Source organism: Sphingomonas sp. Root720, assembly GCF_001428605.1.
Classification (GTDB): domain Bacteria; phylum Pseudomonadota; class Alphaproteobacteria; order Sphingomonadales; family Sphingomonadaceae; genus Rhizorhabdus.
In genome coordinates, this window is record NZ_LMID01000014.1 from 55849 (window position 1) to 113519 (window position 57671).

A 57671-nucleotide genomic window follows, 5' to 3' on the forward strand; every position below is an offset into this window, starting at 1 on the left:
CTGGAGCGGGAGGACGGGCCCAAAATGGGGCAGCCGACCGGCGACCAGCGAAAGGGGACCAAGTGATCGCCGAGGCAGGATTGGCCGCGCTCTGGCTGGCGGCGGCGCTGGCCGCGCTCCAGCTGGCGATGGGCTGGATGGGAGTTGCGAGCCGGCGGACCGAGCTGCTCGCGGCGGTGCGGCCGGTCGCGATCATCCAGGCGGGGCTCACCGGGCTCGCCTTCCTGGCGCTGATCTACCTGTTCGTCACGGTCGACCTGTCGGTGGCGCTGGTCGCAGCCAATGACGCCTCGACCAAGCCGCTGCTCTACAAGTTCGCCGGCACCTGGGGGAACCACGAAGGCTCGATGCTGATGTGGGTCACCATCCTCGCGGTGGCGGGCGGCGCGGTCGCGATCTTCGAGCGGCGGCTCGACGAGCGTACGCTGATCGCCACCCTCGCCGCGCAGGCGGCGATCGGGCTCGGCTTCTACGCCTTCCTGCTGTTCGCCTCGAACCCCTTCGCCCGGCTCGATCCGGCCCCGGCCGAAGGCCAGGGGCTCAACCCGTTGTTGCAGGACCCGGGGCTCGCCTTCCATCCGCCGACCCTCTATCTCGGTTATGTCGGCCTGTCGGTCGCCTTCTCCTTCGCGGTCGGCGCCCTGGTGACCCGCGACGTCGGCACCGCCTTCGCGCGGGCGATGCGCCCCTGGGTGCTCGGCGCCTGGATCCTGCTGACGCTCGGCATCACCGCCGGCAGCTACTGGGCCTATTATGAGCTGGGCTGGGGCGGCTGGTGGTTCTGGGACCCGGTCGAGAACGCCTCGCTGATGCCCTGGCTGGCGGCCACCGCGCTGCTCCATTCGGTCACGGTGCTGGCAACGCGCGAGGGCCTGCGCGCCTGGACGGTGATGCTGGCGGTCGTCGCCTTCTCGATGTCGATGGTCGGCACCTTCCTGGTCCGTTCGGGCATCCTCACCTCGGTCCATGCCTTCGCGGTCGATCCCGAGCGCGGCACCTTCATCCTCGCCTTGCTCGCCATCTACATCGGCGGGGCGCTCGCGCTGTTCGGCCTGCGGGTCGGGACGGTGCGCGAAGGGTCGCGCTTCGACGCGGTCAGCCGCGAGGGATCGCTCGTCATCAACAATCTGCTGCTGTCGGCGATCCTCGGCATCGTCCTGGTCGGCACGCTCTATCCGCTGATCGCCGAGTCGATCACCGGCGAGAAGCTGTCGGTCGGTCCGCCCTATTTCAACAGCGCGGCCGGGCCGCTGGCGCTGATCCTCGTCGCGGTGATGGCGGCGGGCCCGATCATGCGCTGGCGCCGCGACGACCTGAAGGCGACCTTGACCCGGCTGGCGATACCGCTGCTCGTCGCGGCGGCGGTGCTGCTGCTGGTGATCCTGCTGGCGCCCGGCATCCGCATCCTGCCGCTGCTCGGCTTGGTCGCCGCCGCCGGCGTCGGACTCGCCAGCCTCGCGCCGCTCTGGGGGCGCAACCTGCGCCGCACCCCGCTCTATATCTGGGGCATGGTGGTCGCGCATCTCGGCATCGCGGTCAGCATGGCCGGCATGGCGGCCGAAAGTGCCTTCACCAAGGAGACGCTGGTCGCCGCCACGATCGGCCAGCCCTACACGGTCGGCCCCTATTCGGTGCGGCTCGACGACGTGGAGCCGGTCGCCGGACCCAATTACACCGCGATCGAGGGCACCGTCACGGCGCGGCGCGGGGACGGCACGCCCTTCACGCTCCATCCGCAGACCCGCAACTTCCCCTCGCCGCAGACCGAGACCAACGAGGCCGCGATCACCACCGTGGCCGACGGGCAGCTCTATGTCGTCGTCGGCCGCGCCGACGAGCAGGGCCGCTGGCAGCTGCGCCTGTGGTGGAAGCCATTCGTGACCCTGATCTGGGCGGGCGGCGTGCTGGTCGCGCTCGGGGGCTTCCTGGCGCTGCTCGGCCGCGTCCGGCGCGAGATGCGCCACGCGCCGCCGCGGGAGTTCATATGAGAAAGCTGCTCATCTGGCTGCCGCTCGGCCTGTTCCTCGCCTTCCTGATCGTGTTCGCGGCCGGGCTGATCAGCCCCGAGAGCAAGACCATCCCGTCGAAGCTGGTCGGCAAGCCGATGCCGGCCTTCACGCTGGGCTCGGCGGTGCCGGGTAAGCCGGGGCTGAGCAGCGGCGAGCTGGCCAACGGCCAGCCGCATCTCGTCAACGTCTTCGCCAGCTGGTGCGTCCCGTGCATCGCCGAGGCGCCGCAGCTGCGCCAGCTCGCCGAGGCCGGGGTGCCGCTCTACGGCATCGCGATCCGCGACCGGCCGGAGGATCTCGCCCGCTTCCTCCAGCGCAACGGCGATCCGTTCCGTGCGATCGGCGGCGATCCCAACAGCAGCGTCCAGATCGCTCTCGGCTCGTCGGGCGTGCCGGAGACCTTCGTCGTCGACGGTCGGGGCATCATCCGCCGGCAGCATATCGGCGCGATCAATCCCGAGGACGTGCCGGGCATCATGGCGGCGCTGGGAGACGCGCGATGAGGCGGTTCCTGCCATTGGCTGCGCTTGCCCTCGCCATGTCCACCCCCGTCCTCGCCGACTCGCTGATGCCCGCGGCGAAATATGCCGACGAGCAGCTCGCCGATCCCGGGCAGGAGAAGCAGGCCAAGGCGCTGATGGAGACGATCCGCTGCCTCGTCTGCCAGGGCCAGTCGATCGCCGATTCGAACGCCGAGATGGCGGGGGACATGCGCGCGCTGATCCGTACCCGGATCGAGGCGGGCGAGAAGCCCGAGGCGATCCGCGCCTGGCTGATCGAACGCTATGGCGACTGGGTGAGCTTCAAGCCGCCGCTCGATGGATTGACCTGGCCGCTCTATGTGCTGCCGGTGCTGTTCCTCGGCCTCGGCCTCTGGATCGTGAGTGGGCGCCTCAAGCGCCGGAGGAAGGGCTGATGACCGGCTGGTTGATCTTCGTCGGTTTCGCGCTGATCGTCGCGGGATTGCTGTGGCGTTTCGGCCGCTTGCCCAAGGGCGGAATCGAGCTGGTCGCGGCGGCGCTGTTCCTCGCCGTCGCCGGCTATGCCTGGCAGGGTAGCCCCGGGCTTTCGGGCAAGCCCACCCCGGCGCCCGAAACAGCCAAGGTGCCCGACAGCGCCTTCGCGCTCGAACGCGACAAGCTGCTCGGGCAGGTCGGATCCGACGCGGATGTGCTGAGCGCCGCCGATGCCTTCCACCGCCAGGGGCTCAACCTCTACGCCGTCGGTATCATCAAGGGCGCGCTCGAGAAGCGGCCGAACAGTGCCGATCTCTGGGTCGGGCTCGGCAATGCGATGGTGGTGCATGGCGGCGGATTGATGTCCCCGGCCGCCGAGCTCGCCTTCCAGCGCGCTGCTGCGATCGCGCCCGAGCATCCGGGCCCGCCCTTCTTCATGGGTCTCGCTTATGCCCAGGCCGGACAGCTCGACCGCGCCGAAGCGGTGTGGCGCGAACTGCTCGACCGCGCGCCGGCCAACGCCTCCTGGCGCCCCGAGCTCGAACAGCGCCTGATCGAGATCGAACGGCTCAAGACCCAGACGGCCCAATAGAAAAGGGGGCGCCCCTCGCGAGGCGCCCCTTCATGGGTCTCCCTTATGCCCAGGCCGGACAGCTCGACCGCGCCGAAGCGGTGTGGCGCGAACTGCGCGCCGGCCAACGCCTCCTGGCGCCCGAGCTCGAACAGCGCCTGATCGAGATCGAACGGCTCAAACCCAGACCGCGCAATAGAAAAGGGGCGCCCCTCGCGAGGCGCCCCCTTTTTCCGTCGAACGGTCGGAGGTTTCCCGGTGCCCTCCGTCAGAACTTCTTGCGGACGCCGACCATGAAGTTGCGGCCGACCTTGTCGTAATATTGACCGTTCACCGGACCGTTCAGGATGACGTACGGCGTCATCGGCGGGTCCTTGTCGAGCAGGTTGTTGATCGCCCAGAAGAACTCGAAGTCGCGTTCCGGGCCCGCGAAGATCTTCCCGTACAGGTTGAAATAGGTGACCGACGGCACGCTGTTGTCGTTGATCGTGTTGGTCGGCAGCGTGTTGTAGGTGACGTCCTGCTTGCCCTTGCTGATGAAGATCGTCTGCAGGGTCAGCTCGAAGTCGCGGTTGCCGATCGTCTGCGACAGATTGCCGCGGAAGGTCGGGATCGATCCGAGATTGGACCAGCCATTCTCACCCGCGCGATCGATCGGCGCGGCGCCGGTGCCGGAGTCGACATAGGCGTGGAAGATGTAGGTGCCGCTCGCCGCGATGCTGTACCGGCCGCCGTTGCCGAGGAAGCCGACATTGGTCGTGTAGTTCAGCGTCATGTCGATGCCCTCCTGTTCGAAGGCGCCGACGTTCAGCGACCCCGCGACCAGGCCGGTCTGGATCCGCTCGCCGGGCGCGGCCGGATCGGGACCATAGGTGAAGAGGTTGCAGAAATAGGTTTCGCCCTGTCCGCACAGCGACGCGATATTGACCGTCGACAGGTTGGTGATCGCGTTCTTGATCTTGATATTATAATAGTCGGCCGATGCGCCGAAGCCGCGCAGCGCACCTGTGCCGCGATAGGCGAAGCCGGCGGTCCAGGTGTCGGCATATTCCGCGTCGACGTTGGGGTTGCCCGCGCTGGTGTTCTGCGGGATCACCGCGTTCTTGGTCTTGCCGTCGACGAGCAGCGTGACGTTGTTGGCCACGTTGCTGCCGGGGCTGGCCAGTTCGTTGATCGCTGGCGCGCGGATGTCGCGCGAGCGCGCGACGCGCAGGTTGAAGCCCTCGAACGGCTCCCACACCGCGCCGAGCTTCCACGCCTGCTTGCCGCCGACGCTGCTGTAGTCGGCGTAGCGATAGGCGCCGTTGAGATCGAGCTTGCGGGCGAAGCTGACGTCCGAGAGCAGCGGCACGGTGGCTTCGATATAGCCTTCCTTGACGTTGAACTTGCCCGAATAGGGCACCGCGTTGCCGGCGGTGAGGAAGCCGTTCGCCGAGGCGATCGGGTCGGCGGTCAGCCTTTGCGTCTCCCTGCGATATTCGCCCCCAAAGGCGACCACCACCGGTCCGGCCCAGGTCGAGAAGGGCTCGCCGACGATGTTCAGCGCGGCGGTGACCTGATCGTACTTCACCTTCGCCAGGCCTTCGCCCCAGATATAGTCGCGGGCGGCCTGGGTGGTGTTGCCTTCGCCGAACAGGTTCAGCGGGACGCAGCCCGCGGCGGCTGGGTTGCCCTGCAGCGCCGCGCGGCAGACGATGTTGCCGGTCGCCGGATCGCGTACCGCGTCGATCGCGAAGTTGAGGTTCTGGGTAACCGGATTCTCGGTGGTGTAGGACGAGTAGTAGTTGACGCCGTAGGAGGCGTGGGCGTCCCACTTCCACGAACCGCCGAGCTTGCCGTCGAGACCGACGGTGCCGTGCGGCGTCTCGTTGACGATGCGATAGTGGTTGATGCCGATGTCGTGGCCGATGCGGCTGATGTTGAAACTCGTCATCGTCGCGGGGATCTGCGCGCGCACCGCTTCGGGCAGGAAGGCATTGTCGCGGCGGATCGTCTGGTTCTGCAACCGCATCGGCACGCCGTCGAGGAAGCCGACCGAGCGCGAATAGCCACCTTCGATATAGCCGGTCAGATTGTCCGAGAAGTCGTAATAGAGGCTGCCATAGGCGGTGAAGCGCTTCACGTCCGGGACCAGCGCCGTTCCCTTGATGATCGACTCGCCTTCGCCGCCGATCATCGTCGAGCCGCCGGAGATCGCGCCGCGCTGGAACGGCCGGAGCGTGCCGTCCGGGTTGAACGTCATGTTGGTCAGCCCGGGGATGGAGCTGGTGATGACGCCGCCCGCGCCGAGGCTGTTGTGGACGTTCGGCGCGAGGATGAAGGCGGGCTGCCCGTTGGCCGCGCGCTGGCCGTTGCTGACGATCATCCATTCCTCGCGACCCCAGTCGCGCGAATAGATGTCGGGCACGCCGTTGTTCTTCGAATAATCGGCGCTGATCACGACATGGCCGCGATCGTCGTTGAAGCTGGTTCCGCCGATGAAGCCGCCCCGGATGGTGCGATAGTCGCCCTGCTCGGAAATGCCGGTCTGCGCGGTGACGTTTATGCCGTCATATTTCTTCTTCATGATGATGTTGACGACGCCCGACACGGCATCCGAGCCGTACACGGCGGAAGCGCCGCCGGTCACCACGTCGACCCGGTCGATCATCAGGGTGGGGAAGAGGTTGAGGTCGGTCGTCGTCGGCACGCCGAGGTTGCTGGCGGGCGCGAAGGGAACGACGCGCGATGCGTTGACCAGCACCAGGGTGCGCTGGCCGCCCAGCGCGCGCAGGTCGGCCGTGGCCTGGGCCGGGCTGGACGTGTTGGTCGCGTTGGCGCCCGGCGAGCGGGTCGCCTTGAAGGCGGGGTTCTGGTTCAGGACCTCCATCACCGTCGTGGCGGCCTGCTGCTCGATCGTCTTGGCGCCGACGATCTGGGTCGGCGTCGGGGCCTGCAGGCCGTCCTGCGCGGTACGCGACGCGGTGACGACGATCTCCTCGATCGCGCCGGTCGAATCGCTGCTTGCGGGAACGGTCTGGGCAAGGCCCGGTGCGGCGATGAACGCGGTCAGCGCCGTCGTGATCAAAAGGCGCTGCGGCCAAGCCTTTACCGAACCATGAATCTTTCGCCGTGCCATATCCGACTCCCCTCTCCAGGACGCTTATCGAACGATCGGGTTCATCTCACTATTCTGAATGTGATTCAATAAACCGGAACAAGGGGCTTGATAAGCGAAGCTGATAAAAAGGCAAGCGCAAATGCGGTAATGACTGGGTGAATTCACTTCCGCCGCCGTTACGGCATGGCTCATGCCCCCCGTGCCGGATGACAATATCGGTATCTCAATCGGGCGCTGCCAGCGCTTCCTCCAGCACGCTCGCATCGATCAGCTTCGCCAGTTCCGCCCGGCTGCGCGGCGGTCGCCGCTCCTGCACGGCAAGCCATTTCTCCTCTTCGGCCAGGATGTCGATCAGGTCGCTCGGCAGCGACGCGGGGAAGGCGAGATGCGGCCAGGATCGTGTCACTTCGTCCGGAGTGAATCCGCCCGTCCCGGCGACCAGCGCCTGGGCCGCGCGAGGGTCGGCTTCGATCGCGGCGGCGGCGGCGATCACCGCACGGACGAAGCCGACGATGCGCGCGCGCTTCGCGGGATCGGCGAGGGCGGCGGCGGTGCTGTTGAGGTTGAACATTTCCCGGTAGAGGCCCGCGCCGCTCAGTTCGATCGCATCCGCGCCGAGCGCGCGGGCGGCGTTGTCGGCATGGGGTTCCCAGATCGCCACCGCATCGACCTTCCGCTCGGCCAGCGCCTTAGCCATCTCCTCGATCGGGGAGATGCGAACGACCTCGACGTCATCGGGGCCAAGGCCGGCGCTCGCCAGCATCCGGGCGAGGAAATAACCCGAGGAGGTCGTCTGGAGCGCGGCGATTCGCTTGCCCTTCAGGTCCGCGACGCTCGCGATCCCGGCCGATCGCCGCGCCACGATCCGGTAGAAGCCCTCGGTGACGGTCAGGATGATGCGGATGTCGGGATGCGCGACCGAATAGCGCAGCGCCTGGGTCTCGGCATGAGTCGCGAGGTCGGCGGCGCCTCCATCGCCGAGGCCGGCCACCGGTGCGGCGCCGACGAGATTGGGAATGCCGCCGTTGCGGACCTCTGCCCCGGCCGGGAAATGGTCGCGGGCGGCCAGCAACACCGGTGCGATCTCCACCGTCGCCAGGCTGCCGCGCACCGCGAGCGGCGACGGGGTCGGTGCATCGGCGGGTCGCGCCACCGGTACGCAGGCCGCGAGCAGCGATGCCAACGGGATTGCGATGAGGACGCGTCGGGCGCGGTCGATCGTCACGGCATTCTCTCCCCCGTGTCAGCCTGGGTGATACTATTTCTTGGCCCGCGATCTTTTGCAAGCTACCGTCATCAGCCAGGGTGATACCATCTACCCTGCCCATATCCGGGGGGCCGCTATGGCATGGAGAAAGAGCTTGGACGATCCCGCAACCGCCATCCCGCCACCGCCATCCGCCGATCGCGACCGCTTGCGGACGCTGCTGGGCGACGCGCTCGCCGGATTTGCCGATCGCATCCCCGACGCGATGGCGCGCGAGCTGCTCCATGGCGACCATGGCTTCCTCGCGCCCTATCAACTGTCGGCGGCGCTGCTCTCGCGGCTCACGCCGGCAATGCGGGCCTGGCAGACGCCGGACGTCCTGCGCGCCATCTATCCCGAAACGCCGCTGTCGCGGACGCGGATGCAGCCGATTGCCGGGGCGCTGGCCGCGGTCGGCTGCCGCGCCTTCCCGGCCTTCTGCCATTTCCCCTATATACCGGTGGCGCACATGGCCGAGGGACGAGGAGAAGCGCCGCTGATCGTCGCGGTCCATGGCTCGAGTCGCAACGCCAAGGACCTGCGCGACGGCTTCGCCGCCTTTGCCGAGCGGCTGGGCTGCTTCGTGCTCGCACCGCTTTTTCCGATGGACCTCGACACGTCGGTGCCCGACGAGGAATATAAGCAGCTCGTTGGCGACCGGCTGCGCTACGATCAGGTCGTCTGGGCGATGGTCGAGGAGCTCTCGGCGGCCGTCCGCACCCGCTTCTCCGATATCCTGCTGTTCGGCTTCTCGGGCGGCGCGCAGTTCGCGCAGCGGCTGCTCTATGTCGATCCCGGCCGGCTGACCGCCGTCGCGCTGGGCGCCCCCAGCTACGTGACGTCGCCATCGACCGTCCGGGGCTGGTGGAGCGGCCTCGGCGACTTCGAGCGGGTCTTCGGCAAACCGGTCGACTGGACCGCGTTGCGCCGGGTGCCGGTCCAGATCCAGTGCGGCACCGAGGACCGGCTCGACTGCGACATCTATTCGGCGGAGGAGATGGCGATGGATGCGCCGGCCTACGTCGCCTATGGCCGCACCCGGCTCGACCGGGCCCGGCTGCTTCAGGACGATTATGAAGGGGTCGGCATGGCCTCGCGGCTCGAGCTGATAGCCGGAGCGGTCCATGCCTGGTCGCCGCATGTCGAAACGGCCAAGCCCTTCTTCGAACGGATCCTGCGCGGCGGCGATGCTTCGATTTGACGAGTCGGCGTCGAACTGGGTAGCGCTGCACGATCGACTGCCGCCGAAAGCCGTTCCCCTGTACGACCCCTTTCCGATCCCGCCGAAGGACACCGCCTCTCCGCCGCACCTTCCGCTCGCGGTGCGGAACCCGGCCGCGTGACGGCTCATCAGCTTCAGGCGTTGCTGGTCAACCGGCTGGTCCGCGCGCATGGCGGCAGCGGCCGCGCCTGGCGGGGCGCGGTCGGCCCTGTGCGCGTCTATGACGTCGCGACCCATCCGCATTGCAACTGGGCGGTGACGCCGTCGGGCTCGATTCGCGAGAATGCCGCGATCGAGCGGCTGTGCGATGGCGTCCGGGCCGAGCACCCCATCGTCACCCGCTGAACGCGGGCCCGCCAAGCGGACAATCCCGCTGGAAATCGGCGGGCGGCCTCTCTATAGCCTCGATTATCGATGACCGCCCGTTCGGGCCGGTCGCCATGCGGGCGTGGTGAAATTGGTAGACGCGCCGGACTCAAAATCCGGTTCCGCAAGGAGTGTCGGTTCGAGCCCGACCGCCCGCACCATCTCTTGCGATGCGACGATCAAGACGGCGCGGGAAGAAGCGACGGTTTTCTATCCGTGGCCGTTCGCCCGACGATCGAGTCGTTTGCCCGGTCGCGGCACCTGCCGGAAGCGTTCTGCCGTTCGCCTGTGGCGCTTCGTCAATTTCTACTTCGATTTCATGGGCTTATTAAATCCCAACAGATTAGACGAAAGTTTGTCCTCTACTGCTCTTTCGGCTTGCTTTGTCGGGCCGATGGGCTAAACCAGACAAGTCATTAGTCAGAATCCTCCAGCGAATAGCCCGGCCCATAAAGCCGGGTTATTCACTTTCTGGCCCCGGCGCATTCCCATCCAGCTTCATCGTCACCGCAGGCCGCGGACGTTCGTTCGATCGGCGATTCCCTCCTGCCACCGATCCGGTTAAGGCTCGGGTCGATGGCCTTGTTTGTTTTCTGGCGGGAAGCGGCGGCGAAGGGATATCCGGCCGAGCGGCTCCATGGGCTGCTCCGGGCGGAGGCGCATGTCGTTCGCGACCGGGTGATGGCGGGCCGGCAGCCCGACGTCGCGGGCGACTGGCGGTTCGCCGCCTATGCGACGCGCACCCATTTCTACGCACCCGAGGCGCAGTTCTGGCAGGAGGCCGGCCGGGGCGCCTGCGTCATCCATGGATTGATCTGGCGCACCGTCGACCGACGTCCCGTGCTGCTCGATGCGCACGCCGTGGCCGGACTTCTCGACCGGCCGGGGGCGGAGCTGCCGAGCGACGTCACCGGCGAATATGCCGTGGCACGCCTCTATCCGGACGGCACGCTCGATGCCTTTTCCGACCGGGCAGGACTGCACCAGATCTTCCACGGCGCGGGCGGCGAAGCGGTGCTGGCCAATCGCGCCGGACTGGTGGCGACGGTGCTCGACGACTGGACGCCCGATCCGGCAGGACTGCGCTGGCTGGTCGCGATCGGCTACCGGGTCGGCACCGCCACCGCCTATCGCGCGGTCACCCAGCTCGCCCAGGAGCATCGCATCGGCATCGGGCCGCGGGGCACGACCGTCGCCGCTATCGCGGATCCCGTCATCCGATTCGATGGGCCGCGCGGCTTCTCGGCGGCGCTCGATCCGCTGCTCGACGAAGGCATTGCCCAGGCGCAGGCGGCGATCGCGCTCGGCATCGCGTCCGACGGACCGATCGACCTGCCGATCACCGGCGGCAAGGACAGCCGGGTAATCCTGGCGCTCTGCCTCGCCGCCGGGCTGCGCGACCGGCTGTGCCTGTTCACGCGTGGCTATGACGGCCATCCCGATGTTGTCGCCGGCGCCGGCATCGCCGCGGCGCTCGGACTGCCGCACCGGCGCGAGGCGCCGCACGGCAGCGATGAGGCCGCGCACTGGACCCGCGAGCGCTTCTTCGACAGGCTGATGGCGCAGACCTGGCAGACCGACGGCATGGTCGGGGGCTGGGACCTGATCCTGGGCGAACGCCTCGGCACCGGGACGCTGATCACCGGCCATATGGGCGAGGTGCTCAAGGCCTATTCGAAGAAACCGCTGCCGCCCGGGCCGCTCGATCCCGTCGCGATGGTGCGGTTGCAGGCGCCGTTCGATCCGATGGGGTTGCTGCGCCCGGAGGCATGTGCGGCGATGAAGGCGCAGCTGTCGGCGCAGATGGACGCGGCGCGCGCGGCGGGCGCCGCCGAAGCCGACCTCCCCGACATCTTCTATTATCGCAACCGGCTGCCCAACTGGCTGGGCGCGATCCGTGCGATCAAGTCGTTCGAGCGCCAGCCGGTCGTCCCGCTCGGCGCGCCCGCGCTGCTGCGGCTCGCCTTTCGCCTCACGCCCGAGGAGCGCAAGCGCGAGCTGCTCCACTATGAGATCATCCGCCGCTGCGCCCCCGCGCTGCTGGCGCCGGCCTTCGCGATGCAGAGCTGGGACCCCGCGCTGGGGGAGGACATGCCGCGGGCCGCACCGATCCTGCCGGGCGCGGGGGCACCGCCGACCTTCGGCAACTGGCAATTCTCGATCAACCACAACCCCGGGATCCGCGCCGCGATCGCCGCCGAGGCGATGGCGCGCGACGACCTGACCCTGTGGGAAACGGTCGATCGCGACGCCCTGATCGATCGGCTGCATCATCGGCGGCTGGATTATTTCGACGGGATCGGCATGCTCGGCCTGGTGGTGGCGATGTTCCATGAGCGGACGATGATCCGGCCGATCCGACTCGGGGCGAGCGAACCGGCGGTGGTACCGGGCCGGCCCGCGCCCGCGCCGCCGGCTTCGGTCGATCCACCGGTCGTCATCGGCCATCTCGACGGGGTGCGCCGCGAGGGCGAAGCGGTGCTGTTCGGTGGCTGGGCCCATGCGCCCGACTGGCCGGGGGCTCAGGTCGCGATCGAGGCGCGCGCGGACGGCCGTTCGCTCGGGATCGCCGTGGCCGACAGCGACCGGCCCGACCTTGTCGCGCATGGCATTGGCGACGGGCGCCATGGCTTCTCGCTCGCGGTGCCGCTGGAGCGGCTGGACGGCGCGGAGGCCGAGATCGTGATCGGCACGTTCGACGGCGATTCGGCGATCGCGCGGGTGCCGGTCGCGCCATGAGCCGCGCGATCCTCGTCATCGGGCAGAGCCATGTCGCGGCGGTGCGCGCGGCGGCTAAGGCGCGGCGGGAGGCCGATCCCGATCGTCCGCGCACCCGCGTCATCCACACGATCGAGCCGCAATATGCGCCCGAGATCGAGGGCGAGGGCGACGATGCCCGCTTCACCCCCGCGCTCGCCGATACGATCCGCGAGCAGATCGGCCGGCACGCGCCGCTCGTCGCCTCCGCCAGCGGCGGCAATGTCCACAATGGCTTCGCGCTGATCCGCCACCCGCGCCCCTATGATTTCCTGCTGTCGGAAGAGGACGGCCCACCGCTCGACCCCGAAGCGGAGCCGATCACCGAGGCCCTGGTACGCGCCGCGCTGGAAGCGGGGCTGGATCGCGACCGCATCCGCCTGCGGGAGATCCGCCGGCTGGGCGGCGAGGCCGTCCAGCTCGAATCACCGCCGCCGCTCGCCGACGGCGCGGTCATCGCCGAACAGGCCGACGCTTTTTTCCGCGGCCGCGGCATCGCCGAGCTGGGCGTCGCCCCGGCGGGGTTGCGCTACAAGATTTGGCGGCTCCATTCGCGGATCGTCGCGGGCTATTGCGCCGGTCTCGGCCTGCGCTTCCTGCCTGTCCCGCCCGAGACGCGGGACGCCCAGGGTTTTCTCCGTCCCGAGTTCGCCGGGGATGCGACCCATGGCAATCGGGCCTATGGCGAGGCGGTGATCCGCGCGTTGGAGGCCCTGTGACCGATCGCCCGAGCGACCATCCCTATCGCAGCCTGCCCGACAGCGCCTTTTGGCGCCGCGCGGTGGCGGGGCAGGGTCCGGCGATCGATCCGCTGGCCGGAGGCTTCCTGACGCTTGGCCGCGACGACCGGGTGGCGACGGCGGGAAGCTGCTTCGCCCAGAACATCGCGCGTTACCTGAAGCGCAGCGGGTTCGATTTTCTGGTTACCGAGACCGCGCATCCGATCGTCTCGGCGGACGTGGCGGAGCGGCACGGCTACGGCCTCTACAGCGCGCGCTACGGCAACATCTACACCGCGCGGCAATTGCTCCAGCTGTTCGACCGGGCCTATGGCGACTTCGCTCCGGCCGAGGATATCTGGCTCGCCCCCGGCGGCGACCGCGTCGTCGATCCCTTCCGCCCGACGATCGAGCCGCAGGGCTATGCCGGCGAGGCGGAGCTGCGCGCCGACCGGGCGCACCACCTCGCCCGGGTGCGGGAGATGTTCGAGACGCTCGACATCTTCGTCTTCACCCTCGGCCTGACCGAGGGATGGGAATCGACGATCGACGGCGCGATCTTTCCGATCTGCCCGGGCGTGTCAGGCGGGGCGTTCGACCCGGCTCGTCACCTCTTTCGCAATTTCCGGGTGGGGGAGGTCACCGCCGACCTCTCGGCGTTCGTCGCGCGGTTGCGCGGCGTCAATCCGGGCGCGCGGATCATCCTGACCGTCTCGCCCGTCCCGCTGGTCGCGACCGCCAGCGGCAATCACGTGCTCGCCGCCACCACCTATTCCAAGTCGGTGCTGCGCGCGGCGGCGCAGGAGATCGCCGAGGACCATGACGGCGTCTTCTACTTCCCCTCCTATGAGATCATCATGGGAGCGCCCGCAGCGGCGCGCTATTTCGCCGAGGACATGCGCAACGTGACCGAGGAAGGCGTCGCCCAGGTCATGTCGGTCTTCCTGCGCCATGCCGCGGGACTCGACCTGCCGGCGCCCGCGCCAGCACCGGCTGCCACCGGGGCGGGCGACGAGACGCTCGCCGCCGCCCGCGAATGGGTGCGGGTGATGTGCGACGAGGCGCTGCTCGATCCGGACGGCGACTGACGGGGATCAGAGCTTTCGCGCGATCAGCGTGTTGCCCGCGGCGAACATGCTGCGGGCCTTTTCCGGCGTCGCCGCCATCACCCGTTGCCAGAAGGGGCCGCCGGGCGGCTCGGCCATCAGCTCGGCGACGCTCATCGCCTTCAGCGCGTCGCGCACCGCGTCGTCGGTCAGCGCCTCGGCGAGGCCGTTGAGCTGCCAGTGGAGCGCATGGTCGGGGGTCTGGTTGCCCTCGGTCGTCAGCTTCACCCGCTCGAAGCCGTCGTCGAACAGCCGGGCGAGGCCTTCGCGCGTCGCGTTGTAATAATGCGACGGATAGCCGTGGACCGGTACCAGGAAGGGATAGTCGATGAACAGCATCCCGCCGGGCTTCAGCATTCGCGCGAAATCCGCGGCGGCGATCCACGGTTCGGCCATATGCTCCATCACCGCGAAGCAGCCGATGCCGTCGAGCGAGGCGTCGGCGATCGGATAGCGGCAGGCGGGTTCGATCACGAGGTCGGCGCTGACCGAGGGATAGACCTCCAGATAGAGGCAATTGTCGAAGGTCCGGCTGCGCCGGCCGCAGCCGACGTCGAGGTAGAGCCTGTCCGGATTGGCGCGCACCGTCTCGACGAAATCGCCGAGGCCCGGATTGGCGGATTCGGCGTCATAGTCGCCCAGGTCGTGCGCGGTGGCACCATAACCGACCGGGAAGCTGTCGGGGGCGGCGAGGAAGGCGAAAGCGCCGCCAGCGCCGCGCGAGGCGTCGAGGATCGGCGCGAAGCGCGCATATTTGGCCTCCGCCCGCGTGCCCGGCAGGCCGGCGGCCGCGCGCGTCAGTTGCTTGCGGCCTTCCTTGCGGCCGTGGCGTTCGAAATGCTTCCACGCATCGCCGCCCGCCGCGACATGGCGCGCGACGTCGGGATTGGCGGCGAGGTAGAGTTGCTCGACGAAATTTTCGTCGGTCGCCGGTTCGAGCCGCGATGGGTCCTGCATGGCGCCTGCCTATCGCTATCGATGGGCGAGGACCAGCCTCGAGCGCATCCTTTCCAATATCGTCATTCCGGCGAAGGCGGGAATCCACCGGCGAACGAACTCCAGACCATGAGAGGATCGACCCCGCAGCCTGATGGATTCCCGCCTTTGGGAACGACGATGAGAGGGTTGGGTACTGTCCTTTTCCCATCCGAGCCGCTAACCGTCTGCCGCGACCGTAACGGAGACGAGATTGGGGCCGCCCGAAACCCGGCAAGCGCGTATCGCGATCCTTGTGCTCGGCATGCACCGCAGCGGCACCTCGGCGCTCGCGCGGCTCCTGGGCTATCTCGGCGCGGCGCTTCCCACCGACGCCATCGACGCGCATGCCGACAATGCCCGCGGCTATTGGGAGTCGGCGGCGATCGTGAAGGCCGACGATCAACTGCTGCGCGTCGCGCGGTCGAGCTGGTTCGATCCGCGGCCGCTCGACCTGTCCCGGCTCGACCCTTCGGCGCTGCGCTCGCGCAAGGACCGGATCTGGGAAGCGGTGACGGCGGCCTTCGGAGAGGCCCCGCTGATGGCCGTCAAGGACCCGCGCCAGTGCCGCTTCGTACCGACCGTCGTCGAGACGCTCGCCGAACATGGCGTCGCGAGCCGCGCGGTGCTGATGCTGCGCAGCCCACAGGCGGTCGCCCGGTCGATCGCCAGCCGGGACGGGACGACGCCGGCCTTCGCCCACCTGCTCTGGCTGCGGCATATGATCGAGGCGGAGCGGGCGAGCCGCGGGCTGATGCGCGCGGTGATCGGCTTCGACGCGATGCTCGCCGACTGGCGCGATGCCGCGCGCCGCCTGCTGCCGCTGACCGGCGGGGCGATGCCCGAAGGCCTGACGGCGGCGGCGATCGGCGCCTTTCTCGATCCCGCGCTGCGCCATCATGGCGACGCGCGTTCGGCCGGCCTCGAACAGCCGCTCGCCGGCATCGTCCAGGCGGTGCGCGACGGGCTCGAGGCGCTGGTCGGCCGGGATGATGCCGAAACGCGCGCGGCGCTCGATGAGACCTATGCGCGGCTGGATGCGATGCCTTGGCTGGCCGACGATATCATCCATGACGAGCTGCGCCATCGCCGCACCGCTTCGGTCGAGGCCGAACCGGTTGCCGCGGAGCCGCAGCCCGTGTCCGTGGCGCCGCGCCCGTCGATGCCCGCGCCCACCCCGGAACAGGCCGAGGCGGTGGCGATGATCCGCGCCAGCGGGATGTTCGACGAGGTCTGGTATCTCGCCACCTATCCCGATGCGGCCGATAGCGGGCTCGATCCGGTCGAGCATTATCTGACGCTCGGCGCGCCTCGGGGCCATAACCCCAACCCGCTGTTCGACACGGGCTTCTACGCGCGCCAGATGGCGCGGCGAATCGCGGCGGGAGGCGCCCGGTGAAGGCCGCGCTCGTCCTCCATCTCTTCTATCCCGAGGTCGCGGTCGAGCTGATCGACCGGGTGGCCGCGGCCGGCGCGCCGGTCGACGTCTTCGTCACGCACAGCGTCCCCCTCGACGAGACCGTCCTCGCCGCGCTCGGCCGGCTGCCGCGCAAGGCCGAGATCGTCCCCGTCGCCAACCGCGGCTGGGACATCGGCCCGTTGTTCGAGCTGCTGCCGTTGCTGGCGGAGCGCGGCTATGATCTGGTCGGCAAGCTTCACAGCAAGAAGGGCGGATCGGGTTACGCTCCCGAATGGCGCCAGCTCGCCTATGACGGGATGATCGCGGACGGACGGCTGGTCGCCGACATCGTCGCGGCGTTCGACGAGAATGCCGACCTGTCGCTGCTGGGGCCGAAGCCGCTCTACAAGTCGGTCGCCAGCCATCTGTTCCGCAATGCCGAGCTGTTGTCGGATCTCGCGCCGCGCCTGGTGGCGCCGGCCTATCCGCCGGCCGATTGGGGCTTCTTCGCCGGGACCTTCTTCTGGGCGCGTCGTGCGCTGCTCGAAAAGGTCGCCGCGCTCGCCGATTTCGGGGCGGCCGGTCCCGCCAGCCAGGATCGCGACGGGGCACTCGGCCATGCGGTCGAGCGGCTGTTCGGGCTCGCGCCGCTTGCCCTGGGCGGCAAGGTCGGGCTGGTCGAGGACGGCCGGATCGAGCTGATCCAGGCGCCCGGCGCGCCGTCGCACGAACCTGTGATCCAGACCCTGGTAGACGCCGCCGGGCTGGGCGTCGGGCCGGTCGATGCCGAGCTTTCGGCGCTGATCGCCACGCACAACCCGCTGATCGACTATATCCGCCACGGCCGGGAGGCCGACGCGCTCGATCCCAATCTCTATTTCTCGTCGGGCTGGTACAATAGCGTTCATGCCGACGTGCACGCGGCGGGAATGCTGCCGCTCCACCATTATATCCACCATGGCGCGGCCGAGGGCCGGTCGACCGGGCCGCTGTTCGACGGGGTCTTCTACCGCAAGAGCCACGGCGACGTGGCCGGCGATCCGCTGCGCCACTTCCTCGAAATCGGGGCGGGCGAGGGACGCGTGGCGATCCCGGTCAGCCGCCCACGCTACGAAACCAGCGACGAACGCCCGCGCCGCTTCTACCGGCATTTCGACATCGCGCGCGAGGAAGCCTTCCTGCGCGCGATGGCCGAGCTGCCCGCCGACATCCGCCGCAAGGCCGACGACACGCTGGTCAGCGTGGTCATGCCCGCCTGGAACCGGGCCGATCGCATCGCCGCGGCGATCCGGTCGGTGCTGGCGCAGAGCCATGCCAGGTTCGAGCTGCTGGTGGTCGACGACGGGTCGACCGACGGCACCGCCGAGATCGCTGCAGCCTTCGCCGTCGATCCGCGCGTAAGGCTGATCAGGGGCGCGCATGGCGGGGTGAGCGCGGCGCGCAACCTGGGCCTGGAAGCGGCGACCGGCGATATCGTCGCCTATCTCGACAGCGACAATAGCTGGAAGAGCTGGTTCCTCGACGTCATGGCGCTGTTCATGACCTCCGAAGGGCTCGACGCGGCCTATTCGGGGATTGCGCTGCGCGACGAACTCAACCAACTCACCGGCTATCGCGGCGACGATTTCGACTGGGAGGCCTGCCTCACCGAAAATTATGTCGATCTCAACGCCTTCTGCCATCGGCGCGCGCTGACCGAGCAGCTCGGCGCCTTCGATGCCAATTTGCGGCGGATGGTCGATTGGGACCTGATCCTCCGCTACGCCAAGGGGCGTCCGGTCGGCTATGCGCCGTTCGTCGGCTGCGAATATCATGACGCGAAGAGCGATCAGGGACGGATCACCGTCACCCAGCCCGCGGCCTTCCAGGCGCTGGTGCGGACCAAGAACCGGCTCGGTCTCCCCACCGGCCGCGACGCGCACGCGCTGGCGGCGGCGCTGACGCTCAACGTCGCGATCAAGATCGCCGCGCCCGAAGAGGAGAAGGCGGCCTGGGGCGACTTCCACTTCGCCGAAAGCCTCGCCGCGTCGATCGAGAGGCTCGGCCACAGCGTGCGGATCGATTTCCGGGGCCAATGGCACGGCCATGCGATCGCCAGCGAGGATCTGGTGATCGTGCTGCGCGGCTTGATCCCCTATGAGCCGCGCCCGGGGCAGATGGCCTTCCTCTGGAACATCAGCCATCCCGATCAGGTCGGCTTCGACGAATATGACCGCTATTCGCGGGTCTATGCGGCGTCGGGCTCGCACGCGGCGCTGCTCGAGCATATCGTCCGGCCGCCGGTCGTGCCGATGCTGCAGGCGACCGATCCCGCGCGCTTCCGCCCGATCGACCCGCCACCGGCCGCGCCCGACATCGTCTTCGTCGGCAATTCGCGCGGCGTCGACCGCGAGATCGTCGGCTGGGCGATCGCCGCAGGACGGCCGCCCGTCATCTATGGCGACGGCTGGGACGGGCGGGTGCCCGCCGATCTGATCGCGGCGAAGAATATCGACAATCGCGCGGTCGGCGCGCTCTATGCCGGCGCGGGGGTGGTCCTCAACGACCACTGGCCGTCGATGCGTGCCTTCGGCCTGCTGTCGAACCGGCTGTTCGACATCGTCGGCAGCGGGGGCAGGGCGGTCTCCGATCCTGTGCCGTCGATGGCGTCGGTGTTCGGCAATGCGGTCGCCCAGGTGACGGGCCCGGCCGAACTGAAGGCGGCCGTCGACGATCTCGTCGCGCGCCCGCGCAACGACCCGGCCGCACGCCTTGTTGCCGACTATGTCCATGCCGAGCACGGCTTCGACGCCCGGGCGCGAACCTTCGTCGCCGATGCGTTCGCGATCCTCGGCCTGCCGTCGCCGGTGCCGGCCGAGGCACCCGATTTCGACGATCGGCTCGCGGTCCACATCGTCGCCAGGCACGGCGCGATCGGCCCCCAGAGCTCGGCCTATATCCGGCTGGTGGCGCCGTTGACCGACGAAAGCGTGGCGGGGCGGCTGCGCCTGACGCTCGGCGGCCCCGACGGCGCGGTGCCCGACTGCGACGTCTGCATCGTCCAGCGTACCGCGTTGCCGACCATCGAGGCGGTCGACGCGCTCGTCCGCCGGCTGGGCGACATGGGCGCGGCGCTGGTCGTCGACGTCGACGACGCCTTCACCCTGATCGGCCCGGATCATCCGGAGCATGCTCTCTATCGGCCGCTCAACGCCGCGCTCGACCGTGCGGTGGCCGCCGCCGCCGAGACCTGGTTCTCGACGGCCGAACTCGCCGATGCCTATGCCCCGCTGACGCCGCGCAGCATCATCGTTCCCAATGCGATCGACCCCCGGCTCTGGCGCGACTGGCGCCATGCCCGGCCCCGGCCCTTCGCGGCCGAAAAGGTTCGGATGCTCTACATGGGTACCCACACCCATGGCCCCGACCTGGCGATGATCCGCCCTGCGCTCGACCAGATCCATGCCGAACGGGGAGGCGCCTTCGACCTGACCGTGATCGGGGTCGATCCCGATCTTGCGCCCGCGCCGTGGCTCCGCAGGCTGGCGCCGCCGGCGGAGGCGGTCAGCTATCCGCGTTTCGTCCGCTGGCTGCGGGGGCAGGGACCGTTCGACCTCGGCCTGGCTCCGCTCGCCGATAATGCGTTCAACCGATGCAAGTCCGACATTAAGGCTCTCGACTATGCGGCGCTCGGTATCCTTCCGCTGCTCAGCGATGGGCCTGCCTATCGGGCCGACGCGTTGCTCGGGCGCCATGCGCTGTTCGCGAACGCGGACGGCTGGCTCGATGCGATCCGGGCCGTACTCGACGATCGCGAGGGAGCGGCCGTGCGCGCCGCCGAGGTCGAAGCCCATGTCTGGGACCGCCGCGTCGTCGCGCGGAGCGCTCCCGGGCTGGTCGATCGGCTGGAGGCTTATCGACGCTAGGAGGATCGGATGACCGGATATCGCTTGTTGGCCTGCTTGGGCTTGCCCTTGCTGCTCGGCGCGGGCGCTGCCGCGCCGGATCTCGTCCTTCCCGTCGCCTGCAAGCTGGGCCGGAATTGCGCGATCCAGAATTATGTCGATCGCGATCCCTCCCCTGCCGCGAGCGATTTTCGCTGTGGCAGCCGGACCTATGACAAGCATAGCGGGATCGACTTCCGGCTGGTGAGCATGGCCGAGCAGCGTCGCGGCGTGGCGGTGCTGGCGGCGGCCGACGGCAAGGTGCTGCGCGTGCGCGACGGGGTGGCCGACATATCGGTCCGCGAAGCGGGCAAGGCCGGGATCGCCAACATGGAATGCGGCAACGGTCTCGTGATCGGTCATGCGGGCGGGCTGGAGACCCAATATTGCCACATGGCCAAGGGCAGCATCGCCGTGAAGCCGGGCCAGGCGGTGAAGGCCGGCGCCCCGATCGGCAAGGTCGGCCTGTCGGGCAATACCGAATATCCGCACCTCCACTTCACCGTCCGCCTGAACGGCAAGGTGGTCGAGCCTTTCGCCGTCGGCGCCCAGCCCGGCCGGTGCGACGGGGGACGCAGCCTCTGGTCGCCCTCGGCCGGCCTGGCCGGCGCCTACAAGGCCGGCGAGGTGCTGAACGCCGGTTTTTCAACCGGGCCGATGACGATGCCGGCCGTCCAGGAAAATGGGTCGGATCAGCCGCGCCCGACGCGGTCCGCGCCCGCGCTGGTCGCCTTCGTCCAGGCGATCGGACTGAAGGGTAGGGACGTACAGAAGCTCGTGCTCACCGCGCCGGATGGATCGGTGCTTGCCGAAAATCGGGCAGCGCCGCTGGATCGCGACAAGGCGCAGTGGCTGAGCTTCACCGGCAAGAAGCGCCGGGGGGCGGCATGGCCGGCGGGGCGATATCAGGCGCATTATACCGTGCTTCGCGGGGGGAAGGCGGTGATCGACCGGCGTTTCGATCTGTTGCTGAAGTAGGTGGCTTCCCCAATGCGTTCGCGCTCTCTATGCGAGACTGTCCGTTGCAGAGAGGCGCGCAGTGAAAGACGTTCTCCACGTTGGCTGTGGCAGAGCCACGATCGAGAAGATGACGCCCGGCTTCCAGCGGGACTGGCGGGAAATCCGCTTCGACATCGATCCCGGCGTCGAGCCCGATATCGTCGGTACGACCACCGACATGGAGGCGGTGGCCGACGGCAGCGTCGATGCAGTCTATTCCTCGCATAATATCGAGCACGTCTATGCGCACCAGGTGAAGCAGGTTCTGGGCGAGTTCCGCCGCGTGCTCAAGCCCGACGGCTTTCTGGTCGTGACATGTCCCGACATCCAGCCCGTCGCAAGGTTCGTTGCGGAGGGCAAACTGACCGAGCCGCTCTACATTTCCCCGGCTGGCCCGATCAGCGCGCTCGATATCCTGTACGGACATGGGAAGGCGATCGAAAATGGCCAGGAATATATGGCCCATCGCACGGCCTTTACCGTAAACACGCTCGGTGCCGCGATGCGTTCGGCGGGTTTTCGCACCACCGGCATACGCAAATACGGCCTGGAGCTATGGGCGATCGGTGTAGCGGCCGATTCGGCAAGCGATCTCGTCATCAAGCTGATGGCGGATTATCTTCCGTCGAAACTAACCCCGCAAGGCGCGGTGAAGGTCGCCTGATGGGCAAGCGTATATTATTCGTCCACCAGAATTTCCCCGGCCAGTTCCTCCACATCGCGGACGCCCTGGTCGCCCGCGGAGACCAGGTTGCCGCCATCGGCGCGAGCACCGCACGGCTGCGCAGCGGCGTGTCTGTGGTGCGCTGGGAAAGCAAGATCTCTTCCACCAAGGATATTTTTCCGCCTGCTTCCCGCGCCGAGGCGGACCTGATCCGCGCCCAGGCCGCGGCGACGGCCGCAGTCGGGCTGGGCAAGAACGGTTTCGTGCCCGACCTGATCATCGGCCATCCGGGATGGGGCGAGACGCTGCACCTCAAGGAGATCTTCCCGAACGCCAAGCTCATCCTGTTCGGCGAATATTATTATTCGAACCGGGGCGGCGACGTGAATTTCGATCTCGAATTCGAAAAGCCGAGCCTGCAACGCATGATGCGTACCAACGGCAAGAACGCCACCCAGGCGCTCGCCTATGTCATGGCGGATCGGATCGTCAGTCCTACGCCCTTTCAGGCATCGACATTGCCGTCGATCTTTCAGCCGCGCATCAAGATCCTTCACGAGGGAATCGACCTGTCGCGGGCGAGGCATAATCCGGCTGCGAGCTTTACCTTGCCCGACGGACGGGTACTCGACCGCTCGACGCCGGTCATCACCTTCATAAATCGGAATTTCGAGCGTCTGCGGGGTTTCCACATCTTCATGCGCGCTTTGCCAGCCTTCCTCGATGCGGTGCCCGAGGCGCATGTGATCGCCATGGGCGCCGATGGGACGGGCTATGGCGGCGACAGGGAAGATGGCCAGTGGTGGCGCAAGGCGATGCTCGCCGAACTGGGTGACAGGCTGGACCGGTCACGGGTCCATTTCGTGGGACAGGTCGAATATGAACGGATGATCGACATTCTGTCGATCGGCGCAGCGCATGTCTACTACACCTATCCTTTCACGCTGTCCTGGTCGCTGGTCGACGCCATGGCCACGGAATGCCTGATCCTCGGTTCGGATACTGCGCCGGTGCGCGACGCGATCGTCGACGGCCAGAATGGCGTTCTCAACGACTTCTTCGACGTCGAGGCACTGACCGGGGCGATGATCGACGCGGTACGTCGGCCCGATCATTATGCGCCGATGCGCAAGCGCGCGCGCGTTACCGCCATGTCCAAATTCGATCGCGATACGATCGGCGTTCCCCGCTGGCTCAACCTGATAGACCAGACGCTGGCCGAACGTTCTGGCGCCAAGGCAAAGGCGGCGCGACCGGTTTCCACCCGACGGTAGCGGCGACAGCGCCACCGATGCACGGCGCGTGAAAAGGATCCACGTCGAATTGCGCAGCCGATCCAGCCGCATCAGCGGATCGGGTGGAGAACATGTGCGCCTCGAGAAGACGCGATAGTGTGCAGATGGCGGCATCGGGATATGGGCGGACCGGTGGGCCGCGTCGGGTCTATGCTGTCGACCTGCACGATCTCCTCGAACTCGGTCACGCAGACATTGCTCGAGGTCGTCGCTGCGCCAGGCCTCGGTCACGATCGAGATGTCCGGCCCGGCCTTCGATCAGGCACAAAAAAGAGGGCCGGCTTTCGCCGGCCCTCCCTTTGTACGCTCGAAGGATATCTTAGGCGACTGCGACGAACGAGTCGGCCGTGATGTCCGCGGCATTGATGCCGATGAGCTTGATGTACGAGTCGATGACACCCGGGGTGGTGAGGGTGTCCGAGTCGTAGAACAGGTAGGTGTCGGTGCCGACGGTAACGGCGGCAATGTCACTATCGTCACCGGCGGTGATGAGCGCCTGAGCCGCAGCCTTGGCCGCCGCAAAGGTGTTGGTGACGGTGCCCGAGACGACATGCAGGACATCGCTCGGAGCCGAGCCGAGGTCGATCAGGTCGTCTTCGACGCTGAAGTCGGTGATGACGTCGTAATATTTGCCAGTACCGATCGTGATTTCAGCAGCATCGCCTGCCTCGAAGACGAAGACATCTTCACCCTCGCCGCCGCTCAGAACGTCGGCGCCGGTGCCGCCGCTGATCACGTCGTCACCCTTGTCGCCCTGGACGATGTCGTTGCCGATACCGCCCGAGACGGTGTCGTCGTCGGCGCCACCGCGAAGGCTGTCATTGCCGGCGCCGCCGTCGATGATGTCTTCGCCCTTGTTGCCGTTGATCGAGTCGTTGCCGAGGCCAGTGCCGCCAACGATGCTGTCGTCGCCCGCGCCGCCGAGGAGACGGTCGTTGCCGGCGCCGCCGTCGATGGTGTCGTCGCCGGCATTGCCGTTGACATAGTCGTTGCCTGCGCCAGCGGTGATGACGTCAGCGCCGTCATCGACGGTGCCGCTCGGTGCCACGACGTTACCATAGATATGGTCGTTGCCGCTGCCGCCAGCGAGGGTGTCGCCGCCGAGGCCGCCGCTGATGTAGAGAGCGCCCGTGCTGCCAACGTTGCTGACGGTGTCATCGCCGTCGTCGCCGAAAATGACAAAGTTGCCCGCACCACCAGTGATGCTGATGCTGTCGTCGCCATCATCGCCATGGACGAGGTGATCGCCGTCACCGGCCACGGTGATCTTGTCGTCGCCGGCAAAGGCAATGACCGAGTTGCCGCCATCGGTCGTGGAAGAGAGCGTGTCCGCGACATCGCTGCCGATGATGATCTGACCGCCGGTGGCAACGAACAGCGTGCTCGCGTCCGCCAGGGTGTCCGCAGCGAAGGTGAGCGTCTGCCCGCCGCCTGCCAGCGTGACGGTAGCGACCTGAAGGCCGCTTGCTTCATTCAGCGTGACCGTGATGTCGGTCGGCGCAAGCGTCGAGAAGACCAGCGTGTCGCCCGCAGCGAGCGCAGTTGCCTGGGCCTGAGTACCCTCTTCGAAAATAAAACCTGCCATTAGAACCTCCAGTTTGAACCTTACCCGGGCAAGCAGCGTGCCACCTCCCCGTTTTCACGAGCGGGAGACACCACTTGCCGCTCGCGAACCGATCCCCCACGGCATGGTTCGACGAGCAAGCCCAGTACGTTGCTTAGCCAAGCTTTCTCAACCGCGCAACAGACAAAAGCGCACCGCAACATGGCCGATTGCACTATCTTATCCGCACGTTAGCGCCATCGAGTCGGCCCGGGCCATTTCAAACGCAACAATAATATCGAAAATGATGCGGGAACGAAGCCGATTTCCGCTGTTTTTCAATGGGGCGTTCAATAGATTGAGTAAATCTCGACCGATGGAAGCGGCTTCGCCAGCAATCGCAGCCATCCGCACCGCCGCTGTTCGCTGCTTTAGGACCAGTTTCGGGTCCATGCGTCGACCGCCAGCCCGGAGACGGCTTCGAATCGGGCGATATCCTTGCGATAGAGCTCCGCGAGCAAGGCCCGATCGGTGGCTTCCAGCCGAGAGGGATAATCGATCGCCCTTGCCGGATGGACGGTGCGGCGCGGTATGAATCCGGGCGGCTTCGCGCCCAGGAACTCGCAAATCGCGTCTATCTGCGCCTGTGGTTCTTGCTGCAACTGCTCGGAGTGTAGCAGCAGGCACTGCTCACGGGGGAAGAGCGCGAAGAGGCGTTCCGCCTGCGCCCCGTAGAAGCCGCGCTCGACATAGCTGAAGACGCGATGATGGCCCGGAGCCGTGGGATCGCCCACGGCGACCCGTTCGCGTCCGTCGCGGATGCACCAGGCGAAGGGCCGGTCTTCCTTCCGCTTGGCATATTCCATCTTCCAGTGCGACCAGGCCCGCTCGACGGGATCGCGCAGCAGGAGGATGATCCGCATCGCCGGATTATAGCGGGCGATGCGTTCCAGGGCGTTCGGCCAGTAGCTGTAGATCGGGGTCGCCTCGCCGCGCAGGCGGTCGTCCGCTTCGAATAGCTCATGATAGGTCGAATAGTCCGGATCGGACCAGTCTATGGCGGCTTCCTCGTCGAAGAAATGCGCCTCCTTCACCGCGGGCATCTGGATGCCCGGCAGAGCGCGCAGATATTCGAACAGGGCGCTGGTGCCGCCTTTCTGGACCCCGGCAATCAGGAAATCGACCTTGCGCGTCTCCGTCATTTCTCGCGCATGGCGTCGTGCATCGCGACCGTGAAGGGCTGCACCAGATAGGTGAGGATGGACCGGGATCCCGTCGCGATCGCGACGCTCGCCTGCATACCGGGGGTCAGCTTGACCTCGGGACCCGCGGCGGCCAGCTCGGCTGGGGTGATCGTCACCTCGGCTATGAAATGCGACGCGCCGGTCTTCTCGTTCACCCGCGCATCGGCCGATACGAGCGTGACATGGCCTTCGATCGGCGGCGTCGTCCGCGTCGTGTAGGCGGTCAGCGTGACGCGCGCGAGCATCCCGGGGCGGACGTCCGCGATATCCTTCGGCGAAATCTCCGCCGAAACGACCATCCTGGCGTTGGCCGGGACGATCTGCATCAGCAATTGCCCCTGCGTGGCGACCCCGCCTTCGGTGAACTGGCTCAGGTTGAACACATAGCCGTCCACCGGAGAGCGGATCTCGGTCTGGTTGAGCTGCTCGAGCACCGCCCGCAATTTGGGCTCGTTCTCGGCAAGCTGTTCCTGCGCGGCGCGGATACCGTCGGCGACCTCGGTCTGATGCCGGTCCTGAAGCTGGGCGATCTGCAGCTGGATCTCGCCGATCGACTGGCGCGCGCGCGCCATGTCCGAGGTGATCGATCCGCGTTGGCCCTTGACCGCGACCGCGTTGCGCTCGAGCGCGAGCAGGCGGCTGTTGGGGGCATAGCCCTGGCGGCTCAATTCGCGCACGCCTTCGAGCTCCTGCTGCACCAGTTTCCCCTGGTCGTTGATCGCATCGGCCTGAATGCGCATGCCGCCGATCTGGGTCGCCAACTGGTCGGCTTGCGAACGCAATACCTGCGCCTGGCTGCGATAGAGAAGCGTCCGTGTCTGGAACAGCGCGCGCTGGGTCGCGAGGAGCGTCGCGATGCGGGGATCGGAGGCTCGACTGGTCAATGACGGCGGGAAGCTGATGTCGGCGGCGTTGGCGGCTTCCGCCTCGAAGCGGGCGATATTGGCGTACGCGCTGTCGACATTGCTCTGATAGACGTCGACGACGGCGCGGTTCTGCGTGCTGTCGAACCGGATCAGCAATTGCCCCTTGGCCACGCGCTGGCCCTCGCGGACGAAGATGTCCCGGACAATGCCGCCTTCCAGCCGTTTGATATCCTTGCTGTTATTCTCCACGCGCACGACGCCGGGCGCAAGAACGGCCCCCGATATCGACAGAAAGGCCCACAGCAGCAAGCCGACCGCAAGCACGCCCACGAGTATGCTGCCCGCGACGATCGGCCGGCGCACGCGCTGACGCATCGTCTCGTCGTCGATGGGAATGCCGACGGCATAGGCCGCGGTATCGTCATCGCTATCTTCGGTTCCTTCGGGCCGGCCGAGAAGGCGCCGGAAATCGGGGAGGAGATTCACGATTTCACCTCCGCCAGCGCCGGTCGCTTATTGCTGGCCTGGACGGCCCGCAACACATCCTCGCGCGGGCCATATTGCGCGAGATGGCCGTCGCGCATCACCATCAGCTTGTCGGCGTTGGCGAACAGGCTGGGCTTGTGCGACACCATCACCACCGTGCCCCCGCGCGCCTTCACGCCGGCGAGCGCCTGGATGAGCGCGGCTTCGCCTTCGCCGTCGAGATTGGCATTGGGTTCGTCGAGAACGACCACCGCCGGATTGCCGTAAAGGGTCCGGGCCAGCCCCACACGCTGCCGCTGTCCGGCGGACAGGATCGCGCCGCTGTCGCCCAATTCGGTTTCATATCCCTTGGGGAGGCGCAGGATCAGTTCATGGGCACCGGCCGCCTGCGCCGCCGCGACGATCGCCGCATCGTCGGCGTTGATGGCGAAGCGGCAGATATTGGCGCGCACGGTGCCGGCGAACAACTCGGTATCCTGCGGCTGATAGGCGACATGCCGGCCGAAATCGGAGCGTTCCCAGCTGTAGACGTCCGCGCCGTCGAGCCGGACAGTGCCCGTCGTCGGCTTCCAGATACCGACCATGAGCCGCAGCAGGGTGGACTTGCCCGCACCCGACGGGCCGATGATCCCGATCATCTCGCCAGGCTGGATCGCGAAGCTGACGTTGACCAGCACTAGCGTCGATCCCATCGGCGCGAAGCTGACGCCTTCGAACGTGAAGCGGCCCGTGGGGGTCGGGAGCTGCGTGGCGGGCACCGGCGGCTCATATTGCTCGAGAACGTCGTCGAGCCGGCGATAGGCCTGCATGCCGTCGAACAACCCCTTCCACGCCCCGACGATCCGTTCGATGGGGGCGAGCGCGCGAGCGGACAGGATCATATTGGCGAACAGCAGTCCGCTGGCGATGTCGCCCTGAATGATCAGCCAGGCGCCCAGCGCGATGATCACGATCTGGATGAGCATCCGCACGAACCGGATCGCAACGGTGTAGATGCTGCCCTGTTCGCCGGCGACGATGCTCATGTTCAGCGCGGTCTGCCGGAAATGCGCCCATGCCGATCCCAGCGTCGGCAGCATGCCGAGGGCCCGGACGACCTCCGCGTTGCGCAGCGCCGCGTCGGTGAACGAATAGCTGCGGATGGACGCTTCGCTCTGCTTCTTGAGGGCGCCGTGCGTGGCGCGATCCTGCAGCACGGCCAGGAGCAGCAAGACGCCGCCGCCGAGAAGCGTGACGAAACCGATCCAGGGATCGATCAGGAACAGGATTCCCATGAAGAGGGGAATCCACGGCAGATCGAACAATATGCCGATCCCGCCGCCTGAAACCATGCTGCGCACCGCGTCCAGGTCGCGCAGCGCCTGGGCCTGGGCCCCGCCGCGACGGCGAACGACAAGTTCGAACAGCGCCGCGAAGGTGTTGCTGGCCAGCCGGCGGTCGAAGGCGACCCCGAAATTGATCAACACCTGCGTACGGAAATGATCGAGTATGCCCGAGATGAGGAAGACGAACACGGCGCCGATCGTCAGGACGATGAGCGTGGCGCCGCTATGGCTGGACAACACCCGGCTGTAGATCTGATTGGTGTAGATCGGCAACGCCAGATAAAGCAGGTTGCTCGCCAGGCTGAACAGCGAGGCGAACAGGAAGGACTGCTTCCCCATCGCCAGCGCGTCCCGCAGCAGGTTCGGCTTTTCGTCGCGTTTGCTAGCAGTCATCGGAGCAGACACAATCCTGAACGAGGCGCCGACCGGTCATGGGCTGGCCGTGCGGCTACTATCATGCCGCAAAAGCTGCGGCGAAGGCTTTTCATCGCGGCGCGTCGCTGCCCGGCGCGGTTTCATAGTCCCGCACCGTATCCGGAAGCTGGTCGGACGGTACCAGCTTGCTCTCGCGGATCGGCTGCAGAGGTTCGGACGTAAAGCGCCGATCGGGCGTGGCCGGCATGGTCATGCCACCGTTCGGCTTCGGCTGGCCCTGGCCACGCAGGTCGGGCTTGCGAGGGGAGGTCGGGCTGGCCGAGCCGATGTGATCGAGCAGCATCAGCGGCGGTTCGACCGGCAACATGCCGCGCCAGCGCACCTTCTTGAACTCGGCGTCGGGGTCCTTGGCGGGGATGGCGGAGTTGACGGTCCGCGCGTCGAGCCGGCCCATAGCGAGCAGCAGCGAGGCCCGCGCGACATATTCCTGATAGCGATTTGAGAGCAGGCCCAGCTGGGACGACGCCAGTTCCTGCTCCGCATTGAGGACTTCGATCGTGCTGCGCAGCCCGAAGCGTTCCTCGCGCTGCATGCCGGTGAAGGCGATCTGCGCCGCTTCCACCTGGCGGGCACCGGTGACCACGCCGACCCGGCTCGAGGCCAATGTGCTCCACGCCGAAACGACGTCCTGCAACGCCTGGCGCCGCTCGCCGTCCACGACCGCCTGATCGGCATCGTTCAGATTCTGCGCCTGCCGGATCCGCGACCGGATGATACCGGACTGGTAAAGCGGCTGGGTTACGGTCAGCTGAGCCGTCACGGCGGTGCTATAGTCGCGGCGGTCGAACGGCGACAGCTGGCCGACCTTGCCCGCCTGCGCCGTTATGACGGCGCTGGGGCGTTGATTGCCGCGCTCAGCGGCGATCCTGGCGCGCGACGCTTCCTCGTTGAAGCGCGCCGAGGACAGCTGCGCGTTTTCCTCGGTCGCGATGGCGAAGGCTTCGTCGATCGTCGCGGGAAGACCGGGAAGCTCGGGCAGCGGCTGCAACTCGCCGGGCGAATGGCCGACGATCTGCAGATACTGGCCCCGGCTCACCTGAAGCTGGGCTTCGGCGGCGGACAACTGGGTCTCGCCCGATGCGAGGCGGAGATCGGCCTGGGCGACGTCGGTGATCGTCACGTCGCGGACCTTGCGCTTGGCGCGGCGTTCGATGAGCTGGTCGCGGAGCGCGGCGACATTCTCGCGCGCTACTTCCAGCCGCTGCTGGTCGCGCAGCACCGCGGCATAGACTGCGATGACCTGGCGGACCACCTCGCCCTCGGCGCGTCGCAGCGTCTCCTCGCTTGCCTGCACATTGGCCCTGGCCTCGGCCAGCTGTCCGCGAAAGCGGCCGCCGCTATAGACCTGCTGGCGCAGGTTCAGCGACAGCTCACCCGTATTCTTGTCGCTCTCCAAGCTGCGCAGCTTGCTATATTCATAGAGGCCGGTCGCGTTGAGCGACAGGGTCGGCCCATATTGTCCCCGCGTCTGGACATAGTTCTCGTTGACGCTCTTCTGGCGATAGCGCTGCTCGACGAGCGTGGGGTTGCGGGCATAGGCTGCCTCGACCGCGTCCATCAGCGTTTCGGCGTGCACCGGGGGCGACGCGCAGAGGAGCAAGGCCGAGCCCAGCATCAAACGCCAGGCGCGTGCACGGTTCTGGATCTGTCGATGATCGGTGCGGTGCTTTTCGATGATCATCCAAATTCGCCGCCAGTTCGTGGTCGGCTCCACCCACGGCATGCCTGTCATCCCGGGGCGCCCCATAGCTGCCTGTGCGGCGGTGTCAATTGCGATCGCGGGCTTGCTGCAGCCTTAACGGCTTGCCCTAAAAGCGTAGTTCTTCCTAAAGGACATTCTTTTCCTGGGCCGCGCCTCGGCGGTCCCCATGAGTTTCCCCGAATGGCCCGTCGCTATTTCTCCGCCGTGCTCCGCATGTTAACCGGCATCGCATGACGGGGGGATTTTGGCGAAAGCGCGCGGTCCGACGTGCGTTCCGGAGGGCGAGTGCCGCACGCGACGGCGGGCGATGGGGGCAGGCGGCCGCCGAATATCGCCGCTATCTTCGCTATCGGCCCGACGATTTCGCGATATGGGTGCAACTCGGCCACATGCTGGGCGAGGCCGGCGACGCGGCGGGAGCCGAGCAGGCCTATGGCACGGCGCATGGATTGAATCCCGACGATGCCGACCTTGCCCTGTGCCGCGGCCACCTTGCCCGCCGCACCGGCGATATCGAGACGGCCATCGACTTCTACCGCCGCAGCGTGGCGCTGGACGGCAATGAGCGGGCGGCGATGGCGCTGGCGGAACTGACGTCGGCGGAGCAGCCGGAGGACGAAGAGACCGATCCCGGCGCTGCGCCGGCGGTTTCCGCCGGGCAGCTGGACGGCTGGTTCGAGCGGTCGGTCTCCGGAATCCTGTCGGACGACGGCGGGGAAGACGCCTGGGTGCAGTTCCGCGCCGGCGAGCGGCTGGTCGGGCAGGCGCGGCCGAGCCGCCGCGACGAGGACGGCGTCCTCGCCTTCCGCGCCACGCTCGACGTCGAGCTCGGCGAGAATGGCGAGGGGGTGGAGGTCGTCGCGCGACGCATGCCCGACGGCGCGGTGCTCGAACCCGGGCCGATCTTCCTGTTCCCGCCGTCGCGCCACCCGTCGGACCATCCGGTCGCATGGTCGGTGCCGGTCGAGATCGTCAAGCCTTTCACCCTCCCCGCCGGTGGGGAGGTGGCGCTGTTCGTCACCCATTCGCGCTCGGGCAAGATCAAGCCCAATGTCCTGCCCTATGTTCGCGCGCTCAAGGAGTCCGGCCTGGCCGTCTTCCTGATCGCCACGGTCGATCGCCCCGTCGATCTGCCGGCGGAGCTGCTCGACCTGGTCGATGCGGCGATGGTCCGCCGCAATGCCGGCTACGACTTCGCGGCCTGGGCGCATGCGCTGAAGCTCCATCCCCGGCTGTTCGGCGCCTCGACCCTCTATCTCGTCAACGACAGCGTGCTGCCCGCAAAGGACGGCGCCCGGATCGGCGCGATCGTCGATCGGGTCCGCCGCAGCGGCGCCGACCTGGTCGGGCTGACCGAGAGCCATGAGTGGCGCTGGCATGTCCAGAGCTATTTCCTGGCGATCAGGCCCGGCCTGCTCGCGTCGCGCTCCTTCCACGGTTTCATGGACGATGTCCGGCTGCTGACCCGCAAGGACCATGTCATCCGCGCCTATGAGGTCCGGTTGGCCGAGATCGCCGAGGAGGCCGGCCGCTCGGTGGAGATCCTCTTCCCCAGCGAGACCGCGATCAATCCGACCCTGTTCGGATGGCGCAGGCTGGTCGAGCAGGGCATGCCCTTCGTCAAGCTGCTGCTGCTGCGCGGCCAGTTCGAAGCCATCGACATCGAGGGCTGGCGCGACGTGCTCGCTGACGCGGGCTTCGACGTCGCCCTGGCCGAGGCGACGATCGCGGCCGCGGGGGAGGAGGGGCCGATCGACGATGGCGGTCGCCTGCTGGCGCGCCGCCTGCCGCAGGGGCTGCGGGCCGATCAGCCGCTCAAGGTCGCCTTCTTCGGGCCGTGGAACTATGACAACGGCCTCGGCCAGGCCAGCCGCGGGATCATCGCCGCGATCCGCCGCACCGGCGTGCTGCTCAACCTCCATCCGGTCAAGCGGCCCTTCCACATCCATAAGCCGCTCGTCCCCCCCGTCGACATCGTCGATTTCGAGGGCGTGGCCGACGTCGCGATCGTCCACCTCAATCCCGACAGCTGGCACCTGCTGACCGACGATCAGCGAAGTGCGATCGCCCGGGCGCATCGGCGCATCGGCTATTGGGTCTGGGAGATGGGCCATATTCCGCCCGCCTGGCGCCGCAATTTCGGTGGCGTCGACCGGATATGGGCGCCGAGTCGCTACTGCGCCGACCTGTTCGCGGCGCAGGGCGGCCCGGCGGTCGACGTCGTGCCGCATGCGGTGCCGGTCGCGGAGGCGCCGGCCATCGCGCGGGGCGAGGCGCTGGCCCGGCTCGGACTTCCCGCCGACCAGCGGACGATCCTCTACATATTCGACGGGTCGAGCTATCTCGTCCGCAAGAATCCGGCCGCGCTGGTGCGCGCCTTCTCGGCCTCCGGGCTCGCCGCGCGCGGCTGGTCGCTGGTCCTGAAGACCAAGCATCTCCACGACCGCCCCGAGGAAGGCGCGGGGTTCCGGGCGCTCGCCGAAGGGACCGAGGGCGTCGTGCTGGTCGACCGGGCGATGGCCGCCGAGGAGCTCGCCGAACTGATGGCGCTCGCCGACCTCTACGCCTCGCCGCACTGCTCGGAGGGCTTCGGCCTGACCATCGCCGAGGCGATGGCGGCGGGGAAGCCGGTCGTCGCGACCGATTTCGGCGGCAGCCGCGACTTTCTCGACGCCTCGGTCGGCTGGCCGGTGAAGGCGCATCCCTGGCGGCTCGAACAGGATTTCGGCCATTATGCCGAGGGCGGCGACTGGGCGCGGATCGACGAGCCGGCGCTCGCCGCCACCCTCGCCCGGGCCGCGGACGCGATCGAGGCCGAAGGGGCGGGCGCGGACGGGGGCAAGGGCAAGGGCAAGGGCAAGGGCAAGGGCAAGGGCAAGGGCGCGGCCGCGCGTGACCGGATCGCCGGGCTGCTGTCCTACGATGCCGTCGCGGACAGGATCTCGGCCAGCTTCGCGGCGCTTCGCGAGACGCCGGCCGACGCCGGCGGGGTCCACATCGAGGCCAATCTCCTGGCCGGCATGCCGGTCGAGCGTGCCATCTTCGGTCCGGCGCTGCACGTGGTGGCGCTGGCGCCGGACAATGTGCTCGACACGCCCTTGTCCGAGGAACTGCCGGCCGACCGCGACAGCTGGATCGTCCTCGCGCCGCGCGGCGCCATCCTCGCGCCGATGTTCGAGCGCGACTGGCGCGAGGCGGCCGATGCCCGGCCAGACGTCGGCATCTTCCATGGCGACGATTTCGCGGCAGGCGAGGTGCGGGGGATCGACCAGCTGCGCCTGAAACCCGCCTTCGACCTCACCCTGCTGGCCGCGCAGGACTATATCGGCGCGCCGCTGATCGTCCGCGCGTCGGTGCTCGCCGAGCTCGGCCTGCGCGCCGAGACGGGCACCGCACTGCTCGACGACCTGCTGCTGCGCGCGCATCATGCCGGTATCGCGATCGGGCGTATCGCGAAGGTGCTGCTCGTCCATCCCGGCCCGCGGCCGCAGGCCGATCCGGCGGTCCGGCAGGCGATGCTCGCGGCCCAGCCGCGCTTCGCCCACCACCGTTTCCGTTCCGGCCGGGCGCCCGGCACGCTGGCGCAGGACCGGATATTCGGCCGCGATCATCCGCCGGTGTCGCTGCTGGTGCCGACCCGCCGCAGCAAACTGCCCGGCGGCCGCACCGCCTATGTCGAACGGCTGCTCAAGGCGCTGGCTGCGACCGACTGGCCGATGGACCGGCTGACGGTGATCGTCGGCGACGACGTCGCGGGCGAGCCGGCCTGGGCGAAGCGCGAATGGCCCTTCGCCCTGCGCCGGATCGAGACGCCGCGCGGCGACGACGAGCCGTTCAACTATGCCGCGAAGATGAACCTCCTCTGGCGGGCGGCCGAGAGCGAGCAGATCGTCATGATGAACGACGATCTGCTGCCCGCCGAACCGGGCTGGCTCGGGGCGCTGATCGGCTTCACCATGGACGAGGGCGTCGGCGGGGCCGGCGGACGGCTGCTCTATGAGGACGGCCGGCTCCAGCATGCCGGCATCGGCCCGCTGTTCGGCGCGATCGCCCATGTCTGGGCCTGCCGCGCAGCGGGCGGCGGCACTTATCAGGACTGGGCGCTGGTCCAGCGCGAATGGTCTGCGGTGACGGGCGCGCTGTTCGCGACGCGACGCTCGCTGATGGAGGAGGTCGGCGGGTTCGACGAGCAGTTCACGCTCGAATATAACGACATCGACCTCTGCCTGCGGCTCCGCGCGCTGGGCTACCGGATCGTCTGCACCCCAGAGGCGGAGATGGTCCACGCCGAACGCGCGTCGCGCGGCGACATGCCGGCCGGCGGCGACCAATATGCCGCCTTCCACCAGCGCTGGAGCCGCTGGCTGAACGACGATCCCTCCTGGCATCCGGGCCTGCGCCGCGACAGCTTCGAGATGATGCCGATCGACGATCCGGACGCCTGGTATCGCTGAAGGCCCGGTATCGCTGCGCGAAAGCGATCGGCCCATAAAAGCCTAGGCTCTGGCCGGCCGAGCCGCTAACCGCTGTCCATGGCTACGCACAAGCCCCTCGCCGACGATCCGGCCGTTCCGGGCGCCGATCTGCCGCCGTCGTTCGACGCGGCCCATTATCTCTCTGCTAATCCCGACCTGGCGATCGCCGCCGATGCGGCCGCCGATCATTATACGGCGACCGGCCGGGCCGAAGGGCGGGTCGCCTCGCCGCTGGCGCTGCGCGAGAATCTGATCGGGCTGATCGACGACGGGCGTTCGGTGCTCGAGATCGGGCCGTTCTGCAGCCCGCTGCTGCGCGGTCCCGCCATCGCCTATCTCGACGTGCTCGACGCCGATCAGTTGCGCGCCCGCGCGGTGGAGATCCGAATCGACCCCGCCGGCTGTCCGGCTCATATCGATTATGTCGGCGGCCTCGATCAGGTCCGCCGGCGCTTCGATGCCGTGATCAGCAGCCATGCGATCGAGCACCAGCCCGACCTCGTCCACCATCTCCAGCAGATCGAGCGGATATTGGCGCCCGGCGGCCTGTTCTGCCTGATCGTCCCCGACAAGCGCTACTGCTTCGACCATTATATCGCCGAGAGCACGATCGCCGACGTGATCGAGGCGCACCGCGAGCAGCGGCGCCGCCACAGCCTGGCAAGCGTGATCGAGCATGTCGCGCTGACCACCCACAATGATTCGCGCCGCCACTGGGCCGGCGACCACGGCCCCGCCGTCCCGGCCGACCGCGCCGCGCGGGTCGAGAAGGCGATCCGCGACCATGACTTCAACCCGGGCCGCTATATCGACGTCCATGCCTGGTATTTCACGCCCGACAGCTTCCGCACGATCATCGAGACCCTGGCGGGCCTGGGGCTGACCGGCCTCGAACTGGCCGGCGTCTACGACACGGCGCGCGACCGGAACGAGTTCTGCGCGGTCCTGCGCCTCGATGCGCGGGCACGGGCGCGGGCGCGCGAGGGGCGCGACGAGGGCGGGGTGCTGTTCCTCCAGACCGCCGATGCCGACCGCTATGCCCCGATGCTGGCGATCACCGCGACCGGCGTCCGCGAATATTGCCGGCGGCACGGCTTCGGCTATGAAAGCTTCCTCGGGATCAAGCGCGGCTTCCATCCGTGGCAGGCGACCTTCAACCGCATTCCGATGCTGGCGGAACTGGTCGCACGCGGCTTTGCGGGCTGGGCGATCTATCTCGACGCCGACGCCTATATCCAGGATCTCGACTTCGACCTCGCCGCCTATCTGGCCGACAGGCAGGACCGCGCCGCCATCTTCGCGACTTCCGGGGTCACGGGCGAGCATTGGGACGTCAATGCCGGGGTCGCGCTGATCAACCTCGGCCATCCGCTCGGCCGCAAGCTGGTCGAGCGCTGGAGCGCCGGCTTCGCCGCGCACGGCGACGAGACGCTGCGAGGTGCCGTGGAGTGGATGGACGTCGGCAACGACCAGGATCTGCTGCACGGCATATTGCGGCAGGACCAGGCGATCGCGGACGCCGTGCTGGTCGAACCGATGAGCTTCCTCAACGGACCGCATGCCAGCTTCGTCCGCCAGCAATTGCGCACCATGGCGCCGACCTTCGAGGCCAGGCTGGATGAACTGGCGGAGGCGGTATCCGGGGTGTTGCGCGGCGCCGGCGCCGGTCAGGCACCGCGCGCGACGGAGGGCGACCGGCGCTGGGCGGCGCGCTTCGCCCATCCCGACGGCCGCGTGCCTTCGCTCGTCGAGGCGCCGGTGCCCGCGCCTTTGCCGGACCTTGCGGCCAGGATCGCGAAGGCCTGGTCGATCGCGGGCGGGGCCGGGGATGGGGACGCGCTGCCCGGCTATCAGCGCGCCTTCGTCGAGCGACTTGGCGCGGGCGATGCCGCCGCCGTCGCGGACGAGCTGGCGGTGCTTGGCCGCGCACGGGTCGCGCAGGGTTTCCTCGGCGGCGCGCGCCAGCATGAACGCGCCCGCGACCGCCGCTTCGCCGACCGGCTGGCGCGCTGGACCTATGACAAGCTCGTCTCGCTGGCCGAGGCGGTCGGCGTGTTGCCGCTCGAAAATCCGGAGAACGGTCGCTGGGGCGAGAACACACTGACCGATCCGGCCGAACTGTTCGGCGGCATCGAGGCCGCGCTGGGGGTCGACCTTGGCCCGCCCGCGCAGATCGGCGGCCATCTCGGTATCTCCGTCGGGCGGGGGATCATCCTTCACATGCGGATGCTGGACGCGATCCACGCGGCCTGGCGGCTTCGCCAGCTGGCGGACGCGACCGGCCTCGGCGCCGAGGCGTGCATCGCCGAGATCGGGGGCGGGGCAGGGCTGACCGCCTTCTACGCGCTGCGCCTCGGCCTGACCCGATACCGGCTGTTCGACGCGCCGACGATGGGCGCGATCCAGGCGCATATGCTCGCGGGCGCGGGACGGGAGGTCTCGTTGGCGGGCGAGCCCGACCGGGCACTCGCGGTGCTGCCGAACGCCGCCTTCGCCACGCAGCCGCCGGGTTCGATCGACATCCTCTTCAATACCGACACGCTGCCCGGGATCGAGCGCGGTACGGCGATCGCCCATCTGCGCGACGCGGCCGGCATCGGCGTCCGCCATGTCCTGAGCATCAACCAGGAAGCGGCGGTCCCCGGCCAGACCCCGGTGCCGGACCTGGTCCGCGAAGCCGGCAGCTACCGCCTGGCTTCCCGCCACCGTCACTGGCTCCGGGCGGGCTATGTGGAGGAACATTATCTGCGAATCTGATCGACGCCGCCGCGTCGGGGGGATGCGGAAACGGGTCGAAATCGGACCAGTTCGGATAATCCGGCCCTGGCAAAGGCTTGCCATCGTCCGGTTCGTCAATGCACTAGCAGGACGGTACAGCAGGAGCAGCGTATGAATATCCGCGAAGGCGTGATTTGGGCCTATCGCCTTATCCTGAACCGTGAACCGAGCGACGCGGAACTGGCCGCCCGGCTCGGCGCCTACACCGACCCCCAAGCCCTGCGCCGAGCTCTCCGTAAGACCGGCGAGTGGGAAACCTTGCTCGATCGCGCCGGAGAGGTTTTCGAGCCGCACCGTCCGGTCGACTGGAAGGAGGGGGTGTCGTGGGCCTTTCGCCTGCTGCTCCGCCGGGAGCCCAGCGCCGAGGAGCTGAAGCGTCATCTCGTCAGGAACGACACGGTCAACGATCTGCGCCTGCGGCTGCTCAGCACGCGTGAATTCGAGGTGGGATCGCCCGGCTCCACCGCGATGATCGACTTCGCCATCGTCAACGCGTTCGCACCATTTCCGGCGTCGGAGCCGATCGACGGGGCGTTTCGCGATATGCTCGGCGCGATCACCAAGGTGAGCTACCTCGGCGCAGGCTGGCATGGTCGGGCGGGCTACGTGTTCCGCAGCGTCCCGCGTACGCAGGAATACAGCCTGCATGGCACCTCGGAATGGATCGGCACGCTGCGCAGCGTATTGGAGGCGGGCAAGAGCTTCACCGCGATCGAGCTCGGCGCGGGATGGGGCCCCTGGCTGATCGCGTCCCGGCAAGCTGCGTTGGCACGCGGCATCAAGGATCGGAACATCGACCTGATCGGCGTGGAGGGTTCAGCCGACCATCACGCCTTCATGCTCGACAATTTCCGCACCAACGGGCTCGACCCGGCCAAATATCGTCTCCACCATGCCGTTGCGGGCGCGCAGGACGGCATCGCTTCCTTTCCGAAGCTCAACGCCGCCGAGGAGGATTATGGCGCCTTCGCCTCTTTCGGGGAGGACAAGATGGGCGTCGATCGCATGACCGCCGCTCAACATGGAGAGCTGGAGGAGATCCCCTGCATCTCGTTGGCGACGCTGATGGCCGACAAGAAGCGGGTCGATCTGCTGCATATCGACATCCAGGGCCATGAGGAGGAGGTGCTCCGCGCGGGTATCGAGGTGCTCAACGCCAAGGCGCGAAGGGTGGTCGTGGGTACGCACTCACGGGCGATCGAGGGGCACCTGTTCGACCTGTTCCACGCCAATGGCTGGGTCTGCGAGTCCGAGGTGGTTTGCGAGTTGAAGCCGCTGATGGACGGCACTCGCGCGCTCTGGGTCGACGGGGAGCAGGTCTGGCGCAACGACAGGCTTGACGGCACGCCCCATGCCTGATTCCTCCTGTTTCAATCTGCACGGACGATCGGACGGAATATGAGCGTTTCCCGCGAAGAAGTTGTCTGGGCCTATCGGATGTTGCTGGGCCGCGAGCCCGAAAGCGAAGCTGTGATCGCGCTCCAGATGACTGCGCCCAACCGGGATCAGCTTCGCCAGGCGTTTCTCGGCAGCGCAGAGTTCAACCGCCAGATGGATGGCCGCCACGGCCTGCCGCATGTCGGCCGCTTCTTCGATATCGATCGGACGGATATCGACATTACCTGCTCCGACGAGCAGTTGCAGGCGATGTTCGACCGGATCGGGCAGGCGTGGAAACTGTTCGGGGAAACCGAACCGCACTGGTCGGTCCTCACCAGCGATGCCTTTCGTCAGGAGAACCTGGCCGCCCATATCGACGCCTTCTACAGCAGCGGCCGCAACGACATCGACCTTCATCTCCATTTCTTGCGGCGGGCCGGCCTGCCCGTGAGGCTTGGAAAGGCGCTCGATTTCGGTTGCGGCGTGGGGCGGCTGACCTTGGCGCTTGCGGCCCATGCCGACCAGGTCGTGGGGGTCGACATCTCTCCGCCGCATTTGCGGCTGGCGATCGAAAGGGCGCAGCAGACCGCCACGGCCAATATATCCTTCGAAAGCATCGCCGCGCCGGACGACCTCGACCGCTATCGCGATTTCGATCTGGTGATCAGCCTGATCGTGCTGCAGCATAATCCCCCGCCGGTGATGGCCAGCCTGTATCGCAAGCTCTTGCGGGCTCTTGCTCCGGGCGGGGTAGCGATCGTCCAGATGCCGACCTTCATGCAGGGCCAATCCTTCACTGCCGCACATTATCTGGCGAACGAGCAACCCTCGATGGAGATGAACGCGCTGCCCCAGAAGCTGATCTTCGAGATCATCGAGGAGATGGGCTGTCGTCCCCTCGAAATTCGTGAGAATGGCGTCGCCGGCGAACCCGGATTGAGTCACGTCATCGCGGCACAGCGCGTCCTATAGAAGCCGCGATTTCGGAAAAGCCGCGGAGGAGCGATCAGTCGCGCTGCCGGAACTCGTAGACCTGCGCCCAGTGGGAATTGGGGTCGCGATGCTCGATGCCTTCGAAACCCGCCCTGTCGAATTCGCCGAGCAGGAAACCTTTCTGGAAACCCAGCTCGAGCCAGCCGCGGATTCGCATTACGGCGACATTCTCCCAATCGAGCCGGAAGCCCCATAGATAGGGTAGGTCGGGGCAGAGCGAGTCGAAGATGGGCTCCCCGGCGAGGAGGACCTTGCCGGTCGGAGTCAGGAGGTCCCGGAGACGCGGAACCAATTGCGCGAAGTCCAGGGCGTGGTGGAAGCTCTCGTAGAAGAAGATCAGGTCATAGGCATTGGGAGCGCCGGCTGGATTGAACCCGAACTCACCGACATGCGGCGTCAGGTCCACCTGATAGCGCTCCGATGCCGTCTGCACCGCCTGGCAGAAGGCAGGATTGATATCGACAGTATCGACTTTCGCGCCAAGCCTGCTGAAGGACAGTGCGGTCAGGCCGAAGCCGGCCCCATATTCGAGCACGCGTTGACCAGCGGCGATGCCGCTGCGCATGAGGATGTGGCCCATCGCCATGAGCTGGCCGCCCGCGAACTGCGTATCGCCCGAAGCGTAGAAGGCGGGCCGGAAGATCGCGTCCAGATCGGCGATCTCGGGCGTGTCCTCGTTGCTGACGGGCTGATACCCCGACCGGTCGGTGATGGCTTCCCACAACTTCAGCATCTGGTCGCGATAGGCCGTTCCCCAGGGATCGAGCGACGGGTCGAACCAATCGGGCAGACTCAGCGAATAGCCCCGCCAACGGTCATGGTCCCCCCTCTGGAAATCGAGAGCGACCTCGTCCAGCATGTCGAGGGTGATCGACTTTTCGGAGGTAAAGCGCGTCCGAAAGCCGTCCTTGAACTCGGTCGACCGGATCAATGCCGCGAAAAGATCGGCTCGGGTCTCGAAATGCCGATGGTGGTCGATCACCAGATCATTTTCCGGCTCCCGGCCCAATATCGCGCGGTAACCGTCGATCACATCGTCCCGGCCGATCATGTCAGCCCTTCTGGCTCCCAGCAGCTTCAACGTCGCCGCGAGCAAGCTCCGCGCCGATCCTCGTCCGATATTCAGGGCTGCCGAGCAGCAGGCCGACGACTTCCGGAATGCCATCTTCCAGTCCTTTCGCGGCAATGAGATGGGAATAGCCGGTGCTGCCGCTATCGGGACCCCGTTTCAGGATGAGGTGATAGAGGGCGGCAACCACGCGTTCCTCGACGCTGCTGGTCGACGTCCCGCCGCGGTCATGGCCGAGGATTTCCGCGACCGCCGTGGCAATCGTGTCGGTCCTCCGCTCGATATCGTTGTCCAGCGAGTGCAGAAATTGCCGGATGAAGCGCGCCTCGTGATGATTGAAGATCATAGGATCCTCGAACAGCACGGGTTCGCGCAGCGCCACATTCTGGTCGAGCGACTGGTAGAGCATCGTCTGGTCATTGTCGTAATCCCAGACGGAGGTGAGCGTGCGGAGCCTTTCCTCGGGAATGGCCATGAAACGCCGCTTCCATTCCCGGATGAGAGCGGCCGTGGACGAATGGGCGAGATTGAAGAACAGGACGCCTGCGTTGATGTGCCAAGCTACCGTCTCGCCCGGAATGGTCGTCATGATCGCCGAATGCCCCTGCTTGTCGGCGAGGTAGGCGCGAAGATCGAAATCCAGATCGTAGATATAGGCGTCGGCGTCCATATAGAGCACCCAGCCCCGATAGCCGCGGTCGATCAGCTCGGTCAGCATGAACATCCGGTTGAACGTGGCATGCGCACCGTGGAAGCCGCGCTTGATGCCGACGAAGCTTTCGTAGGCGAAGCCGTGGCGGCGGCAATATTCGATCGCGGTGCGCGACGTGGCCCGCAGCATGCGACTATATTTGAACGCATCCGAAGTCTGGAGGATCGTCAGCTCCAAACCCATACTCCCCTGTTGTCGCTCTGGTGCACCGTCCCACGCATATACGCAGGACGGCGTCCGCCTATTCCCGAATTTTCCTTACTTACAGCGAGTGCTCGCGCACGCCGGCGGCCAGCAGCCAGCCAATGCCATAGGCGATCATCAGCGACAGGAACACCGTCAGCAGCATCTTGCCGCGTTCGGGGAATTCGGACTTCACCGGCAGGTTCGGGTCGACCACGCGGACGATGTACAGCTGCTGCTTCATCGCCGCGTCGCGCGCTTTTTCGAGGTTGGCGGCAGCGACTTCGTAGCGCTTTCCGGCGAACTCCTGCCGGATCTGGAGATCCTGATAATTGCCCAGCCGGGCCGCGATCGCGCCGCCGCCGCTGGTGAGCTTGCCGGTCTGGCCCGCGACCTGCGCCTCCAGCGCGCGGACGCGCGCGGCGGTGGCGACATATTGCGGGCTGCTCGGGGCGATGATCCCGCGCATCGCGTTGAGCTGCGCCCGGGCATTGGTCAGCTGGCCCTGCAGGCTCGTGACGAGGCCGAGCTGCGCCCTGCCCGATCCTTCGGGATCGAGGTCGCCGCGCTGCTGGCGGAAGGCGGTCAGCTGGCTCTGGACGCCGAGCAGCGCCTGCTCCGCCTCGGCGAGCTGGCGGCGCGCATTCTTGAGCGCGTCGCCCTGGCTGCGCCGGTTGAGGATGTTGACCCGCTCCTCGCCCATCGCGAGCAGCTGGTTGATGATCGCATAGGAATCGGCCGGCCGGAACGCGCGGACGCGCAGCGTCGTGATGCCGGTTTCCTGGTTGAAGCGCACGTTCACCTGCTTGCGGTAATAGCGCATCAGCATTTCTGGGGTGGGCTGCTCGTGCCACAGGCGGGTGGCGATGTCGGCTTCCGGACGGCGGAAGCGTTCGACCAGGTTCACCCGCCGGTTGAGGGCGATGACGGCCTGCTGCGAATCGAGATAGTCGTTGACGCTCATCGCCTCGCTGCGCGACTGCGACGCGCCGCCGCCCAGGCCGAGCAACTGGCTGAAGCCCGCCGATGGCATCGGCGAGCTGTCCGCGGTCCGGACGATGAAATGCGCCTCCGACTGATATTGGTCGGATGCGAACACATAATAATAGGCCGCGACGAGCAGGGTGGGCACAAGCACCACCAGCACGAACCATTTGTTGCGATAGGCCCAGCCGCGCAAAGTGTCCGACCAGTGCTCCTTGACGGCGTCCTGGCTGGGGTGGGGCTTGATGATTCCGTGCATCGATTGTCCGAATGAGACTGGCTGAGCGACTTCTAGAGCCAGATCGTCCGAGGGGGAAGCGCTTTGCTGTCCGCCGGGAACGGGTGGCAGGATCTAGTGCAGGTGGATGCGGTTGCGAAGCCGCCGAATGCCGATCAGGCCGGTATAGGTGAAGAAGGCGCAATTGGCGATGAGATAGCCGGGGAACAGGTGCTTGTCCGACGCCATTTCGAACATGCCGTAGCGGGTGATCTCGAAGATGTTGACCAGCGGGAACCAGTCGGCCGCCTGCTGGAGCGAGACCGGCATCCATTCGACCGCGAAGAAGGCGCCCGACAGCGGCATCATGAAATAGGAGATCGGGTGGACCAGCCTTTGCAGGGTCGGCTTCTCGAAGGTGATCGCGGTGACGTTGAGGCCCCAGGCGAACGATATCCAGATCATCCCGGCGACCCCGCCCATCGCCCAGAGCGGCCGGGCGGGCGGCTCGGCGAAGCCGAGCAGGATGATGATGGAGTAGAGCAGGACGAAGGTGGTGACGCAGCCCGCCGCCTCGACGACGACGCGGGCGAGCGACAGGTTCAGCACCGAGATCATCCGGTGATACATCAGCGGCAGGCTGCTCTCGAGGATGCTCTCCGCCCGGTTGAAGATGCCCCGGAAGATGATGAAGACGCAGTAGCCGACCAGCGAGAAGGCGACCGGCGGCATCGTCGATCCGAGATGGCCCGGCTGGAAGGCGTGCAGCGCGCCGATCACCGTCGCCAGCATCATCGGCTCGCCGATCATCCACAGATAACCGATATTGTTGCGGCCGAAGCGCGTGTGCAGCTCGCGCAGCACCAGCGCCCCGATCACGTCGAGCTGCAGGGTGAGGTCCCGGTAGAAGGAGGGGCGGGCCGTCGTCATGCGCCGCCGCTCCTGCCGGCATCGAGTTCGCGAACCAGGTCAAGCACGGTCGCGATATGCCCGCGCCACCCCGGTGGTGTCCAGCCCCGCAGCCGATCGATCTGTCGATCGCGGCGTTCGGATCGATCGGCGGCATAGTCGAGGATCATGTCGAGCCACCCCGGGCCGTCGAGCGGGTCGAGAAATTCGGGAATGCCGCCGCCCGCCTCGCGCAGCGCGGGCAGGTCGCTGCAGATCGCCGGCGTGCCCACCATCAGCGCCTCGGTGACGGGCATGCCGAAGCCCTCGGCGAAGGATGGGAGCAGCAGCGCGCGGGCGCTGCGGAGCAGGCCGCTCACCCCGCGGTCCGACAGCCCGGCAAGTTCGTGGACATGCCCGCGAATCGCCTCGCATCGTTCCAGCATGTCGAGGACATTCTCGTTCTCCCAGCCGCGCCGGCCGACGATCGCGAGATGCGGCGTCCGCTCGGGCCCCAGCGTTTCCGCCATGCGCCGCCAGATGTGGAGCAGCAGCAGGTGGTTCTTGCGCGGTTCGATCGTGCTGAGGACGACGAAATAGGGGGCGGGGACCGGCAGCGGGCCGGCCTCGCCCTCGGGCAGCGGATCGCAGCCGAGATGGGCGACCCGGATCGGCGGCGGCGTAGCGCCGGTCAGGAAGCGGGCCATCGAATCCGCGGTCGCCTGGCTGTTGGCGATCAGGCCGGCGGCCAGCGACGCCATCGTCTCGACCCGCACGCGGTGGGTCGCCGCGCCGTTGGGGCGCGCATATTCGGGAAACTCGATCGGGATCAGGTCGTGGACCAGGCAGATGAAGCGGGCCTGTTCGGCGCGCAGCTTGGCGCGGACGCGCTCGGGCCGGTGCAGATGATGGGGCGACGCCTGGACATAATAGCGGCGCACCCCCGGCGCGGGCTTCGGGACCGGACGGGGCGTGAGCCGGCTCAGCGTGCGCGCCGCAGACATCGTCAGGGCATGTCGGCCCGGTGCCGCGCGGTTCGCCCATCGGGCTTCGGTTTCGTCGAGGAAGCGCAGTACCGCATCGAGCGGCAGCCGGCCGTAGACCCCGAGGGGATTGACCGCCGCGAAGCGCACACGGTCCGGTACCAGCGCGAGCAGCTGGCGCGCATAGACCAGCTCGACCCGGTCGATGCCGGTCGGCATGGCGTGGAGCGTGCGCGACAGCAGGCGCGACAGGTCGAGGATGATCTCGACCCCGGCGGGCAGCAGCGGCGATGGTGCGGCATCCCGCGGAGCGGCCATGGTCGACATGGCGGCTGCTTTATCGCGTCGGACGCGCGCCGTCATCCTCTCCGAAGGCATCGAGCGAATCGAGCCGGTTGAGCGTGATCGCCTCGAGGAAATCCTGGCGCGCCATCACGTCGTCGGCCGCATGCAGGAAGAAGCCGCTGACGAAGAAGGTGATGGTCGTGCCGTCGCCCGCCGCCAGCGGCGAGACGCGGATCGGCAGGTCATGGGCCGCGTCGGCCGCCGGAATCTCCAGGGCGATCCACTTGTTCTCGTGCGGGTGAAGGCCGCCCTTCAGCGCAGTCGAGCCGGATGCGAGCGACCAGAAGGATTCGGCATGGTCGTCGCCGATCAGCTCGAACAGCGCACGCAGCCTCGGGTGCGGGCCGTCGAAGTGCAGCAGCAGCTCGCCGCCTTCGCGCCTGACGCGGCAGCCGCGATCCTCGGGCCAGTTCCAGCCCAGGTTGGAACGGAAGCCTTCGCCGGTGCGCATGCCCTTCCAGATCCGGGTCGATTCGTTGCGCTTGAGCGGATGCCACCGGCCGATGCGGGCGGTCGCCGCCGGCGGGACGACGATCCCCTTGGCGGCGTCGCGACGGGCGAAGCCGTCGAGTTCGTCGGCGATCTGGCCGGCGAGATCGCTCCAGGCCCGCGGGCGGAATTCGGCGAGGATCTTCGCTTCGGCGGCGGCGCGATGGTCGGCGTCGAGGATCAGCTTCTCGGCGGCGTCGGTCAGCGCTCCGGCCGATCCGGCCTCGACATAGATCGCGAAGGGACCGCCCGCTTCGGGCAGCGAGGATATGGCCGACACCAGCGGCACCTTGCCGTGGCAGAGCGATTCGGTGATCGGCAGGCCCCAGCCCTCGTAGAGGCTCGGATAGACCGTGAAGAGCGCGCTCCGGTAGAGCAGCGCCAGTTCCTCGTCCGAAAGGCGCGACAGCATCGACACCTTGCTCGCCAGCACCTCGTCCTCCGCCAGCCGGGCGTAGATCTGGTCGTTGAGCCAGCCGCGGTTGCCGACGCAGACGAGCTGCGGCACCGCATCGGCGCCGTGCCTGCGGATCAGCTCGGCCCAGCTCTCGAACGCGGTCAGGTGGCCCTTGCGCGATTCGACCGTCGACACGAACAGCACGAAGCCGCCGGGTTTGAGCCTCCAGCGGTCCAGCGCCGCCGCCGGCAGCTCCGCCACGCCCGGCTTGCGGAAGTCGCTGTCGAGCGGAATCACCGCGATATCGTCCTCCTCGAGCCCGTGGCCGAGCGTCGCGGCGACGGCGATCAGGTCCTTCCGCGTCGCCTTCGAATTGACCAGGAAATGGTCGGCGTGGTCGAACACGCCGATCACCCAGCTGATGAAGTCCTGGGTCAATCCGCGCGTGCAATGCTCGGGCGCCATGATCGGGATCATGTCATGGACGAAGGGGATGTAGCGGATACCGCGCGTCGCCTTCGCATGGCGGACGTAGAGGAAATAGTTCTGCAGCCACCAGCTGGTGCCGAGGTTGATCAGCGAGGCGCCCTGCGGAAAGTCGAACGGATCGGTCAGCGACAGGAACAGCCGCAGGCCGGCGATGGCCTGCAACCATTCGGGGGCGAAGCGATCGCCGCCCGACGTGCTGAGCCGCGCGACCGCGCGCATCCGCTCGATCGGCAGCTCGAGCCAGTCGTCGCGCCCGTCGATGAAGCAGCACAGGCGGATGTCGCGATCGCCGGCCCGCTCCAGCGCGCCCTCGATCGTCTCGATCTGCACCCGCTGGATGCCGGTCGGCAGGCGGGCATTGGCATAATAGCTGATCAGGTCGGAAATATCGAAGACCAGCGCCGGCTGGGTGCCCTTGGGCGCCGGCGCGGCGGCGGGGGCCATGTCCTCGGTGATCACGGTGCGGATCTGGCCGAGCAGCGGCGCTTCGCCGACGCGCGGCGGAAACTGCGCGAACAGGGTCTTCAGCTGCTCGATCAGCGCCGCGCGGCCCTTGTGCGTGCGCGCGGCGAGCAGGCGGAGCAGCTCGTCGCCTTCCTGCGGCGCCTGCTCCCCGGCGTGCAGCGCCCGGATGAAGTGGACGATCGCCAGGTCGTCGCGGCCGAGCTGCTTGTAGATATGCGCCATGAAGACATGGGTTTGGGCGGCGGCGGGGTCCAGCTTCGCGGCCTCGCCATAGGCCTCGACCGCCGCCGCGAGCGCCCCTTGTTCCTTCTGAGCATGGCCGAGCTGGATCCAGATCGCCACGAGCGACGGCTGGTCCTGCACCGCGGCGCGATAGGCTTCCGCCGCCGCCGGCCAGTCCAGCCGCGACCGGGCGGCATCGCCGCGCGCGACATGTTCGGTGGCGGCTACGGAGCCATAAGCGGGCACGATCATGCGGCGGAGGCGTCGCACGAAGGGAAGCCTCATCTCAGCGGCCTCCAGCCGCGCCGATGGCCGCCAATATGGCGGGGCGGCCGGTGTCGACCATCATCGTTCGGAAAATATACTGTAATATCAGTGTCATAAATGGAATGACTTTGTTCCCCAACAGGAAAATCGTCGTAAAGGAGGTCGTGCCGCGCCGCAATATACCCGCCGCGATTTCTTCCCCGGCGCAATTGGCGCTGGACAGTGGCCGTTCGGCCTGCGAACCGCGTGGCGGATCCAATCGGGAGCGTCTTCTTGCCGGTTAAGCTCATCCATACCCGCCGCTTCGGGGACGATCGCGGCTGGTTCTCCGAAACCTATCATCGCCCGCGCTGGGCCGCCGACGGGGTGGTCGAGGAGTTCGTCCAGGACAATCATAGCTGTTCGAAGCATGTCGGCACCATCCGCGGCATCCATTTCCAGGCACCCCCGAACGCTCAGGCGAAGCTCGTCCGCTGCACCCGCGGCCGGATTATCGACTATGCGGTCGATTTGCGGGCCGGATCGCCGACCTATGGCCGGCACGTCGCCGCCGAGCTGTCCGCCGACAACGGCGACCAGCTCTATGTCCCGGTCGGCTTCGGTCATGCCTTCGTGACGCTCGAGCCCGACACCGAGGTGATGTACAAGGTGTCGGCGGTCTATGCGCCCGAGGTCGACGGCGGTATCCGCTGGGACTGCCCCATGATCGCGATCGACTGGCCGCTGCCGCCCGGAGGGCCCGTGCTGTCGGACAAGGACATGGCATTGCCGCATCTCGCCGGCTGGGATAGCCCCTTCGTCTATGACGGCGAGCCGCTGCGACCGCTGTAACGGAGAGACGATGCGTATCCTTGTCACCGGCGGTGCCGGCTTCATCGGCTCGGCGCTGGTCCGCCACCTGGTGGGCGAGACCGATCATGAGGTGCTCAACCTCGACAAGCTGACCTATGCGGGCGTGCTCAGCTCGCTCGCCCCGGTCGGCAACAGTCCGCGCTACCGCTTCGTGCAAGGCGACATCTGCGACGGCGCGCTCGTCGGCCGGTTGCTCGCCGAGTTCCAGCCCGACGTGGTCGCGCATCTCGCCGCGGAAAGCCATGTCGACCGGTCGATCGACGGTCCCGGGGCCTTCATCCAGACCAACCTCGTCGGCACCTATACGATGCTGGCGGAGGCGCTCGCCTATTGGCGCGGCCTCGACGGCGAGCGCAAGGACGGATTCCGCTTCCATCATATCTCGACCGACGAGGTGTTCGGATCGCTCGGCGAGGACGGCTATTTCACCGAGACGACCGCCTACGACCCGCGCTCGCCCTATTCGGCGTCGAAGGCGGGTTCGGACCATCTCGTCCGCGCCTGGGGCCACACCTACGGGCTGCCGGTGCTCGTCACCAACTGTTCGAACAATTACGGGCCCTATCATTTTCCCGAGAAGCTGATCCCGCTGATCATCATCCGCGCGCTCGGCGGCGAGCCGCTGCCGGTCTATGGCGATGGCTCGAACGTCCGCGACTGGCTGTTCGTAGAGGACCACGCCCGCGCGCTGCGCGCCGTGTTCGAGCGGGGGGTGCCGGGCGAGACCTATAATGTCGGCGGCGATTCGGAACGGAAGAACCTCGAGGTGGTGCAGGCGATCTGCGCGACGCTCGACCGCCTCGCCCCGCGCGCCGACGGCCGCGCCTATGCCGAGCAGATCCGTTTCGTGACCGATCGGCCGGGGCACGACCATCGCTATGCGATCGATGCCGCCAAGATCAAGGCCGAGCTCGGCTGGAAACCCCAGGTCGGCTTCGAGGAGGGGGTCGAGCGGACCGTGCGCTGGTATCTGGAGAATCGCGACTGGTGGGGCGACATCCTCGCCGGGCGCTATGACACCGGCCGGCTCGGCCTCGCCACGGCCTGATGCGCACCATCCTCGTCACGGGCGGGCAGGGGCAGGTCGGCCTCGAACTGGCGCGCCAGGACTGGCCCGCCGATATGTCTATACATTATCCGGCGCGGGCCGAGCTGGACATCGCCTCGCAGGCGAGCCTCGCCGCCTATCTGCGCGGCCGAAGCTTCGACGCGATCATCAACTGCGCCGCCTATACCGCCGTCGACAGGGCCGAGGAGGAACCCGACCTCGCCTTCCTCGTCAACGGAGAGGCACCCGGCTGGCTGGCCGATACGGGCATCCCGCTGGTCCATGTCTCGACCGACTATGTCTTCGACGGCAGCGGCGACGGCTATTACCGCGAGGAGGATCCGGTCGCCCCGCTCGGCGTCTACGGCGCGTCGAAGCGCGAGGGCGAGCGCGCGGTCGGTGCGGGGCAGTCGCGTTCGGTGATCCTGCGCACCGCCTGGGTGCTGTCCGCCCACCGCAGCAATTTCCTCAAGACGATGCTCCGCGTCGGCGCGACCAACCCGGTCCTGCGCGTCGTCGACGACCAGCGCGGCTGCCCGACCTCGGCGGCGGACATAGCGTCGGCGCTCCGCGCGATCGCGCTGCGACTGATCGACGACCCCGCCGCGCCGCTCGGCACCTATCATTTCGTCAATGCCGGCGAGGCGAGCTGGTGCGAGCTGGCGCGCGAGATCTTCGCGCTGAGCGCGGCGGCGGGCGGCCCGTCGGCCGCGGTCGAGGCGATCGCCACCGCCGACTATCCGACCCCCGCGCGACGGCCGGCCAACTCACGCCTCTCGACGGCGAAGATCGCCGCGGACTATGGAATATATCCGCGCGACTGGCGAGCAGCCGTGCGCGACATCGTCGATGAGCTTGTGGGGCGGGGGCGTAGCGAGTGAAGGGTATCATCCTGGCGGGCGGCGCGGGGACGCGGCTCCATCCTATGACGATGGTGACGTCGAAGCAGCTGCTGCCGATCTACGACAAGCCGATGATCTATTATCCGCTGTCGACGCTGATGCTGGCCGGCATCCGCGAGGTGCTGCTGATCTCGACGCCGCGCGACATCCCCTCCTTCCAGGCGCTGCTCGGCGACGGCAGCCAGTGGGGGATGGAGATCGGCTATGCGGTGCAGCCGAGCCCGGACGGGCTGGCGCAGGCCTACATCATCGGCGCGGACTTCGTCGGTAACGAGCGCTCCGCGCTGATCCTCGGCGACAATATCTATTATGGCCATGGTGCGACCGACCTGTTCCAGTCGGCGGTCGAGCGCGAGGAGGGGGCGACCGTCTTCGCCTATCATGTCACCGATCCCGAGCGCTACGGCGTGGTCGAGTTCGACGCCGCCATGCGGGCCGTCTCGATCGAGGAGAAGCCCGCCGCGCCACGGTCCAGCTGGGCGGTGACGGGCCTCTATTTCTACGATTCGGATGTCGTCGAGATCGCCCGATCGCTGAAACCCTCGCCGCGCGGCGAACTGGAGATCACCGACGTCAACAAGGCCTATCTCGAGGCCGGCAAGCTCTCGGTCGAGTTGATGGGACGTGGCTATGCCTGGCTCGATACCGGCACGCCCGACAGCCTGATCGAGGCCGCCGAGTTCGTCCGCACGCTCGAGAAGCGGCAGGGCTTCAAGATCGCCTGTCTCGAGGAGGTCGCCTATGGGCAGGGCTTCATCGACGCCGCCCAGCTCGAACGACTGGCAGACGCGCTGGGCAGGAGCAGCTATGGAGCCTATCTGAAGAAGCAGGTCCTGAGGCGCTGATGCAGAATGCCCGCTACATTGCTGCCGGCCTGAGCGACGCCGACATGCTGTGGCTGCTGTCGGTGGGCAAGCTGCGCGGACTGCGCCCCGGCGACAGGCTGGTGGCGCCGGGAAAGCCGGTCAACGATCTGTTCTTCGTCATCGGCGGCCTGCTCGAGGTGCGGCTCGACGACGGCACCCGCGTGGCGGAACTGCACCAGGGCGACGTCGTCGGCGAGATGTCGTTCGTCGAGCGCCACTCGCCGCTCGTGTCGGTGGTGGCGGCCGAGCCGACCGAGATGCTGGCCATTCCGCGCAAGCTGATCCTCGACCGGTTCGAGCAGGAGCCCGTCTTCGCCGCCCGCTTCTACCGCGCGCTCGCGGTCTTCCTGTCCGAACGGCTGCGCGAGACCACCGCCGCGGTGCGGGCGCAGGCCAAGGACCTGCACGACGACAAGGCCGACAAGGCTGCGCGCCTGCGCTTCAGCCGCCTGTTCAGCAAGTCGGGGCCTTAGAGGGCCGCCGCCCGCCTTCGCCGCGCATGGGGTCGAAGCTCCCGGAGGGCGGGCGGGGTCCGTCAGGAGATGGCGAGGACGCCGGCATAGCGGGGATCCTCAAGCGCCTGTCCGGCGCCCAGCGCCACGCAGATCAAGGCGTCGTCGGCGACCACCACCGGCAGTCCGGTCGCCTGGGCGATCACCTCGTCTATGCGGGCGAGCAGGGCGCCGCCTCCGGTCAGCACGATTCCCCGGTCGACGATGTCGGCGGCCAGTTCGGGCGCGGTATTCTCGAGCGCCGTCATCGTCGCCCGCACGATCTGGCCGACCGGCTCGGCGATCGCCTGCGCTACCTCGGCCTGGGTGATGGTCAGCTCGACCGGCCGGCCCGTCACCAGGTCGCGTCCCTTCACCTTCATCTCGGGTCCGTCGCCCTCCGGGGCGTTGGCGGCGCCGATGCCGTGCTTGACCCGCTCCGCGGTGGTCTCGCCGATCATCAGATTATGCTTGCGGCGGATGAAGGAAGAAATCGCATCGTCCATCTTGTCGCCGCCGAAGCGCACCGACGTGCTGTAGGCGAGGCCGCGCAGCGAGAGGATCGCGACTTCGGTCGTGCCCCCGCCGATGTCGACGACCATCGCACCGGTGGGTTCGGTGACGGGCAGGCCGGCACCGATCGCCGCCGCCATCGGCTCCTCGATCAGGAAGACCTTCGAGGCGCCGGCGTTGAACGCGGCGTCGCGGATGGCGCGCCGTTCGACCGACGTCGATCCCGAGGGCACGCAGATGACGATCTTGGGGCGCCGGGGAAAACGGCTCGGGCCGCCCAGCGCCTTGTCGATGAAATGCTTGATCATCTGTTCGGCGACGCTGAGATCGGCGATGACGCCGTCGCGCAGCGGCCGGACGGCCTGGATGCCCGCAGGCGTCTTGCCCATCATCAGCTTGGCGTCGTTACCGACGCTCTTGACGCGCGATATGCCGTTGCGCGTTTCGAGCGCGACCACCGACGCTTCGTTCAGGACGATGCCCCGGTCGCGCAGGTAGACGACGGTGTTCACGGTCCCCAGGTCGATGGCCATGTCGTGCGAGGCGAAATTCAATAGACGGGAAATGAGCATCGGGGGCGCCATGTTAGCGGATCGACATGCCGGGTCGGGTCGATCGGGGACGGTTGGCCTGCTGACCATCTCGCCTCCCGTCAATCAATTGATCGTCGAAGCGCCGCCTTTCCGAGCCTAAAGCTCGCGCGGCGCTCGATCGGGGCCTAGCTTCGCCGTCGAAGCCCTTCGGCTGCCGCCCTGAGCTCTGCCATCGGCGCGTTTTCGAGCCAGGCACGAGCCTTGGCGAGGAAGGCGTCGGTCGCGGTTTCGGGCACCTTCGCCAGCCATGCCAGCGCTTCGTCGATGCGGCCGGCTTCGGCCAGCAGCCGGGCATGGTTGAACTGGCCGCGAAAATCCCCGCCCTCGGCGGCGCGCGCGTAGCAGCGGGCGGCTTCGGCCAGGTCGCGCTCGACCACCCAGCCGTCCTCGTAGAAGCTGCCGACGAAGTTGATCGCCTTGGCGTTGCCCATCGCCGCGGCCCGACGAAACAGGTCCAGCGCGGCCGGCTTGTCCTCGGGCACGCCCATGCCGAGTGCGAGCGCGCTCGCATAATTGTACATGCCCCAGTCGAGACCCTTGTCCGCTGCGATCCTGAACCACGCAACGGCGCGGTCCTTGTCGACGGGCACGCCCCAGCCCTGGTCGTAGCAGCGGCCCATCATGTTGATCGCCATGACATGGCCCTGGCGCGCGGCGCGATCGAACCAGCGCACCCCCTCGCCCGGATCGGCCGGCACGCCGGTGCCGTCGAGCAGCATCTGGCCGTAGATCGCCTGCGCCTCGGCGACGCCGCCTTCCGCCGCGACCCGGACGAAGGCGGCGCGCTCCTCCGGAGGCGCGGCCATGCGGCGTCGCATCTCGTCGGCGCCCATCGCCAATATGGCTTCGATCGTCAGCTCTTCGCCCATCGTCGTCGTCCCGAACGAGAAAGGCCCGCCCCTTTCGGGACGGGCCATCCCCGGAAGATTAACCGTCCGAGATCAATATTTGAAGCTCAGGGTCGCGAAGGCCGAGCGGCCCGGCGCGATCGAGGCGTAGTGGCTGCTGTAGACCTGGTTGAAATAGGTCTTGTCGGTGAGGTTCTGCACGTTGACCGACAGGTCGATATTCTCGCTGACGGTGTAGCCGATGCGGGCGTCGAAGCGCCAATAGCTCGGCACCGCGCGTGCCAGCGTCCTGGTCGCCGGGTTGATCGTCACCACGCCGGCGGCGGTCTGGGTGGCGCTGCGATTGTCGGCATAGCCGCCATAGACGCGGCTCGAGTAGAAGGCGCCGCCGCCCACCGACAGCGCCGGGGTGACCTTGTAGTTGGTCCACAGGGTGAAGCTGTGCTTCGCGGTCTGCGGGAACTGCTTGCCGGTGTTGACCGAGGGGACGAGCACGGTCTGGGCTGCCTGGCTGCCCACGGCGGCGGCGGTCAGGGTGCTGAAGCCGCCGTCGACGATCTTGGCGTCCAGATAGGTATAGCCGCCGAAGATATTCCACTCGTCGGTGATATTGCCGTTGAAGCCCAGCTCGACGCCGCGGATGCGGCGCTCGCCGATGAAGGCGACGGTGTTGGCGTCGCTGATGACGCGGGCGTTCTTGGTCTTGGTCTGGAACACCGCGCCGGTCAGCGACAGGCCGCCGCCGAACAGGTCGGCCTTGGCGCCGATCTCCATCGACTTGGTCTTCTCGACCCGGAGCGCGTCGCTGGCGGCCTGGACCGCGTTGAGCGCGTTCGGCTCCTGCCCTTCGCCGATCAGGCTGTTCGGCGGGGTCGCGGCGGTCGCATAGGATGCGTAGAGGCTGGTGTTCGGAGTCGGCTTGAAGATCAGGCCGGCCTGCCAGTTGAAGATGTTGTCGACCCGGCGGACCACCGGACGGACGCCGGCGGCGAGCGGCAGGGTCGAGGTGGTGCGGAAGCGGTCGTAGCGCGCGCCGAGATTGAGGATCAGCTGCTCGGTCAGCGTGATCGAATCGAAGGCGTAGACCGCCTTGGTGTTGGCCTCGTTGTTGGTGCGCGCCGATGCCGCTGCCCGGGTGATCGGGGTCGGGACGCCGGCCGCGGTGTCGCTCGAATAGTTGATCCACGGATCGTTCGGATCGGGATTGAACAGGCTGGTGCAATAATAGCGGGCGATCGCCAGCGCCGAGCAGCGCGGGCTGATCGTCGATCCGGTCGCCAGCACATAGGCGCCACGCAGGGCCTTCTCGGACGACAGTTCGCCGCCGACCGCGAAGCTATGCTTGATCGAGCCGGTCTCGAAGGTGCCGTAGAGATCGGTCTGGTTGATGAAGCTGTCGGTGTAGCCGAAGCGGGTATTGGCGCGCCGCCAGACCTGGCCGCCCGGCTGGGCGGCTAGGTTGGCGGGATTGCCGAACACGTTGCCGGTCGAATCGTCGGGCAGCAGGAAGCTGTAGGCCTGCGAGGTGTGGCTGAAGCGCGCGGTGTGGCGCAGCGTGACCGTGCCGAAGTCGTGCTCGGCCCGGATCGTCGCCTGGTCGGTCTTGCTGTCGCGGAAGTCGCGGCTCTTCAGGCCGTAGAAGGTGTCGCGGTCGACATGGCCGGTGACGCCGCTGGCGGTGGTGATGTCGCCGAGCGCCGGGGTCGTGACGGTGCTGCCGAGCGGCGCGTTGCAGAGGCTGGTCGAGCACATGTAGAGAAACGGGATGCCGCTATCGGGCAGCTCGTCCGTGTCGAGGTGATAATAAGCGAGGGTCAGCCGGGTCGGGCCGCCCATGCCGATCGTGACCGACGGCGCGATGCCCCAGCGCTTCTGGTAGATCGCGTCGCGGCCGGCGACGTCCTGGTCGTGCCACATCGCGTTGAGGCGGACCCCGACCGTGTCCGACAGCTTGTAGTTCACGTCGCCGGTGACGCGCTTGTAGTCGTCGGTCCCGTAGTTGAGCGCGCCCGAGACGAAATTTTCGTCCTGCGGCAGTTTCGAGACGATGTTGAGCGAGCCGCCGGCGCTGCCCCGCCCGCCGAGGGTCGAGTCCGACCCGCGCACGATCTGGAGCTGTTCGACCGCGAAGATCTCGCGATTCTGCGCGCCGATGTCGCGGACCCCGTCGAGATAGGTCGAGCCCTGGCTGTCGAAGCCGCGGATGAAGGGGCGGTCGCCGATCGGGTTGCCGCCCTCGGCCGCGCCGAAGGTGATGCCGGGAACGGTGCGCAACGCCTCGACCAGGGTCGCCGAACCGGTTTCCTTGATCACCTGCTTGTCGACGACGACGATCGAGCGCGGCGTGTCGAGCAGCGGCGCAACGGCCTTGGGGCTCCCGACTCGCTCGACCTTGTAGCCTTCGTCGTCCAGGGCGGTGTCGCTGACGGTCATGCCGCCGAGCCGCTTTTCGCCCTGGGCGGGCTGGCTGTCCTGCGCCAGCGCGGGGGCCGAAGCGATGAATCCGATGCAGCCGAGCGCCAGGAAGGCTGGTGCGTTCAGGCCGGCCGTTTGGCGGCTGTCCGGGCGTGCCACGATATGTCCCCTTTGGATATTGTCCATGTTGGGAGTGGCTACTGATAATCAATCTCAAATGTGTCAATTTATTTATGCGAATCAATCGCATTTGATTGGCGAAATGGCCAATTCCCGTGGCGAAACGGCGATAGCGGCGCGTATATTCCGATCGGTGGACGCCCTTAGCCGCCCATCGCATGGCGGATGGTGTCGAGGGTCTTCGGGAGATGTTCGCGGAACTGGCCGATCGTTTTGCCGATCAGTGGATTGGTCTCGAAGGCCGGAGAGGATGTCGCGGCCGCCGCGGCGACCAGGCAGCTTCCTATAGCCAGCTTGATCGCTGCCTTGCCGCGCGTGTCGCATGCCAGCTTCCGGCAGACCCTGATCATCGCGCCCTCAACCCCGTCTATCGACATCCATAGAAATTGCAGCCGCCATAACGGTCGAAGCCTAAGCTCCGGTAAAGGCCGCGCAGTTGCCAAGCCGGGGGCGGCGTCCCTATCTGCAACACAGAGAATCGAACGCCATCACCGGAGCCGACACCCCCTATGACCGCCAGCCATTCGACCCGCATGCTGATCCTGGGATCGGGCCCCGCCGGCCTGTCCGCCGCCATCTACGGCGCGCGGGCCGGGCTCGCGCCGATCGTGGTGCAGGGGCTCCAGCCGGGCGGCCAGCTCACCATCACCACCGATGTCGAGAATTATCCCGGCTTCCGCGACGTGATCCAAGGCCCCTGGCTGATGGAGCAGATGCAG

At 67.4% G+C, this 57671-nt stretch carries 44 protein-coding genes, 1 tRNA gene and 1 pseudogene (2 of these 46 only partly in view); 27 read left to right on the forward strand and 19 right to left on the reverse strand.

The window, feature by feature from the left end; translation table 11 throughout:
* The 5 genes in view from ccmE to ASE22_RS21110 are tightly spaced (at most 35 nt apart) and all read left to right on the forward strand, a layout consistent with a single transcriptional unit that may run on beyond the window.
* A protein-coding gene (ccmE, locus tag ASE22_RS21090) for a cytochrome c maturation protein CcmE (RefSeq protein WP_056364674.1) crosses the window boundary here: on the forward strand, positions 1 to 66 show its 3' end. Its footprint begins 423 nt before the window's first position; the window shows 66 of its 489 coding nt (coding positions 424–489); the start codon falls outside the window, past its left edge; its stop codon occupies positions 64 to 66.
* The gene (locus ASE22_RS21095; RefSeq protein ID WP_056364310.1) at positions 63 to 1988 is read left to right on the forward strand and encodes a heme lyase CcmF/NrfE family subunit; all 1926 of its coding nucleotides are present in this window, start codon (positions 63 to 65) and stop codon (positions 1986 to 1988) included. Before ccmE ends, ASE22_RS21095 begins: the two co-directional genes overlap by 4 nt.
* Positions 1985 to 2512, forward strand: a complete 528-nt coding sequence (locus tag ASE22_RS21100; RefSeq protein ID WP_056364312.1) for a DsbE family thiol:disulfide interchange protein — start codon at positions 1985 to 1987, stop codon at positions 2510 to 2512. Before ASE22_RS21095 ends, ASE22_RS21100 begins: the two co-directional genes overlap by 4 nt.
* A gap of 35 nt (positions 2513 to 2547) precedes the next feature.
* Positions 2548 to 2925: a cytochrome c-type biogenesis protein gene (locus ASE22_RS21105; protein WP_414894370.1), complete on the forward strand. Its 378-nt coding sequence runs from the start codon at positions 2548 to 2550 to the stop codon at positions 2923 to 2925.
* Positions 2925 to 3557, forward strand: a complete 633-nt coding sequence (locus ASE22_RS21110; RefSeq protein ID WP_056364316.1) for a hypothetical protein — start codon at positions 2925 to 2927, stop codon at positions 3555 to 3557. Before ASE22_RS21105 ends, ASE22_RS21110 begins: the two co-directional genes overlap by 1 nt.
* A gap of 247 nt (positions 3558 to 3804) precedes the next feature.
* On the opposite strand, the gene ASE22_RS21115 is transcribed toward ASE22_RS21110, so the two are convergent.
* Positions 3805 to 6654, reverse strand: a complete 2850-nt coding sequence (locus ASE22_RS21115; protein ID WP_082545547.1) for a TonB-dependent receptor plug domain-containing protein — start codon at positions 6652 to 6654, stop codon at positions 3805 to 3807.
* Positions 6655 to 6859: 205 nt separating this feature from the next.
* Positions 6860 to 7819 (reverse strand): ABC transporter substrate-binding protein, encoded by a 960-nt coding sequence (locus ASE22_RS21120; protein ID WP_235538187.1) that lies wholly within the window; start codon positions 7817 to 7819, stop codon positions 6860 to 6862.
* Positions 7820 to 7997: 178 nt separating this feature from the next.
* Between ASE22_RS21120 and ASE22_RS21125 the strand changes: the two genes are divergently transcribed.
* The 6 genes from ASE22_RS21125 to ASE22_RS21150 all read left to right on the forward strand — a co-directional run bounded on the left by ASE22_RS21125 (position 7998) and on the right by ASE22_RS21150 (position 14034).
* Positions 7998 to 9083, forward strand: a complete 1086-nt coding sequence (locus ASE22_RS21125) for a hypothetical protein (RefSeq protein WP_056364317.1) — start codon at positions 7998 to 8000, stop codon at positions 9081 to 9083.
* Positions 9084 to 9221: 138 nt separating this feature from the next.
* Positions 9222 to 9449, forward strand: coding sequence for a hypothetical protein (locus ASE22_RS21130; protein ID WP_056364319.1), 228 nt, complete (start codon positions 9222 to 9224; stop codon positions 9447 to 9449).
* Positions 9450 to 9546: 97 nt separating this feature from the next.
* Positions 9547 to 9631 (forward strand) — tRNA-Leu (locus ASE22_RS21135).
* Positions 9632 to 10046: 415 nt separating this feature from the next.
* Positions 10047 to 12209, forward strand: coding sequence for a hypothetical protein (locus ASE22_RS21140; RefSeq protein WP_056364321.1), 2163 nt, complete (start codon positions 10047 to 10049; stop codon positions 12207 to 12209).
* A complete protein-coding gene (locus ASE22_RS21145) occupies positions 12206 to 12946 on the forward strand; it encodes a hypothetical protein (RefSeq protein WP_056364323.1) in 741 nt (246 codons plus the stop codon). The genes ASE22_RS21140 and ASE22_RS21145 overlap by 4 nt, the downstream gene beginning before the upstream one ends.
* Complete coding sequence (locus tag ASE22_RS21150; protein ID WP_056364325.1) at positions 12943 to 14034, forward strand: GSCFA domain-containing protein; 1092 nt, start codon at positions 12943 to 12945, stop codon at positions 14032 to 14034. Before ASE22_RS21145 ends, ASE22_RS21150 begins: the two co-directional genes overlap by 4 nt.
* 6 nt (positions 14035 to 14040) lie before the next feature.
* Here the strand turns inward: ASE22_RS21150 and ASE22_RS21155 are convergent, their stop codons facing one another.
* Positions 14041 to 15009, reverse strand: coding sequence for a class I SAM-dependent methyltransferase (locus ASE22_RS21155; protein WP_056364327.1), 969 nt, complete (start codon positions 15007 to 15009; stop codon positions 14041 to 14043).
* A 232-nt stretch (positions 15010 to 15241) separates the two neighbouring features.
* On the opposite strand from ASE22_RS21155, the gene ASE22_RS21160 reads away from it, so the two are divergent.
* From ASE22_RS21160 to ASE22_RS21180, 5 genes and pseudogenes are all read left to right on the forward strand, one after another.
* On the forward strand, positions 15242 to 16426 hold the full coding sequence (locus tag ASE22_RS21160) for a sulfotransferase family protein (protein WP_056364329.1): 1185 nt from the start codon (positions 15242 to 15244) through the stop codon (positions 16424 to 16426).
* On the forward strand, positions 16423 to 20331 hold the full coding sequence (locus ASE22_RS21165) for a glycosyltransferase (protein WP_056364331.1): 3909 nt from the start codon (positions 16423 to 16425) through the stop codon (positions 20329 to 20331). Before ASE22_RS21160 ends, ASE22_RS21165 begins: the two co-directional genes overlap by 4 nt.
* Before the next feature lie 9 nt (positions 20332 to 20340).
* A complete protein-coding gene (locus tag ASE22_RS21170; protein WP_056364333.1) occupies positions 20341 to 21327 on the forward strand; it encodes a M23 family metallopeptidase in 987 nt (328 codons plus the stop codon).
* A gap of 28 nt (positions 21328 to 21355) precedes the next feature.
* Positions 21356 to 22012 (forward strand): annotated as a pseudogene (locus ASE22_RS21175) (class I SAM-dependent methyltransferase); the annotation flags it as partial.
* A complete protein-coding gene (locus tag ASE22_RS21180) occupies positions 22012 to 23286 on the forward strand; it encodes a glycosyltransferase (protein ID WP_056364335.1) in 1275 nt (424 codons plus the stop codon). The pseudogene ASE22_RS21175 and the gene ASE22_RS21180, both read left to right, overlap by 1 nt.
* Positions 23287 to 23626: 340 nt before the next feature.
* Here ASE22_RS21180 and ASE22_RS21185 read toward each other — a convergent pair whose 3' ends face one another.
* The 6 genes from ASE22_RS21185 to ASE22_RS21205 form a co-directional block, all read right to left on the reverse strand.
* Positions 23627 to 24892 (reverse strand): calcium-binding protein, encoded by a 1266-nt coding sequence (locus ASE22_RS21185; protein WP_056364337.1) that lies wholly within the window; start codon positions 24890 to 24892, stop codon positions 23627 to 23629.
* A gap of 198 nt (positions 24893 to 25090) precedes the next feature.
* Positions 25091 to 25303, reverse strand: coding sequence for a hypothetical protein (locus tag ASE22_RS26950; RefSeq protein WP_156397251.1), 213 nt, complete (start codon positions 25301 to 25303; stop codon positions 25091 to 25093).
* Complete coding sequence (locus ASE22_RS21190) at positions 25282 to 26052, reverse strand: sulfotransferase domain-containing protein (protein ID WP_056364339.1); 771 nt, start codon at positions 26050 to 26052, stop codon at positions 25282 to 25284. The genes ASE22_RS26950 and ASE22_RS21190 overlap by 22 nt, the downstream gene beginning before the upstream one ends.
* Positions 26049 to 27446 (reverse strand): HlyD family type I secretion periplasmic adaptor subunit, encoded by a 1398-nt coding sequence (locus ASE22_RS21195; protein ID WP_056364341.1) that lies wholly within the window; start codon positions 27444 to 27446, stop codon positions 26049 to 26051. The genes ASE22_RS21190 and ASE22_RS21195 overlap by 4 nt, the downstream gene beginning before the upstream one ends.
* Positions 27443 to 29164, reverse strand: a complete 1722-nt coding sequence (locus ASE22_RS21200; RefSeq protein ID WP_056364343.1) for a type I secretion system permease/ATPase — start codon at positions 29162 to 29164, stop codon at positions 27443 to 27445. The genes ASE22_RS21195 and ASE22_RS21200 overlap by 4 nt, the downstream gene beginning before the upstream one ends.
* A gap of 91 nt (positions 29165 to 29255) precedes the next feature.
* Positions 29256 to 30887: a TolC family outer membrane protein gene (locus tag ASE22_RS21205; RefSeq protein ID WP_056364345.1), complete on the reverse strand. Its 1632-nt coding sequence runs from the start codon at positions 30885 to 30887 to the stop codon at positions 29256 to 29258.
* 251 nt (positions 30888 to 31138) lie between these two features.
* Here ASE22_RS21205 and ASE22_RS21210 point away from each other — a divergent pair, with 251 nt between their 5' ends.
* From ASE22_RS21210 to ASE22_RS21225, 4 genes are all read left to right on the forward strand, one after another.
* On the forward strand, positions 31139 to 35362 hold the full coding sequence (locus tag ASE22_RS21210; protein WP_056364347.1) for a glycosyltransferase: 4224 nt from the start codon (positions 31139 to 31141) through the stop codon (positions 35360 to 35362).
* Positions 35363 to 35440: 78 nt separating this feature from the next.
* Complete coding sequence (locus ASE22_RS21215) at positions 35441 to 38140, forward strand: methyltransferase domain-containing protein (RefSeq protein WP_056364349.1); 2700 nt, start codon at positions 35441 to 35443, stop codon at positions 38138 to 38140.
* A 132-nt stretch (positions 38141 to 38272) separates the two neighbouring features.
* Complete coding sequence (locus ASE22_RS21220) at positions 38273 to 39520, forward strand: FkbM family methyltransferase (protein WP_056364350.1); 1248 nt, start codon at positions 38273 to 38275, stop codon at positions 39518 to 39520.
* A gap of 39 nt (positions 39521 to 39559) precedes the next feature.
* A complete protein-coding gene (locus ASE22_RS21225) occupies positions 39560 to 40513 on the forward strand; it encodes a class I SAM-dependent methyltransferase (RefSeq protein WP_056364351.1) in 954 nt (317 codons plus the stop codon).
* 34 nt (positions 40514 to 40547) lie between these two features.
* On the opposite strand, the gene ASE22_RS21230 is transcribed toward ASE22_RS21225, so the two are convergent.
* From ASE22_RS21230 to ASE22_RS21255, 6 genes are all read right to left on the reverse strand, one after another.
* Positions 40548 to 41585 (reverse strand): class I SAM-dependent methyltransferase, encoded by a 1038-nt coding sequence (locus ASE22_RS21230; RefSeq protein WP_056364353.1) that lies wholly within the window; start codon positions 41583 to 41585, stop codon positions 40548 to 40550.
* Between the two features lies 1 nt (position 41586).
* Complete coding sequence (locus tag ASE22_RS21235) at positions 41587 to 42498, reverse strand: hypothetical protein (RefSeq protein WP_235536386.1); 912 nt, start codon at positions 42496 to 42498, stop codon at positions 41587 to 41589.
* 79 nt (positions 42499 to 42577) lie between these two features.
* Positions 42578 to 43741: a lipopolysaccharide biosynthesis protein gene (locus tag ASE22_RS21240; protein ID WP_056364356.1), complete on the reverse strand. Its 1164-nt coding sequence runs from the start codon at positions 43739 to 43741 to the stop codon at positions 42578 to 42580.
* A 93-nt stretch (positions 43742 to 43834) separates the two neighbouring features.
* The gene (locus tag ASE22_RS21245) at positions 43835 to 44629 is read right to left on the reverse strand and encodes an ABC transporter permease (RefSeq protein WP_056364357.1); all 795 of its coding nucleotides are present in this window, start codon (positions 44627 to 44629) and stop codon (positions 43835 to 43837) included.
* Positions 44626 to 45897: a glycosyltransferase family 4 protein gene (locus tag ASE22_RS21250; protein WP_056364360.1), complete on the reverse strand. Its 1272-nt coding sequence runs from the start codon at positions 45895 to 45897 to the stop codon at positions 44626 to 44628. Before ASE22_RS21250 ends, ASE22_RS21245 begins: the two co-directional genes overlap by 4 nt.
* 10 nt (positions 45898 to 45907) lie before the next feature.
* Positions 45908 to 48247 carry a glycosyltransferase family 4 protein gene (locus tag ASE22_RS21255; protein ID WP_235536387.1) on the reverse strand — a complete coding sequence of 780 codons (2340 nt, stop codon included), beginning with the start codon at positions 48245 to 48247 and terminating at the stop codon, positions 45908 to 45910.
* Between the two features lie 38 nt (positions 48248 to 48285).
* Between ASE22_RS21255 and ASE22_RS27760 the strand changes: the two genes are divergently transcribed.
* Genes ASE22_RS27760 through ASE22_RS21280 form a run of 6 tightly spaced genes read left to right on the forward strand, consistent with a single transcriptional unit; the run spans position 48286 to position 52385 of the window.
* Entirely contained in the window at positions 48286 to 48528 is a 243-nt protein-coding gene (locus ASE22_RS27760) for a hypothetical protein (protein WP_235538188.1), read from the forward strand.
* A complete protein-coding gene (rfbC, locus tag ASE22_RS21260) occupies positions 48518 to 49075 on the forward strand; it encodes a dTDP-4-dehydrorhamnose 3,5-epimerase (RefSeq protein WP_056364684.1) in 558 nt (185 codons plus the stop codon). The genes ASE22_RS27760 and rfbC overlap by 11 nt, the downstream gene beginning before the upstream one ends.
* Positions 49076 to 49085: 10 nt before the next feature.
* Positions 49086 to 50144, forward strand: a complete 1059-nt coding sequence (rfbB, locus tag ASE22_RS21265) for a dTDP-glucose 4,6-dehydratase (protein WP_056364687.1) — start codon at positions 49086 to 49088, stop codon at positions 50142 to 50144.
* Positions 50144 to 51025: a dTDP-4-dehydrorhamnose reductase gene (rfbD, locus tag ASE22_RS21270; protein WP_056364363.1), complete on the forward strand. Its 882-nt coding sequence runs from the start codon at positions 50144 to 50146 to the stop codon at positions 51023 to 51025. The genes rfbB and rfbD overlap by 1 nt, the downstream gene beginning before the upstream one ends.
* Positions 51022 to 51891 carry a glucose-1-phosphate thymidylyltransferase RfbA gene (gene rfbA, locus ASE22_RS21275; protein ID WP_056364365.1) on the forward strand — a complete coding sequence of 290 codons (870 nt, stop codon included), beginning with the start codon at positions 51022 to 51024 and terminating at the stop codon, positions 51889 to 51891. The genes rfbD and rfbA overlap by 4 nt, the downstream gene beginning before the upstream one ends.
* Entirely contained in the window at positions 51891 to 52385 is a 495-nt protein-coding gene (locus ASE22_RS21280) for a Crp/Fnr family transcriptional regulator (RefSeq protein ID WP_056364367.1), read from the forward strand. Before rfbA ends, ASE22_RS21280 begins: the two co-directional genes overlap by 1 nt.
* A gap of 62 nt (positions 52386 to 52447) precedes the next feature.
* Here ASE22_RS21280 and ASE22_RS21285 read toward each other — a convergent pair whose 3' ends face one another.
* From ASE22_RS21285 to ASE22_RS21300, 4 genes are all read right to left on the reverse strand, one after another.
* Complete coding sequence (locus ASE22_RS21285; RefSeq protein ID WP_082545538.1) at positions 52448 to 53500, reverse strand: rod shape-determining protein; 1053 nt, start codon at positions 53498 to 53500, stop codon at positions 52448 to 52450.
* A gap of 134 nt (positions 53501 to 53634) precedes the next feature.
* A complete protein-coding gene (locus ASE22_RS21290) occupies positions 53635 to 54378 on the reverse strand; it encodes a tetratricopeptide repeat protein (RefSeq protein ID WP_056364693.1) in 744 nt (247 codons plus the stop codon).
* A 72-nt stretch (positions 54379 to 54450) separates the two neighbouring features.
* Positions 54451 to 56931 carry a TonB-dependent receptor gene (locus tag ASE22_RS21295; protein WP_056364695.1) on the reverse strand — a complete coding sequence of 827 codons (2481 nt, stop codon included), beginning with the start codon at positions 56929 to 56931 and terminating at the stop codon, positions 54451 to 54453.
* Between the two features lie 164 nt (positions 56932 to 57095).
* On the reverse strand, positions 57096 to 57302 hold the full coding sequence (locus ASE22_RS21300) for a hypothetical protein (protein WP_056550084.1): 207 nt from the start codon (positions 57300 to 57302) through the stop codon (positions 57096 to 57098).
* Between the two features lie 159 nt (positions 57303 to 57461).
* On the opposite strand from ASE22_RS21300, the gene trxB reads away from it, so the two are divergent.
* Positions 57462 to 57671: the beginning of a thioredoxin-disulfide reductase gene (gene trxB / locus ASE22_RS21305; RefSeq protein WP_056364372.1), read on the forward strand. 762 nt of this gene lie beyond the right edge of the window; the window shows 210 of its 972 coding nt (coding positions 1–210); its start codon is at positions 57462 to 57464; its stop codon lies off the right edge, out of view.

Bases quoted from the DNA above. Each gene is read 5' to 3' on its own strand.
- ASE22_RS21235 (WP_235536386.1), bottom strand. From the start codon at position 42,498: ATGGGTTTGGAGCTGACGATCCTCCAGACTTCGGATGCGTTCAAATAT.
- ASE22_RS26950 (WP_156397251.1), bottom strand. From the start codon at position 25,303: ATGGACCCGAAACTGGTCCTAAAGCAGCGAACAGCGGCGGTGCGGATG.
- ASE22_RS21185 (WP_056364337.1), bottom strand. From the start codon at position 24,892: ATGGCAGGTTTTATTTTCGAAGAGGGTACTCAGGCCCAGGCAACTGCG.
- ASE22_RS21225 (WP_056364351.1), top strand. From the start codon at position 39,560: ATGAGCGTTTCCCGCGAAGAAGTTGTCTGGGCCTATCGGATGTTGCTG.
- ASE22_RS21280 (WP_056364367.1), top strand. From the start codon at position 51,891: ATGCAGAATGCCCGCTACATTGCTGCCGGCCTGAGCGACGCCGACATG.
- ASE22_RS21115 (WP_082545547.1), bottom strand. From the start codon at position 6,654: ATGGCACGGCGAAAGATTCATGGTTCGGTAAAGGCTTGGCCGCAGCGC.
- ASE22_RS21205 (WP_056364345.1), bottom strand. From the start codon at position 30,887: ATGATCATCGAAAAGCACCGCACCGATCATCGACAGATCCAGAACCGT.
- ASE22_RS21170 (WP_056364333.1), top strand. From the start codon at position 20,341: ATGACCGGATATCGCTTGTTGGCCTGCTTGGGCTTGCCCTTGCTGCTC.
- ASE22_RS21215 (WP_056364349.1), top strand. From the start codon at position 35,441: ATGGCTACGCACAAGCCCCTCGCCGACGATCCGGCCGTTCCGGGCGCC.
- ASE22_RS21105 (WP_414894370.1), top strand. From the start codon at position 2,548: ATGTCCACCCCCGTCCTCGCCGACTCGCTGATGCCCGCGGCGAAATAT.
- ASE22_RS21140 (WP_056364321.1), top strand. From the start codon at position 10,047: ATGGCCTTGTTTGTTTTCTGGCGGGAAGCGGCGGCGAAGGGATATCCG.
- ASE22_RS21240 (WP_056364356.1), bottom strand. From the start codon at position 43,741: ATGCACGGAATCATCAAGCCCCACCCCAGCCAGGACGCCGTCAAGGAG.
- ASE22_RS21190 (WP_056364339.1), bottom strand. From the start codon at position 26,052: ATGACGGAGACGCGCAAGGTCGATTTCCTGATTGCCGGGGTCCAGAAA.
- ASE22_RS21245 (WP_056364357.1), bottom strand. From the start codon at position 44,629: ATGACGACGGCCCGCCCCTCCTTCTACCGGGACCTCACCCTGCAGCTC.
- ASE22_RS27760 (WP_235538188.1), top strand. From the start codon at position 48,286: ATGGCCGCCAATATGGCGGGGCGGCCGGTGTCGACCATCATCGTTCGG.
- ASE22_RS21110 (WP_056364316.1), top strand. From the start codon at position 2,925: ATGACCGGCTGGTTGATCTTCGTCGGTTTCGCGCTGATCGTCGCGGGA.
- ASE22_RS21300 (WP_056550084.1), bottom strand. From the start codon at position 57,302: ATGATCAGGGTCTGCCGGAAGCTGGCATGCGACACGCGCGGCAAGGCA.
- ASE22_RS21250 (WP_056364360.1), bottom strand. From the start codon at position 45,897: ATGTCGACCATGGCCGCTCCGCGGGATGCCGCACCATCGCCGCTGCTG.
- ASE22_RS21290 (WP_056364693.1), bottom strand. From the start codon at position 54,378: ATGGGCGAAGAGCTGACGATCGAAGCCATATTGGCGATGGGCGCCGAC.
- rfbD (WP_056364363.1), top strand. From the start codon at position 50,144: ATGCGCACCATCCTCGTCACGGGCGGGCAGGGGCAGGTCGGCCTCGAA.
- ASE22_RS21220 (WP_056364350.1), top strand. From the start codon at position 38,273: ATGAATATCCGCGAAGGCGTGATTTGGGCCTATCGCCTTATCCTGAAC.
- rfbB (WP_056364687.1), top strand. From the start codon at position 49,086: ATGCGTATCCTTGTCACCGGCGGTGCCGGCTTCATCGGCTCGGCGCTG.
- ASE22_RS21210 (WP_056364347.1), top strand. From the start codon at position 31,139: ATGACGGGGGGATTTTGGCGAAAGCGCGCGGTCCGACGTGCGTTCCGG.
- ASE22_RS21145 (WP_056364323.1), top strand. From the start codon at position 12,206: ATGAGCCGCGCGATCCTCGTCATCGGGCAGAGCCATGTCGCGGCGGTG.
- ASE22_RS21285 (WP_082545538.1), bottom strand. From the start codon at position 53,500: ATGGCGCCCCCGATGCTCATTTCCCGTCTATTGAATTTCGCCTCGCAC.
- ASE22_RS21100 (WP_056364312.1), top strand. From the start codon at position 1,985: ATGAGAAAGCTGCTCATCTGGCTGCCGCTCGGCCTGTTCCTCGCCTTC.
- ASE22_RS21155 (WP_056364327.1), bottom strand. From the start codon at position 15,009: ATGCAGGACCCATCGCGGCTCGAACCGGCGACCGACGAAAATTTCGTC.
- ASE22_RS21230 (WP_056364353.1), bottom strand. From the start codon at position 41,585: ATGATCGGCCGGGACGATGTGATCGACGGTTACCGCGCGATATTGGGC.
- ASE22_RS21200 (WP_056364343.1), bottom strand. From the start codon at position 29,164: ATGACTGCTAGCAAACGCGACGAAAAGCCGAACCTGCTGCGGGACGCG.
- ASE22_RS21180 (WP_056364335.1), top strand. From the start codon at position 22,012: ATGGGCAAGCGTATATTATTCGTCCACCAGAATTTCCCCGGCCAGTTC.